Origin of the sequence: Brevundimonas terrae, from assembly GCF_011761985.1 — a bacterium.
GTDB lineage: Bacteria > Pseudomonadota > Alphaproteobacteria > Caulobacterales > Caulobacteraceae > Brevundimonas > Brevundimonas terrae.
This window is the reverse complement of sequence record NZ_JAASQT010000004.1, coordinates 1-57,086: the sequence shown is the minus strand read 5'-3', so window position 1 is coordinate 57,086 and position 57,086 is coordinate 1. Positions and strand designations below refer to the sequence as shown.

The window sequence follows — 57,086 nt, the reverse complement described above, 5'->3', positions numbered from 1 at the left end:
CGAAGTGGCACAGCAACTGCTGGAAACCGGCCATGCCTATCGCGATTTCCTGACCGCCGATGAAACCGGCGCATTGCGTGATGCCGCCAAGGCCGAGGGCAAGGACTTTGTCTCGCCATGGCGTGACCGCGAACCGACCGCCGAAGACTTGCAAAAGCCGTTCACCGTGCGCTTCCGCCGTCCTCTGGATCAGGCTGTTATCGTCGATGACGCGGTTCAGGGTTCGGTACGCTGGGAATCTTCGGCGCTGGATGATCTGGTCATCCTGCGCTCGGATGGGGCTCCCACCTATAATCTTGCCGTTGTGGTGGACGACCACGACATGGGCATCACCCATGTGATCCGTGGTGATGACCACCTGAACAACGCCGCCCGCCAGAGCCTGATCTATGATGCACTGGACTGGACCCGCCCGACCTTTGCGCACATCCCGCTGATCCACGGCCCCGACGGTGCCAAGCTGTCCAAGCGTCACGGCGCTCAGGCCGTGCACGAATATGCCGAGATGGGCTATCTGCCCGAGGCCATGCGCAACTATCTGGCGCGCCTCGGCTGGGCGCATGGCGATGACGAACTGTTCGACGATGAACAGGCCAAGGCGTGGTTCGATTTTGCCGGTATCAACAAGGCACCGGCCCGTCTGGACTTTGACAAGCTGGCCCACGTCAATGCCCACTGGATCCGTCAGGCCGACGATCAGCGCCTGCTCGATCTCGTGACCGATATTCTGGCGTCTCGCGGACAACCGCTTGACGACACAGGACGCGAAACCGTCCTACGCACCCTTCCCCTGATCAAGGACCGCGCCAAATTGGTGCCGGAACTGGCCGATCAGGTGCAGTTCGCCCTTTTGGCTAATCCGATCTCGTTTAACGAGAAAAGTCAGGCCATGTTGCAGGGCGAAAACCTCGACCGACTTTCACGACTTCGTGAGCATCTGGCCAATACGGCCGATTGGTCGGTTGAAAACCTCGAAGCCGAGCTTAAACTTTTTGCTGAAAAAGAAGGCGTAGGCTTCGGAAAAATCGGACCTTCTGCCCGTGCCGCCCTAACCGGCGGCGCACCGGCTCCCGATATTGCCAAAATTCTTGTGGCAGTTGGTCGCGACAATAGTCTCCAGCGCTTGGATGATGCGCTGCAACAGACTAAGTAATCACCCAACCACGCAGACCAACGCCTCCCCGCGCCAGGTCCAAGTATAACAAGGGGCCCAGATGACTGAAAAAACCAATCCTGCCGCCACACTCACTATCGGCGACAAGAGCATCGAACTCCCCGTCCTTTCCGGCTCGACCGGTCCGGACGTCATCGATATTCGCAAACTATATGCCGGTACCGGCGCTTTCACCTTTGACCCGGGTTTCACCTCGACCGCTTCGTGCGAGTCGGGCCTGACCTATATCGACGGTGACGAAGGTGTGCTGCTGCACCGCGGCTATCCGATCGACCAACTGGCTTCGCAGTCGAACTTCCTCGAAGTTTGTCATCTGCTGCTGAAGGGCGAACTGCCGACCGCCGCCGAGTACGAAGAGTTCTCGGAACTGGTCACCCGTCACACCATGCTGCATGCGCAGTTCGACCGCTTCTTCGAAGGCTTCCGCCGCGACGCCCATCCGATGGCGATCATGGTGGGTACCGTTGGTGCCCTGTCGGCCTTCTATCATGACAGCCTCGACATCCACGATCCGGTCCAACGCGATATCTCGGCTATCCGCCTGATCGCCAAGATGCCGACCATCGCTGCCCGTGCGTACAAGTACCACATCGGCCAGCCGTTCGTGTCGCCGCGCAACGACCTGTCGTATGCCGAGAACTTCCTGCGTATGTGCTTCGCCGTTCCGGCTGAAGACTATCAGGTTGATCCGCGTCTGGTCCGCGCCATGGACCGCATCTTCACCCTGCACGCCGATCACGAGCAAAACGCCTCGACCTCGACCGTCCGTCTGGCCGGTTCGTCGGGTGCCAACCCGTTCGCCTGTATCGCAGCCGGCATCGCCTGCCTGTGGGGCCCGTCGCATGGCGGCGCGAACGAAGAAGCGCTGAACATGCTGAAGGAAATCGGTACTCCGGACCGTATTCCTGAATTCATCCAAGGCGTTAAGGATCGTAAGTACAAGCTGATGGGCTTCGGCCACCGCGTGTACAAGAACTACGACCCGCGCGCCAAGGTCATGCAGCAATCGGCTTACGAAGTGCTGGAAGCCACCGGCCGTGCCAACGATCCGCTGTTCCTGGTTGCCAAGGAACTGGAGAAGGTCGCCCTGTCGGACGAATACTTCACCTCGCGCAAGCTGTTCCCGAACGTCGACTTCTATTCGGGCATCACGCTGTCGGCTATGGGCTTCCCGACCACCATGTTCACCGTCCTGTTCGCTCTGGCCCGTACCGTTGGCTGGATCTCGCAGTGGCAGGAAATGATGGCCGATCCGACCCAGAAGATCGGTCGCCCGCGTCAGCTGTATACCGGCCCGACGCAGCGCGATTACGTTTCGATCGACAAGCGCGGTTAATCCAAACGCGTCGAACAAGACAAAAAGAAACGCCGGAGTTTTTACTCCGGCGTTTTTTGTTACGCGATACCCCGCAAACTTCTGTGCTACACCGCGCTCATGACCGACACCAAAACACCCGCTGCAATCAATCCGAACGAAACCCCCATCCAGCGCGCTCTTCGCCAGAAGAACGAAGCACAGGCTGCGCGCGAGCAAGCCCCGCGCGGTGGAGCTTTCCAGCGCGAGCAAAACAAACGCATCACCTCGGGCAAATCACGCCCTTGGATGACCAAATAATTTGATGGTGGCGTAAGGTCGATCAGGCCTTACGTTTTTCCAGCACTGCCAGAACGGCATCCGCGGCCAGTTCTGATGGATTGGGGCCACCTCGCCCCATGATTTCCAGCACTTCCGTCTGGCGTTTCGCTTGCGCTTTTGCGGCCTGAGGATCGGTCAGCAAGCGCAGCACTTCCGGCGTGATCTTTTCCGCCGTAGCATCGAACTGAATAAATTCGCGAGCGACTTCTTCGTCCGCTGCCAGATTCAGCATGGTGAAGTATTTGGCCTTCACCAATGGCTTCATTAGCCGATACGAGAAATTGTCGATCTTGTAGGAAATCACCATCGGCGTTCCCGCCATGGCGATCTCGGTCGAAACCGTGCCGCTCGTCGCCAGAGCGACATTGGCCGCCTTCATGGCTGCGTACTTGTCGGCCTCGGCCACCAGATGCACCCTGAAGGGCCACGAGGCCACGCGACCTGTGACATCCTCGGCCACGGTTCCTGCTGCCACAACGGCAACCTGAAGCTCGGGTATAGCGGCCTTGAGGTTCTGGACCGTCTGTTCATAGACAGGCGTCATCCGCTCGATCTCTTTCGGGCGACTACCCGGCATGACCAGAAGCAGGGGCGCATCTGCCGCTATGCCACGCTGGGTGCGGAACAGATCACCATCGGCACCGCTCATATCGATATGCAGTGCCGAAGACCCGACAACCGTCGTCGGCAGGCCAGCCCGCTCGAACCACGGTGCATCCATGGGATAGAGCGCCAATAGATGATCGACAGCCTTGGCTAGAACCTTGGCGCGACCGGGACGCGATGCCCAAACCTGTGGGCCGACATATTTGATCAGCGCGGCCTGTGGCACCACGGAACGGATGGCCTTGGCCGCCCGAATGGTGAAGCCCCATGAATCCACCAAGATGACCGCATCCGGCTTTTCGCGAAGCGCCAATGCGGCCGTATCGGCAACCCGTTGCTTCACACGGCCATAGGCCTTGATGCCTTCGACGACCCCCAGAATTGACAGTTCGGCAATATCAAACGGGCTGTGGATGCCCAGCTCGGCCATGCGTGGCCCGCCGACACCCACAAAACGAACGTCGTCTCCCATTCGGGCCTTAAGCGCCCGAACCAGATTGGCCGCCAGCGCATCGCCGGATGCCTCGGCGGCCACCAGCATGATCTTATAGGCCATTACAGACGGTCCTCGTCAGACATGCCCCAGATAAACAGACCCAGACGGTCTGCGATCGCTCGCGTCGCCGCGACATCCATAATCAACAGACGATCAACAAATCCGCCAATGCCGGCTAGTCCAGCCGCTGCGGCCAGTTCGACCGTGCGCGGGCCGATAACCGGCATATCGACACGAATGTCCTGAATGGGTTTCGGGGCCTTGGCCAAGGTGCCCTTGCGATGATCCGCCGAGCCACGCAGGTCCTGAGGCAAGCCCGCAACCCGCAGCAGCATCTGGTCTGTGCCTTCTTGGGCCTCTACAGCCAGAACCAGACCGTCACAGACGACCGCGCCCTGACCAATATCAAGTTCACCTGATTTTTCAGCAACATGAATGGCTTTCTTTAAGTCAAACATCTCATTGTCGTTAGGTGAAACGGCCCCCAGTGCGCCGAGCGAGAGCATATAGCCGCCCAAAATATCGTCGGCACCCTCGACGCTAAAACCTTCAGCTTCGAAGACCCCAAGGATTTTACGCAACAAGGCATCGTCGCCCTTCGTCGCCGCAGCAATAATACCGGGCAGCAGAGTCGCGCCTTTAAGATCAGGCTTTAACGTCTTGAAATCTGGACGATTTACATACCCCGCAAGGCAAATAGCTTCACAGTTTTCGCGTCGCAAGGCCTTCAGGATACCGCCGATCTGGGCAATACCTAAAGTCTCGCCATCCCACGCCAGCAGACTATCGTCAGCAAAACCGTCCAGACGAACAATATAGAGCGGGCGCCCCTCTGCTTCGCAGCGAGCCGCTACGGATGCAGGAAGGTCGCCCCCGCCGGCAATCAGCCCCAGCTTTTTCATTCGGCGTTCGGCAGGCACAGTGGACGCTTGCCGCCATCGCCTATGAAGTCGAGGATCTCGACGATTTCAGGAATATCGCCATAGGCTTCGCCAATCGTCGCCAGACGTCCGGCAAACTGTCCCTCGCCCTCGAACAGTTCGCGATAGAAGGCCAGCAGACGACGCAGTTCGTTCTTGCCGTATCCCTTACGCTTGAGCCCGATCAGGTTCAGCCCCCGCAGACGTGCATGATTGCCCCATGCCGAACCGTAAGGAATGACATCGCGGGTAACGGCGGCCAGACCGCCCACAATGGCACCCTGCCCCACGCGCCCGTTCTGGTGAACAGCACAAAGGCCGCCGAGGAATACACGGTCGCCCACCTCGGCATGGCCACCCAGAGTGGCACTATTGGCCATGGTGACATTGTTACCGACAACACAGTCATGGCCGATGTGTGCGCCCGTCATCAGCAGACAGTTGTTACCAAGGCGGGTCACGCCCGAGCCCTGCGGCGTGCCACGGTTCAGCGTGGCATGCTCGCGGATGATGTTATTCTCGCCGATCTCCAGACGGACCGTTTCACCCTTATAGCCTAGGTGCTGCGGATCACCGCCGACCAGAGCGAAAGAGTGAATGGCCGTATTGGCTCCGACCGCTGTGTCCTGCTGGATAACGACGTGGGACTTCAGGACCACGCCTGTAGCCAGAGACACATTGGGGCCGACAATGCTCCACGGGCCGACGACAACGTCGTCGGCTATGGTGGCGCTGCTATCGACGATGGCAGTCGGATGGATTTGGCTCACGCAGCAGGTTCCTGAACGGTAACGACCATGGCCATGAACTCGGCTTCGGCGGCCAGCTTGCCGTCGATGAAGGTTTCGCCACGGAATTTATAGGCATCACCACGTGCTCTGATGACCTTCACTTCCATACGGAGCTGGTCACCCGGACGGGCCGGTTTACGGAAGCGCACGCCGTCAATCGACATGAACATGATGACCTTGTCCGCAACCGCAACATCAAGCGTTTTGGACATCAGCAACGCGCCCGTCTGAGCCATGGCTTCCACGATCAGAACGCCCGGCATCACCGGATCAATCGGGAAATGTCCGGGGAAGAACGGCTCGTTATGCGTGACGTTCTTGATGCCGACAATCGAGGTCGCCGGAACAAAATCTTGCGCCTTGTCGACCAGCAAGAAGGGATAGCGGTGCGGGAGGCGACGCATCACCTCGGCATAGTCGATATTGGTCTGTTCGCTCATGCTCAGGATTCCTTTGCGCCTTTCTTTGACGCCTGTTTCGATAGCCAGATGCTTTCACGCAAGAAGCGACGCAGCGGTCTGGCAGGATACCCCGACCAGGTTTCACCAGCAGGTATATCTGCCAGCACCCCGGCCCCCCCGGCTACTCGGGCCCCTTCCCCGATATTCAGGTGGTCGGCAATACCGGCCTGACCACCAAAAATCACATTATCGCCCGTCGTGATCGAGCCGGACAGCCCGACCTGCGCGGCCATCAGGTTGTTACGGCCGATGACACAGTTGTGGGCAATCTGGATCAGATTGTCGATCTTGCTGCCTTCACCGATGACCGTGTCATCATAGGCACCGCGATCCACACAGCTATTGGCCCCGATGGTCACATTGTCCTGCACGACAACCCGTCCCAGTTGCGGAATGTCGATGGGCCCCTCGCGTGAACCCGCCGCGCCGAAACCGGATTCGCCTATGCGCACACCGGCGTAGATTTTTACGCGGTCACCCAACAGGCAGAACGATAGGCTGACGTTTGATCCGATCCAGCAATCGCGACCGATCTGCACGCCCGGTCCAATGACTGTATTGGCACAGATACGCGTTCCGCGCCCGATGCGAACCCCCTCGCCCAGAACCACCCCCGGTTCGATCACCACAGTTTCGTCTTCAGCAGCCTCTGCCGCCGTAATGGCACGGTCCAGCCCACGTGGCGCATGAAGCATCATCGATGTCCGCGCCCAGTCGGCTTGCGCCTGACGCGAGGCGATGACCGCCACGCCTTCGGGGACATGCTCTGCCATTGAAGGATGGACGATCACACAGGCGGCCTTGGTATTCTCCAAGGCAGGCAAGAATTTGCGATCACCCATAAAAGCGATAGCGCCCCGGTCCGAAGTGGACAGGGGCGCAACCGCCGAAACGATGACCTCGCCACCCCGGATCACTTCCGCGCCGAGTTGTTCGGCGATGGAGGTAACCGTGCGGGGGGACAGGGTCTTGAAAAAGGTCGTGTCGGGCATGGCCCAGATTAGTTCTGAGCCTGTGCCTGTGCTGGCACCGGCATACGGTTGAACGACAGGGTCGGCAGTTGCGCGTCGAGGCGCTGGACGACCGTAGCGGTGATGTCCATGGCCGGGTTGATGTAACCCACAGCGCCATCATTCAGCAGAACACCGCAGCCACGTTCTTGGTAGACAGCGATCACGATCGGCTGGGCAGCCGTGTTGATGGCTTCTGCCTGAACGGCTTGGGTGTAGCGCAGTTCGTTGGCGCGGGTTTGCTGCAGTTGTTGCAGTTCGCGGTCACGGGTTTGCAGCGCCTGAATGCGGGTGTTGCGATCAGCTTCCGACAGGGTAGCCGCCGATTGTTGCAGTTGCTGTGCTTCGCTTTCCAGCGAGGTCACGTACGGCTGCAGCTCACCTTGAACTTCTTGGTACAGTTGAACCATGCGGGCCTGAACGGCGCGACCGGCCAGCGAACCCGCCATGATACCTTCACCCGAGAACGAGCAAACGCCCGGAATGACCGGACCCGGATTAGCCGGAGCTTGTTGAGCCGAGGCGGCCGAAGCTGCCAGCGTGGCCAGAGCGAAAGCGCCAATCGTGAGAGTCTTCATCGTATTAAGCCTTAGTGCGGAAGCTTCCGCGGTTTAGAACTGGGTTGAAGTCGAGAAGCGGAAGGTTTCGGTCTTGTCGTAGTCTTCTTTCGACAGAACCTTGGACAGATCGAAGCGGATCGGCCCCATCGGGGAACGCCAGTGGATGCTGACGCCAGCCGCCGCACGCAGGGCCAGGTCATCGACGATATTGGCGTTGGGCATACCGTTGCTGCCGACCAGATAACGGTCATCCAGCTGGCCCAGAGTACCGACATCGGCAAACAGGCTGGTACGGATGCCGTACTGTTCGGGCAAGCCGTTCGGCAGGGTCAGTTCGACCGTACCGATGGCATAGAAATTACCGCCCAGAGCATCGGTCGTGGTCAGATCGCGCGGGCCCATACCGGCCGTTTCGAAGCCACGGAAGCTTTGACCACCCTTGAAGAAGCGGTCGTTGATGCGGATCGAGTCACCACTCCAGCCGGCGATATAGCCGACCGAGCCTTGAACACTGACCACCCAGTTCGGGCGGATGCCATAGTAATAGGCCGCGTCCATCTCGGTCTTGATGTAGTTCACATCGCCACCGATACCGGCAAAGTCCTGACGCAGGGCTGTGGTCCAACCGCGCGTGGCGCGTACCGGATCGTTACGGCGGTCCACGAACAGCGTATAGCCCGCCGACGAGTTGATATAGGCACCGATCTGGTCACACAGCGCCGACGTGCCCATGCCCGAAGACGAGCAATAGCTGTTCGGCACCATCACCTCGTCATCCTTCAGGAAGTAACGCAGGCTGAGGCGGGTATAGTTGTTCAACGGATAGGTCAGGCGCAGGCCTGCACCGGTCGAACGGTAGTCGTACGAAGCGTATTCCGACAGGTCCATGCGGGTGTGGAACAGGTCGAAGCCTGCCGCCACGTCACGCCCCATGAATTTCGGCTCGGTAAAGCGGAAGTCGATATTCTGGCGGATCGAACCCCATTCGGCACGCGCCACTACGTTCTGGCCACGACCACGGAAGTTACGCTCGGTCACGCCGAGGTTCAGCGTGAAGCTGTCGAACGAGCTGAAACCGGCACCAACCGACAGTTCACCCGTCGGCTGCTCTTCGACGGTCACGTTGACAATCGAACGGTCCGGAGCAGAGCCACGGGTTTCCTCGATCTTGACGTCTTTGAAGAAGCCCAGAGCGCGAAGATTGTTACGCGAGCGTTCGATCAGCGAGCGGTTGAAGGCATCGCCCTCGCCCAGCAGCAGGTCGCGGCGGATAACGGTATCCAGTGTGCGGGTATTACCCACCACATTGATACGCTCCACATAGACGCGCGAACCTTCGCGGACATTGAACGTCACATCGACAGTGTCGGTCTCGGGATTGGCGCGATAGGACGGCGAAATGTCCACAAACGCATAACCGGCCGAACCCGCAGCAAAGGTCAGGGCATCGACAGCGTTCTCAATACGGTCGCTCTGGAACAGATCGCCCGAACGGATCGGCAGCAGCGCGGTCAGGAAGTCCGCGTTCAGACGCTCGCTTTCGGTGACAACCTTCACTTCGCCGAAATTGTACTTGTCGCCCTCGTCCAGTGTGATGGTGACGGCAAACGCGCTGTTGTCCGGCTTGAGCTCAGCAACCGACGACATGATGTTGAAATCATAATAGCCGCGGTTGGTATAGAATTTACGCAGTTGCTCGCGGTCATAATCCAGACGGTTCGGATCATAGTTGTCGTTCGAGCTGAACAGGCGCCACCACTGGGAAACCTGCGTCACCATCACTTCGCGCAGATCGGCATCCGAGAACGCCTTGTTGCCGAGGAAGGTGATGCCCGAGATACCGCTTTCCGGACCTTCGTCGATCTCGAACACGACATCGACGCGGTTCTGTTCCAGCTGGACCAGACGCGGGGTCACAGTTGCCGAAATGCGGCCCGACATACGGTAAAGTTCGACGATCTTGCCGACGTCTTCCTGAACGCGGGCGCGGGTATAGATACCGCGCGGGCTGATCGTGACTTCGTCACGCAGCTTCTTTTCGGTCAGGGCCTTGTTACCCTCGAACGTCACCTGGTTGATGATCGGGTTTTCGACAACCTCGATCACCAGATCGCCATTCGGTTGCAGACCCAGTTGCACGTTCGCAAACAGGTTGGTGCGGTACAGCGTACGCACGGCAACGTCGAACGTCACCGGATCGACAATGTCGCCTGGCTGGATCGGCAGATAGGACAGCACAGTCGTATGGTCGATACGCTCGTTACCACGCACGATGATGCGGTTAACTTGGCCACGCTCTTCATCAGCGACCACCACTTGCGGGGCGGCTTCGGCCGATGCGGGTGCCGCAGGGGCCGCTTCTTGGGACAAGGCAGGCGTCGCAAGGCCGGCCGCCAATACAAGGGCGATCCCGCTCGGACCTAAAATACGCGCACGGAAAGAATTTCGGTTCATCAGGTCGATCATTCGGGATGTCCTTAGGGGCAGGTCTCGACTCACGCGACGAGCCCGCCAAGGAATTTGAAGATATTCAGCTTCTGTAGGTCGTTCCAGGTGGCGAACAACATCATACAGGCCAACATGGCAAGTCCTAGTCCGTAACCCGTTGACTGTATCCGCGCGTCCAGCGGACGGCGGGCAACGGCTTCATAGGCATAGAACATCAGGTGTCCCCCATCCAGAACAGGAATCGGCAAAAGATTTAGAAAGCCGATTCCGACCGAAAGTATGGCGGCAAAACTGGTTAGCGTCAGCAACAGGTTAAATGTGGCGTTGATCGGATCGGGGGCCGCCGCCACCGCAGCGTTCGTAAGGCCACCCGAAACACGGGCGATTCCCAACGGGCCGCTGAACTGGTCACCGTTTTCACGGCCGGTAAAAATGCGGCCGATATATTTGATAGTGGTCCCGATAATGCTGGTGATTTCCTCGGCACCCTTGCCGACAGCCTCGATCGGAGAATAGCGCACATGGCGATATTCTGCACGGGTCGAGCCCAGACCTAGGCCGATACGGCCCATGGTCACGCGGCCACCAATAGGATCATCAACCACGGTACGTTCCGGCACGCCCGTCAGGTTCACAACCTTTTGGTCGCGCTCAACCGTGAACTGAACCGGCGTTCCGCTGGACAGAGCCACATGGCGGATCACTTCGGAACTGTCCTCGATCAGCTTGCCGTTGACGTGGGTAATCAGGTCCCCGACGGCAAAGCCTGCCGCCGCCGCAGGTGATCCTTCGGCAACGTCCATGACCCGCGCAGGACGCAGCGGAACACCGACAGCCGAAAACAGGATCGTAAAGATCGCCAGAGCCAGCACGAAATTGGCAATAGGACCGCCAGCTACGACCAGTGCGCGCTGCCACAACGGTTTGAAATAGAGGTAGTCGCGTTCCGCGCCCTCCCCTTTTTCGGCAATCAGGCGCTGGCGCAGTTCTTCCAGACCTTTGCGGTCCGGCACACCGGATTCATCCAGATCGCCCGAGAATTTCACATAGCCGCCCAGCGGCATCCAGCCGATCCGCCACTCGACACCATGGCGGTCCTTGCGGCTGAAGATCGGGCGACCAAAACCGATCGCAAAACGGTCCACCTTTACGCCAAAGGCGCGGGCCGTCAGAAAATGGCCGAGTTCATGCACGGTCACCACAACGGTCAGAACGACCAGAAACGGCACCACATAGCTCAGCATTTGGCCCAAGAAGCCGATCATCCAGTCTCCAGTCTCAAATCGCGGCGATCAGGCCGCCAGGTCCAGTGTCGAGACAATGTCCCCGGCGATCCGGCGCGCTTCCTTATCGACTGCCAATGCCGATTCGGCTGCACTTCCGTTACCGATAGCCAGTCCCTCACCTTGTGCCTTTTCAAGGGTTTCGGCGATGACTGCGGCAATATTTAGAAATGCCAACCGCCGGTCAAGGAAGGCAAATGCAGCCACTTCGTTGGCGGCATTGAAAATGACGGGAGCGACACCGCCCGCTTCCAGTGCTTCGCGGGCCAACTTGAGCGCTGGAAAACGCACCATATCCGGTGTTTCAAACGTCAATTTGCCCAGAGCAGCCAAGTCCAGCTTGGGTGCGGGCCACGGCAGACGGTCCGGCCACGACAAGGCGCAGGCAATCGGCGTGCGCATATCGGGCGTCCCCAACTGGGCCAATGTCGAGCCATCGACATACTCCACAAGGCTGTGGATAATTGATTCAGGATGGACGACCACGTCGATCTTGGACTGCGGCATACCGAAAAGATACGCCGCCTCGATCAGCTCCAGACCCTTATTGGCCATAGATGCACTATCGACCGAAATCTTTGCGCCCATCGACCAGTTGGGGTGCGCCACCGCCTGTTGCGGGGTGATCGACTTCATCTGGTCCAGAGGCGTGCGGCGGAATGGACCGCCCGATGCCGTCAGGATCAGCTTAGAAACCCGCTCGGGCGCATCGGCAGGAAACACCTGAAAAATAGCCGAGTGTTCGGAATCGACAGGAATAATCTTGCCGCCAGCGTCTGCCACGCGCTCGATCAGAGCGGGGCCACAGCACACCAGACTTTCCTTGTTTGCCAAGGCAAGGGTTGCCCCCGTCCCTGCCGCCGCCCACGCTGAACGCAAGCCTGCGGCACCGACAATCGACGCCATCACCCAGTCCACCGGACCCGAGGCGGCTTCGACAATGGCCTCATTACCAGCCGCCACCTCGATGCCGGAACCGGCCAGACGCTCCGCCAGTTCGGCGCGACTGGCTTCATTGGCAATGACGGCCAGTCGGGGCTTCCAGCGCAGGCACTGCTCGGCCAACAGGGCCGCATTATTGCCCCCCGTCAGAACCTCGACCTCGAAACGGCCACTGCCTGTTTCTTCGGCCGCTGCCATCAGGTCGAGGGTCGAGGTGCCGACCGAACCTGTCGAGCCAAGCACACTGACCTTGCGCGTAATCACGCGTTGCCCCCGATCATCAGCACGATCAGGCGTCCGATAGCGACGACGATAACGGCAAACATCAAGCCATCTACGCGATCCAGCAAACCGCCATGACCCGGGATCAGATTGCCCGCATCCTTGACGCCAAACCGGCGCTTCAGAGCTGATTCCCACAGATCACCGCCCATGGTTGCCAAGGCGGCCAACAGGCCCAGTACCGCGCCCCAGAACGCCGTCAACGCGCCCATGTCCAGCCAAGCGGCCATAACGCCGCCCGCAATCATGCCCGCCAGCAGACCGCCGATAAAACCGGACCATGTCTTGTTCGGAGAGAAACGTGGCCACAGCTTGGGGCCGCCTACGGCACTGCCCACCAGATAGGCCAGAATGTCCGCAGCCCAGGCCACAGCAAACACCAGAACGGTCCAGTACAGCCCCTGATCCGCATTCAGATCACGCATCCAGACCAGCAGGATACACGGCCAGCCGAGGTACAGAACGCCGTATGCGCCATCCAGCCCCTCCCCGCCGCGACGGTTGGACACAAGCCCGGCAATCGCTGCACCGAATACCAGCAGCACAAAGGCCAGAGACATCTGACCAATATGGGCCGCAATAACCGGCGCGATCACGCCAGCGGCCACCGCCATGCCCACAGCGCGCCAGTCCTGCGGCTCGCTCATACGCGCCCATTCCAGCGCCAGCATGATGCCGCCCAGCACGATCAGGCCCGTGAACCAAAACCCACCTGCCCAGATCGCCAGAACCGCAGCCGGTGCCAGCACCAGAGCCGATGCAGCTCTAAGCGCAATATCCTTGGGTTTAAGGGCCATTAGCCCACCGCACTTTCTGGCGAAGGCGACAATGAGCCCTCTACAACCTCGCGTCCGCCAAACCGGCGCTCGCGACGGGAAAACTCTTCAAGAGCGGCCTTTAGCGGTTCTGAACCGTAATCGGGCCACAGGACAGGCTGGAAGACCAGTTCCGCATAGGCACACTCCCACAACAGGAAGTTGGACAGGCGCTGCTCGCCCGAGGTGCGGATGATCACGTCCACAGGTGGTGAATCCGCCGTAGACAGGCTGTTGCCGAACATGTCTTCGGTCAGGTCAAAGCGGCCTTCACTGGCCGCCTTGTCGATCAGGGATTGCGCCGCATCCACCAGATCGGCCCGACCGCCATAATTAAAGGCAACCTGCAAAAGGAACTTGTCGTTGTGCGCGGTCTGACGCTCTGCACGGTCGATAACGTCGATAATATCCGCAGGCACACCCGAACGGCGCCCCAGCACCCGCACACGTACGCCCGCCTGATCCAGACGCTTCAGATCGGCCCCGACGAAATTACGCACCAGCCCCATGAGGTCGGAAACCTCGTCAGCCGGACGACTCCAATTCTCTGTCGAGAACCCGAAGATGGTCAGGCATTTCACGCCCAGTTCGGGCGCAGCCTTGATCGTGCGACGCAGAGCCTGAACGCCCTCGCGGTGCCCGAGCGCACGGGGCAAGCCCCTACGCTCGGCCCACCGACCGTTGCCGTCCATGATAATGGCCACATGAAGTGACTTTTCGGTATGCATAGAGGCGGTTGAGGCCGACATCAGGCTCTGGTCCTTGGTTCGAGAAGGATGCAGGTCTTAGACCTGCATGATCTCGATTTCCTTGGCCTTCAGGATTTCATCGACGCGCTTGATGGCGGCATCGGTATCCTTCTGGACTTCGGTTTCCATCTTCTTTTGATCGTCCTGGCTGATTTCACCAGCCTTTTCAGCCTTTTTCAGCTCGTCGTTGGCATCACGACGGACGTTACGGACAGCGATCTTCTTGTCTTCAGCATATTTGCCAGCCAGCTTGACCAGATCCTTGCGGCGCTCTTCGGTCAGCGGCGGGATCGGGATACGCAGGGTCTGACCGTCCACGATCGGGTTCAAACCCAGACCGGCAGCACGGATAGCCTTCTCGACCGATACGACCATGCCCTTGTCCCAGACGCTGACCGAAATCATACGCGGTTCCGGCACCGACACAGCAGCCACAGCGCTCAGGGGCGATACAGCGCCATAAGCTTCGACCGTTACCGGATCCAGCAGACCGGCGTTTGCACGGCCGGTACGCAGCCCCGCATAGTCATCCTTCAAGGCGCTGACCGACTTGTCCATGCGGTCACGGAAGGTTTTGAGATCAGGTTTTGCCATTCGTGCCTGTCCTAAATCGAATATCGAATACCTTGCCCAAATCAGGCAGGCTTGTTGGTGATGACGGTGAAAGTGCCTTCACCCATCAAAGTCTTATTCAGCGAATCTTCCTCGCGGATCGAGAAGACCACAATCGGAATATCGCTATCACGCATCAGAGCGATGGCCGAAGCGTCCATGACTCGCAAGTCCTTGGCCAGCACTTCCTGATAAGTCAGTGTCTCGTAACGTACAGCATCGGGATCCTTCTTGGGATCAGCGGTATAGACGCCATCGACGCTGGTGCCTTTAAGCAAAGCGTCGCAGCCCATTTCCGCAGCGCGCAGTGCCGCACCCGAATCTGTCGTGAAGAACGGTGCGCCCACACCAGCGGCGAAAATAACAACGCGGCCCTTTTCAAGGTGACGCAGCGCACGACGACGGATGTAAGGCTCGGCGATGGTCGCCATCGGCACCGCGCTCTGTACGCGGGTATCAACACCGATCTTTTCCAAAGCGCCCTGCATGGCCAGCGCGTTCATAATCGTCGCCAGCATGCCCATATAGTCGGCATTGGCGCGATCCATGCCCTCTGCGGCCTTGGACAGACCACGGAAGATGTTGCCTCCGCCAATGACCAGACAGATTTCAATGCCCTTGCGCGCCACAGCCGCAACAGCCGCAGCCACAGCATCCACCGTCTTGGTGTCGATGCCATAGGCCTGATCCCCCATCAAAACCTCGCCCGACACCTTCAGGAGAACGCGTTTGTAGCGGAATTCGTTAGGAGCGTCGGTCATGCTTTTGGGTCCATCAAAACGGGTTTAGACAGCCGCGCGTAAGTGAATCGGCGGCTCATCATAAACGAAGGGCGCGTCAGCCTTCAAAGCCGAACGCGCCCTTATTATGTTTTCTTCCCAATTAGGAAGAAATTTTTGGCTTAGTTGCCGCCGGTCATCGAGGCGACTTCAGCCGCGAAGTCCGGAGTATCGGCCTTCTCGACGCCTTCGCCCAGAGCCAGACGCACGAAGCCAACCAGCTTCAGCTCAGCACCCAGTTCCTTGCCGGTGTTGACGACCAGTTGTTCGATCGTCACGTCCGGGTCCATCACGAACGGCTGCTTCGACAGCACGACTTCCTTCTGGAACTTGTTGATTTGGCCTTCCACGATCTTTTCGATCATGCCTTCCGGACGGCCTTCTTCCTTGGCTTTCTCGATCAGAACAGCGCGTTCTTTCTCGATAGCCGCCGGATCGAGGTCCGAGGTGTCCAGAGCCAGCGGAGCCGTTGCAGCAACGTGCATAGCGATCTTGCGGCCCAGTTCGCGGACAGCAGCCTTGTCGCCAGCGCCTTCGATAGCCACCAGAACGCCGATGCGGCCGATACCCGGCGACACAGCATTGTGAACGTACGAAGCCACAGCACCTTCGGTCACCGACAGGCGAGCCGAACGACGCAGGGTCATGTTCTCACCGATCGTAGCGATCAGTTGGGTGATTTCGTCAGCAACGGTACGACCGTTTTCCATTGCCGCCGCCGAAATGGCTTCAACGCCTTCGTGCTTCAGACCCAGAGCAGCAAACTGCTTGGCAGCGGTCTGGAACAGGTCGTTACGGGCAACGAAGTCGGTTTCAGCGTTGAATTCGATTGCAGCAGCGGTTTCGCCGGCACCGTTTTCTTCGGTCGCGATAGCTACGACGCCTTCAGCGGCGACGCGATCCGACTTCTTGGCAGCCTTGGACAGACCCTTGGCGCGCAGCCAGTCGATAGCTGCTTCGATGTCGCCGTTGGTTTCAACAAGCGCCTTCTTGCAGTCCATCATGCCGACGCCCGAACGCTCGCGAAGTTCCTTCACGAGGGCGGCAGTGATCTCGGCCATGTTCTTCTCCTGAAATTCGATTGGGCGGCCGGACCATTTAGCCCGGCCGCATGTCGGTTTAACGTCAGTTCGGCCCTATATGGGGACGAACCTAGAAAAATCAGCCTTGAGCGACTTCTTCAGCGGCAGCTTCAACAGCCGGAGCTTCAGCCAGAGCCGGCTCGACCGGAGCTTCCAGAGCGCCGAGGTCGATACCTTGAGCAGCAGCACCAGCAGCCAGACCGTCCAGAACCGCGTCAGCGATCAGGTCGCAATAGGTTTGGATGGCGCGAGCCGCGTCATCGTTACCCGGGATCGGATAGGTGATGCCGTCCGGATCGCAGTTGGTGTCGAGGATGGCGATGATCGGAATGTTCAGCTTGCGAGCTTCCTGGATCGCGATCGACTCTTTGTTGGTGTCGATGACAAACATGATGTCCGGAACCGAACCCATGTCCTTGATGCCGCCCAGCGACAGTTCAAGCTTGTCCATTTCGCGCTGCAGGGTCAGCAGCTCTTTCTTGTTACGGCCTTCGCCCGAAGCAAGAATGCCTTCCAGTTCACGCAGACGCTGGATCGAACCCGAAACGGTGCGCCAGTTGGTCAGCGTGCCACCGAGCCAACGGTTGTTCATGTAGTATTGAGCGCAGCGCTTGGCGGCTTGTGCAACCGGATCAGCAGCTTGACGCTTGGTGCCGACGAACAGAACGCGGCCGCCCTTGGCAGCAACGTCGCGAACAGCAACCAGAGCCTGGTGCATCAGCGGCATCGATTGCGACAGGTCGATGATGTGGATGTTCGAGCGCGAACCGAAGATGTAGCGTTCCATCTTCGGGTTCCAGCGGTGAGTCTGGTGACCAAAGTGAGCGCCGGCTTCCAGCAGGGTACGCATCGAGAATTCTGGCAGTGCCATGATCGTATTGTCCTTTTTCCGATCAAACCTAGCGTGGGTGATTAAAGGACGTACGGTCCCTCGGAACGGTGCAGGTCAGGATTTCTCCCTAACCGCGCCTCACCCACGTGCGAAGTGCGAGGGCCTACTACGCCCCGCCTGTGAAAAAAGCAATAGGTTGCGCGAACTTAGCGCCTCAACAAACTATGGCCGCTTCAGAAGCTTCGTCCATCCACACGCGAGGCCGTCCAGCCCCAAGGCTCGATATCGGTTAATGTGCGGATATTGATTGCCGCGACCTCGGATCCGTCAGGCGCAACCCCATAGCCAAATGGCTGGACGCCGCACGTCTTGCAAAAGCGATGCTCGATTTTGTGCTGGTTGAAGAAATAGGAAGTTGTCGCCTCCTCGCCCTTCAACAAACGAAATGCCGAGCGCGGCGCAAACGCCAAAACGAAGCCTTTGCGATAACAGTGCGAACAGTTGCACTCGATCAGGCCGTCCATTCCGACCTCGACTTCGTACGCCACAGCGCCGCAATGGCACGAGCCTTTATGTGTAGCTGCATTCGTCATCAGGCATCCTCCAGCATGATCACACCCGGAACCGTTTTAAGCGCACCGCGCAAGGCGGCATCGAGACGATAACGCCCGGGCAGCTTCATCTCGACCTCGGTGCGCCCCTGCAAGGTTGTCTGAAGCCAGACCTCCCCGCCCTTACCGTTGGCGCGGGCACGTTCCAGTCGCGACTTCAGCGCATCGGGATCAGCACCATTTGAAGATATAATAACACGCAAGCCGATATTGGCATCATCCAGCAGCACATCCATTCGACTGGCATCATCACCAAAGAAGCGCACCTCACCGTCCGAAGCCTTCGCCCGCACCTTGACCAGAACCGAAGTGCCAACCTCCAGCACCTCACGACAACGACGCAACTGTTCCGGCGGGAACATGCATTCGAACTCGCCGGTTGGATCGGAGAAGGTCACAAATGCGAACTTCTCACCGGTTTTGGCGCTGGCGCGTTCCTGCTTGCGACGGACAACACCTGCCATCTGGAACGCTTCGTGGCCTGCCTCGGCCAAGCCCTGAGCCTCGGCCACAAAGGTCACGCGCTTGCGCTTCAATGCCGGTGTCAGTTCTTCCAGCGGGTGACCGGACAGATAGAAGCCAACTGCGGCCAGTTCCTGATCCAGCTTTTCAGGACCGGCCCATGGCTCGACATTACGGAGACGCGGCCGCGACGCGTTGGCTTGGTCCGCCCCGAACAGGCTAACCTGAGACGATGCACGCTCGGCCGCTACACTTTGGCAATAGGCCACGAGAACATCGGCCTGCTCGAACAACTGGCGGCGGTTCTGATGGATGCTGTCAAACGCGCCTGCCCGCGCCAGACCTTCCAGAGCGCGTTTATTGACCACCTTGGGGTCAACACGTTCCAGGAAGTCGAAAATATCCGCGAAAGGCCCGCCTTCATTTCGGTTCTGAACCACATGGTTCATCGCCTCTAGGCCCACATTACGAATGGCCCCCAGTGCGTAGAGCACACTGCCCTGTCCGTCATCCCACGCTACGTCAAAGTCACCTGACGAACGGTTGATATCGGGGGCCAGAACCGGAATCTCGAACCGGCGACAGTCCTGATAGAATACAGCCAGCTTGTCTGTGTTCGACAGATCGAGCGACATCGACGCCGCGAAGAACTCGACCGGATGATTGGCCTTCAGCCAACCCGTCTGGAACGAAATCAGCGCATAGGCCGCAGCGTGCGACTTGTTAAAGCCATAGCCCGCAAACTTGGCCACAAGGTCGAAGATGGAACCCGACTGCTCTTCCGGAACATCCTTTTCCGACGCGCCCTTGACGAAGCGGAGGCGCTGGAAATCCATCTCCTCCTTCTTCTTCTTACCCATGGCGCGACGCAGAAGGTCAGCTTCGCCAAGGCTGTAGCCCGCCAGAACTTGGGCGATCTTCATCACCTGTTCCTGATAGATGATGACCCCGTAGGTTTCGGTCAGAACATCTTTCAGGCTGGGGTGCAGATAATCCACCTCCGCACGACCGAACTTACGGTCGATATAGGTGTCGATCATCTCCATCGGGCCAGGGCGATACAGCGAAATCAGAGCGGTGATTTCTTCAATCGAGCCGCAACGCATCTTGCGAAGCGTATCGCGCATGCCCTGCGATTCCAGTTGGAACACACCGACCGTCTGGCCCGAGGCCATCAGCTCATAGGTCTTGGAATCATCCAGCGGCAGCAGGTTCCATTCCGGCCCGGCCCCGCGCCGATCAAGGAAGCCCTTGGCGCGATCCAGAACCGTCAGCGTCTTCAGGCCGAGGAAGTCGAACTTCACCAGACCCGCCGGTTCAACCCATTTCATGTTGAATTGGGAGGCCGGAATGGTCGAGCGCGGGTCCTGATACAACGGCACCAATTCCGTCAGCGGACGGTCACCAATAACAATACCTGCCGCGTGGGTGGAGGCGTTGCGGTACAGCCCCTCAAGTTCCAGAGACGTATCCAGCAGGTTTTTGACCGCCGGTTCCGCGTCGCGCATTTCGCGCAGACGCGGCTCCATTTCCACCGCCTGAGCCAGCGTTACCGGATTGGCCGGATTGGCGGGCACCATCTTAGCCAGCCGGTCCACCTGACCAAACGGCATTTGCAGCACACGTCCGACATCGCGCAGCACAGCGCGGGCCTGAAGCGTACCAAAGGTAATGATCTGGGCGACGCGGTCCTTGCCGTAGAAATTCTGGACGTAGTCGATGACCTCTTCGCGGCGCTCCTGACAGAAGTCGATATCGAAGTCGGGCATCGATACGCGTTCGGGGTTCAAGAAACGCTCGAACAGCAGACCAAAGCGTAGCGGATCAAGATCGGTAATCGTCAGCGACCACGCAACGAGCGAACCGGCACCGGAACCACGGCCCGGTCCGACCGGAATGTCATGCAGCTTGGCCCACTTGATGAAGTCCGCAACGATCAGGAAGTAGCCGGGGAAACCCATCTGCTGGATGATCCCGACTTCCCATTCCAGACGGTCCCAGTATTCCTGTTCTGGTGCAAAAGCGGGGTTCTTGGCCAGACGCGCCTTCAGCCCCTCACGAGCTTGGTGGGCCAGTTCGTCGTCTTCGGAACGCCCCGCCCCCGTATCAAAGCGCGGCAGAATGGGTTTTTGCGTTTGCACGAGGAAGGCACAACGCCGCGCGACTTCCAGCGTATTGTCACAAGCCTCGGGTAAATCGGAAAACAGCGTCCGCATGTCTTCGGACGGCTTGAACCAGTGCTCACCCGTAACGCGGCGGCGCTCATCCTGACCGGTAAAGGCACCGTCGGAAATACACAGCAGGGCATCATGGGCCTTGGCCTGAGACGCCTTGGCGAAATAGACGTCATTGGTCGCAACCAGCGGAACGTCCTGCCCATAGGCCCAATCGACCAGACCGCTTTCAGCCGCCAGTTCTTCCGGCAGGTTGTGACGCTGTAGCTCGACATAGAAACGGTCGCCAAAAGCCAGCTTCATGGCCTCAAGGGCTTCGCGGCCCTCATCGGCCTTGCCCTGAGCGAACAGCGGATCAACTGGACCGTCAGGACCGCCCGACAGCAGGATCAGTCCTTCGGATTTTTCGACCACCATTTCCCACGGCACACCGGCCTCGGGCAGGTCGATTGTATCAAGGAAGGATGACGACGACAGTGCGCACAGATTGAGCCAGCCCTGCTCGTTCTGGGCCAAAAGCATGATGGTCGGCACCTTGGCCCAGCGTTCCGACTTGCGGCCACCGATACCAAACACCGGCAAGGCGCACCCGACAATCGGCTGAACACCGGAATCCTTGACCGACTGGCTAAACTCTAGTGCGCCGAACAGGTTCGACCGATCCGCAACAGCCACAGCAGGCATACCGGCATCAGCAGCCATCTTGCCGATCTTGCCCGCCTTGATCGCGCCCTCAAGCAGCGAATAGGCGCTGCGGACGCGTAGATGAACAAAGCCGGCGCTATCAGTGGTCTGGGACACCCAACCTACTCCAAACACCCGCAAAATCGGGCCGTATCGCTATTGTGCGCGGAGTCGCTCTGTCGCTCCACCCGAGGGCGAAAGCATGGCCACGTCCTTCACGATACCAAAAAGGCAGCGTGCCAGACCATCCATACAAAGCTGCCGCAGGAAGCAAGGGCCAAGAGATCTTTGAAACGACGCGACATAGGCTTATCCCCACAATGGATCGAGTTCTTGTTTTGTTCTGATCCCCTTTTTCGAACCATGCAAGCAAAAATACGCGGTTTGATAAAAATAGTTCTCATTTTGTTCTGGGCTTAAATTGCTGCTGGACAGACAGCGCGCACTGCATAATGTTCCCTTTTTGTTTCAACTCTCGTCATGCCATGGCCCAGCCTCAAGCCAAAATACAGCCAAACGGTCTGGGCGTTCCCATAGGTGGTGCGCGCGGACGCGGTGCCCGATCAAACAGATCGGGTCGGTTCGAAGCCTATGAGAAGATCGAATTCGATGATGGCTGGACCGGCAATGATACCCCCGCCCAGATTGAAACCACGCTATCGCCGCTCAAGTCCCGCACGATAATCAGCCGTAACGACAGCCCCGATATCAGCTTCGACCAGTCCATAAACCCCTATGTCGGCTGCATGCATGGCTGCATCTATTGTTATGCGCGGCCCAGCCACACCTATATGGGCCTGTCCGCAGGGCTCGATTTTGAAAGCCGCCTTTTCTACAAACCGGACGGTCCTGAACTGCTGGCCAAGGAACTGTCATCGCCACGTTATCGCTGCCGGCCCATCCACATCGGCGGCAATACAGACCCCTATCAATCTGTCGAACGCGACACCCGACTAACGCGGCGTTTGCTGGAGGTCCTGCAACGCCACAATCACCCGTTTTCCATCATCAGCAAGTCGGCTTTGATAGCCCGAGACGCCGATATTTTGGGCGATATGGGTCAGCGTAATCTGGCGGTTGCCTGTATTTCGATCACGACACTGGATCGCAAACTGGCCCGCGCTATGGAGCCACGCGCCGCTACGCCTGAAAGGCGGCTTGAAGCCATCAGCCGCCTGAGAGATGCAGGTTGTCCCGCCAGTGTCGGTTTCGCGCCCGTCATTCCCGGCCTGAACGATCACGAACTGGAGGCGGTACTGGAAGCCGCCAGCAAGGCCGGTGCTACGGGGGCCATGTATGTCACCCTTCGCCTGCCCCACGAGATCAAGGACCTGTTTCGCGAATGGCTGGATGATGTCCGCCCTGATCGTGCAGCGCGCGTCATGTCTTTGATACGCCAGACGCGAGGCGGCAAAGACTATGATGCAGACTGGTCCCAGCGTATGAGAGGCACGGGCCCTGTCGCAGAGCTGATCGCCACCCGTTTCAAGGCAGCGATCAGACGCTATGGGTTAGAACGCAGCTATAAGTCTCTGGATACAAACCAGTTCAGACTTCCACCCGAAGCTCGGCCCCAGATGGACCTGTTCGAAGATGGTCCGGCTTAGTCAATCATTGGCCGCCGAGGGATCAATAAAGTCCTCGACCAGTTTACGCCACGCCGCATCGGTCGCATCCACCAGATCAACGTCTTCGCTCAGGGCGACCGCGCCGTCACCATCCGGCAGGATCAGGCCGTAAATCTCCATCTCCTCGTCATCGGAATTGGTGTGGATTTCGGCCTGAACGATGATGACTGGCTTCTCGCCGTCCTCGTCCCACCAGATGGCAGGTTGAGGTAGTTCCATATCCAGAGGATACGGGCGCTGGGTGTCACCCAGAGCAAAGACAGCCGCCTTGGACTGCACGTCGTCCAAGCTGGCTACACGCCCCGTAAAGGGTTTCAGGCGATCCCAATCGTCGAAATCGAAACCGCCGCCGTCCACATCGTCAATGTCATGATCTTGGGTCATCAGAGAACCTTGCAGGATCAGCGGCGGAAAACGCCGACCAATTCGATATGGGTGGACCAGATAAACTGGTCAATCGGGGTCACTTTTTCGAGCGTAAATCCGGCATCCACAAGCACGCGGGCATCGCGTGCAAAGGTTTGCGGATTACACGACACACCCACAACCACGCTGGCCTTGGTCCCCGGCAGTTGCTGGGTTTGCTCCAAGGCACCTGCGCGCGGCGGGTCCATCACAATGGCGTCGCAACCCTTGAGATCATAGGGCGACAGCGGACGACGGAACAGATCACGCGCCTGTGCCTCGATGCCTTTCAAGCCTTGCGCCGTTGAAAGACCGGCTTTCAAGGCAGCAATCGACGAGGCCGCCGAATCTGCCGCCATAACCGATGCAACCTCGGCCAGAGGGAAGGTGAACGTCCCTGCCCCACAGAACAGATCCGCGACCTTCTTTGAGCCCTTCACCGCCGCAACGGCGCGTTCAACCATCGCAGCTTCCGCTGCTGGCGACGCCTGCAGGAAGCCACCGGCCGGAATGGGTACAGACGCCCGACCAAAGGTAATGCGCGGCTGGCGCTCCATCACCAGTGTATCGCCATCAAGGCTCAGGCGTGCAAAGCCGCCCTCGGCAGCTGCGGCAATCGCCTTGGCAATCTGGTCCGCACTAAGGCCGCCCGAGCGTTTTTCGACGCCCGTCACGTCCAGATCGATACCCGTATCGGTCAGGGTCGCATGCAGGGTCGGTGCCGACTTCGGATGCACCAGAAACGCATCGGCTACGCGCGCCATTGCCGGAAACGCAGCCACCAGCGCAGGGTCCGACACCGGACAATCGCGAATCTCGACCAGACGCCACGAACGACGCGCCTTAAACCCCAGAAGAATACGGCCATTGGGGCCACGGCGCGCATGCAGGGCAATACGGCGGCGCGTTGCGGGCGGTGTTGCCACCGTCGCCTCGATCTCGGTTTCCAGACCTTCACGCTTCAGGGTGTGGAGCACGACATCGCGCTTCCATTCCAGATAGGGCGCATCGGCCCAGTGCTGGAGCGGCGCCACGCCACATTCGGCATACGCGTCGGAAAAATTAGGCCGACGATCAGCGCTGGCCTCGATGATTTCAAAGCTCTCGACACGGCCATTTTCGACCACGGCGCTCACTACCTCGCCTGGCAATGCGCCCGGTACAAAGACGGCGCCATTCGGCGTATCGGCGATCCCGTCGCCTTGGTGGCCCATGCGGGTAATGGTCAGTGTCTGAGTCATATGCCGCTTCTAGCGACAGAAAGCGGCAAAAACAAAGGTGAACGAACATGAACAGCTTTCACGCCCCTCGTTCAAAAACCGTTCAGGTTCATCTCGCTAATCCTGACATCAAGACGGAGCGGACCTCATGGCCGTTTCCCACAGGAGCCGGGTAAAATGATCGCCAAGAAATCTGCCTTTGCACTCGCCGCCATCGCATGTGCCGCAACGGTTATGCCGACAATGGCCTCGGCTCAAAACTATGGCCAAAACTATGGCTCCTACGGCTCCTATGGCCAGAACCAAGCCTATTACGACCCATGTGTGCGTGATCAGCGCCAGCGCCAGGCAGGCTCGGGCATGTTGGGTGCTGCCATTGGCGCTATCGCCGGCTCGCAAATCGCCTCGCGCGGTCGTCGCACCGAAGGCAGCCTGCTGGGTGGCGTTCTCGGTGCCGCAATCGGTGCCGGTGTTGGCCGCAGCACGGCAGCCTGCACCCCCGGTGACTATCCGCCCGCCGCGCCGGTCTATTACGAAACACGCCCGACCGCCCCGACCTATGATCCGCGTGATAACCGCCGCGACGACAACTACGACTATTACCGCGACTATCCGCAAGACTATGACCGCGGCTATTCCAAACCGGCTCCGGTCGATGATGGTTGCCGTCTTGCCGAAAGCGAAATCCGCATGCCGGATGGTCGCGTAGAAACCCGCCATGTCCGTACCTGCCCGGACGCCAGCGGCCGTTATCGCATCGTCGATTAAACTTCAGCCCCCCTGTCGATTGACGATGCGAAGAGGGCCGCCGGATCACTCCGGCGGCCCTCATTCTATTTCGGGGTATTGTTTCTAGGTTTTGCGTGCCCAGAGCAGGAACTCGGTATTGCCGTCCCCGCCGGTAATCGGGCTGGAGGCAACATCCTGTACGGACCAGCCGATGCTTTCCAGCCAGTCACGCACCTTTGTGACCGCAGACTGATGGGCCTCGGGGTCTTTGACGACACCCTTCTTGCCCACACCCGACGGGCCATCGGCCTCGAACTGGGGCTTCACCAGTGTCATCAGTTGCGCGCCGTCCGCCGCCAGTGACAGCGGCACAGGCAGCACCTTGGACAGGCTGATAAAGCTGGCATCACAGACGATCAGGCTTGGGGCCTCTGTGATCTGTGCGTTGGTCAGTTCACGCGCATCGGTCTTTTCAAGGTTCACCACACGCGGATCAGAGGCAATCTTGGGGTGCATCTGCCCCTGCCCCACATCGACGGCAAACACCTTGGCCGCATCCTGATCAAGGCACACCTCGGTAAAGCCGCCCGTGGATGCACCAACATCCATCACCACCTTGCCCGCGACATCCAGCGGCCAAAGCGCAAAGGCTTTTTCCAGCTTCAGTGCCCCGCGCCCGACCCAGCGGTGGGCCGCAGCGTATTGAATGACGGCGTCCTCCAGTACTTTCAGCGACGCGGCCTTGGCCACAACACCGTCCACACTGACATTGCCCGCATCAATAGCGGCCTTGGCCTTGGACCGGCTTTCGGCCAGTCCAAGGTTCACAAGGTGTTGGTCAAGCCGGATACGGCTCACTCCATCGCGTCCAGACGTGCCAGAGCCGCGACCAGCTTGGCCTTGCCAGCCTCGGCATCGGCCAGTTTCTGGCGCTGCTCTTCGACCACTTCAGGTGCAGCACGCGAAACGAAGTTCGGATTGCCCAGCTTCTTGTTGTAGTGGCCGATGTCGCTTTCAAACGCGGCGACTTCCTTGGCCAGACGCGCTTTTTCGGCACCCAGATCAATGAAATCAGCCAGCGACAGAGCAACCGTCGCGCCGCCCGATACACAGGTCACCGCACCCGCAGGAGCCGCATCCAGAACCGACACTTCAGACACACGGCCCAGCGTCAGGATCAGCGGACGGTGGCGCTCGACCAATGCCTTGATGGCGTCATCGGCACCCACAAAGGCCAGCGGTGGCTTGGCCGACGGCGGCACGTTCATTTCGGCGCGCAGACCACGCAGTTCACCGATCAGGTCAACGACCCAGCCGATTTCCTGTTCGGCGGCGGAATCAATGAAGCTGTCCGGCAGTTGCGGCCAGTTTTCACCGATAAGCAGCTTTTCGCGGGCCGGACCGGTCTTGCCCAGTTCCGCCCACAGCTCCTCGGTGATGTACGGCATCACCGGATGCAGCAGCTTCAGCGTCTCGTCCAACACCCATGCGGTCATGGCGCGGGTCTCGGCCTTGGCCGCTTCGTCTGTGCCCTGGAACACAGGCTTGGCCAGTTCCAGATACCAGTCGCAGAACACATTCCAGATGTAGCGGTACAGAGCACCCGCCGCATCGTCGAAACGACCGCCTTCGATCGCCGATGAGATGGCGCGTTCGGCCTTGGTCAGTTCACCGAGGATCCAGCGGTTGATGGTTTGCTGGGCCGTCGACGGATCGAAACCGTCAACACGGGCGCATTCGTTCATCTGGCTAAAGCGTGCGGCGTTCCACAGCTTGGTGCCGAAATTACGATAACCTTCAATGCGTTGTTTTGACAACTTAATGTCGCGCGTTCCCGACAGGATGGCCATGGTAAAGCGCAGCGGGTCGGCACCCAGCTCGTCCACGATTTCCAGCGGGTCGATGACGTTGCCCTTGGACTTCGACATCTTATGGCCCTTCTCGTCGCGGACGAGGCCATTGATGATGACGCGCTTGAACGGCGCATCGCCCATGAAATGTTTGCCCATCATCATCATGCGGGCAACCCAGAAGAAGATGATGTCCGCCGCCGTAACCAGATCAGCCGTCGGATAGAAGCGCGCCAGATCGTCGGTCTTTTCCGGCCAGCCCATGGTCGAGAACGGCCACAGGGCCGAGCTGAACCATGTATCAAGCACGTCTTCTTCGCGGATCAGGGTAACGCCTGCCCCCAGCTTGGCTTCGGCTTCCACGCGAGCTTCGTCTTCGGTTTCGGCAACGAAGATTTCGCCATCAGGACCATACCAAGCCGGAATCTGGTGTCCCCACCACAGTTGGCGCGAAACGCACCACGGCTCGATATTGTTCAGCCACTCGAAGTAGACCTTCTCGTAGCTCTTGGGCTCAAAGACGGTCTCGCCATCCTGAACGGCCTTCAGTGCCGGTTGGGCCAGAGTCTTGGCATCAACCCACCACTGGTCTGTCAGCCAAGGCTCGATCACAGCGCCCGAACGGTCGCCGTGCGGGACCATGTGCTTGGTTTTTTCGATTTCCTTCAGCCAGCCGTTTTCCTCGGCATTGGCGATGACGGCCTTGCGCGCGACAAAACGGTCCATGCCGACGAACTCGGCAGGGATTTCCGGCACTTCATCGGCAATGATGCGTGCCAGCGAGTCCATGATGTTCAGCGACGGCAGACCCGCACGCTTGCCAACCTGGAAGTCGTTGAAGTCGTGCGCCGGTGTGATCTTTACCGCGCCCGAGCCCTTGGTCGGGTCGGCATATTCATCGGCCACGATCGGCACGCGACGGCCCGTAATCGGCAGGATGACGTCCTTACCAACCAGACCGGCGTAACGCTCGTCCTTCGGATGCACGGCTACGCCGGTATCACCCAGCATGGTTTCTGGGCGCGTCGTGGCGACCACGACATAGTCGCGGGTTTCAAACTCGGTAGGCTTGCCCTCTTCGTCGAAGGCAACCGGATGCTGGTAGGTGACGCCGTCGGCCAACGCATAGGCAAAGTGCCAATACGCGCCGTCCACTTCCTTCTGCTCGACCTCGAGATCCGAGATGGCGGTCTGAAAGTGCGGGTCCCAGTTTACCAGACGCTTGGCGCGGTAAATCAGGCCCTCTTTGTACAACTGCACAAACACCTTGCGGACAGCCTCGTTCAGACCTTCGTCCAGCGTAAAGCGTTCACGCGTCCAGTCGCACGAGGCACCAAGGCGACGCAGTTGCTGGATGATGGTGCCGCCCGACTGGGCTTTCCATTCCCAAATCTTTTCGACAAAGGCCTCACGGCCCATTTCGCGACGGCCCGGCAGGCCATCGGCGGCCAGCTTGCGCTCGACAACCATCTGGGTGGCGATACCGGCGTGGTCCGTACCCGGCAGCCACAGAACCGACTTGCCCTGCATGCGGTGATAACGGGCCAGAATGTCCTGAAGCGTGTTGTTCAGGGCGTGGCCGATATGCAGGCTGCCCGTCACGTTCGGCGGCGGGATGACGATCGAATAGGCCTCGGCAGCGCCGTCGGTCTTGGGCTGGAACTGTCCGCTGTCTTCCCACTGTGCATACAGGCGGGGCTCGGCGGCCTTCGGATCGAACGTCTTTTCAAGCATGGTCATGTCTTTGTCTCTAGCGCACGGCGCAGTCCGCGTCGCGGGCCGAGGGTGATGAAATAGAACAGAAAAAGGCGGCCCCGCCGGAGCCGCCCTCATCATTTAATATCTGGTGGCGTCAAAGGCTAGTTCGCACTGCGGGCAATACGCTCGACTTCCTTGCGAACTTCGCGCTCGACCAGAGCCGGAAGATTGGCATCCAGCCACGATTTCAGCATCGGACGCAGCATGTCGCGCACCATGCCCTCAACCGTATTGCCGCTATCGAACGGCATGTTCGGCACATCCGACATAGCCGGACGGCCAACCGAAGCAGCCAGACCGGCAAACGCCGTGGCCGCATTGGCCGCGGTCGTGTCACTGACCAGACCGCCATCGGATACGGGGAAATCTTCTACCGGATAGTCCTCGATGGCGACTTCCGGTTCAGGCTCGGCCTCGGCTTCGTAAACCGGCACGCCGACATCCAGATCACCGATGACCTCGGCCTGCGCCGCTTCGTAAGGCTCGGTAAGTTCCAGAACCTCGTCCTCGACTTCAAAGTCAGGTTCGGCCACGACTTCGGCAACAGGTTCAGGCGCAGCCTCGGCAGCGGTTTCCGCAGGCGCGTCGTCTTCAGAGATGATCCGGCGGATAGACGCCAGAATCTCTTCCATTGTCGGTTCCTGAGTGGTCTGATCGGTCATGGCGAGCCTTAGATGCCTCAAGTCAGCGATTGTGCTGCCGCGTAACAGAAACCTAAAGTTTTAAGAAAACGGGAATCGGCAGCGCGCGTATCAGTTGTTCCAGTCTTCGTCGCATCATCCCAGAGCAGAATCAACGGGCGTTTCTCCCCTAATTGGGGATGGAGGGCATTAAGCTGCCCTACCCGCGATCTGGAATGCAGCGTTGAAAACCCTTACGGACGTGGTGCCGTCCGCACGATCTCACCCTTGAGTTCACGGTCAACCGGCGCGTCTTCAATGTCTGCTGGCGGAGCGATACGCGGTGCCCCCAGAGCATCGATAGCCTCGACCACACCATCCCACGGCAGAGCGCCGCGCGTGCGAACCGAGCGATAGTTCGCTTCGGCATCATAGGCTTCCAGCATCGGGTCCAGCGACGGGCCGCTGAGACGGCCCATAGCCGACAACAACTGGGCCTGAGCCACGTAATAGTTACGACGCGCCGAGGCCAGCGACACCTGCGCGTTGCGCAGTTCCAGTTCCTGGTTCAGCACATCAAGCGTGGTGCGAAGCCCAACCTGAGCCTCCTGACGCACGCCCTCTGCGGCAACCGATGCCGCACGCACAGCCTGCTCTACCGCTTGCAGCGACGAACGGGCCGAGGCCGACTGGGCATAGGCCGAGCTAACCGACTGGAGCACGTTACGACGCTCGCCCTCGATATTGATCTGGGCAGCATTGGCGCGTTCCAGTGCCTGCGCAACACGCGAACGGTTCAGACCGCCCGTGAACAGCGGCACAGAAATCTGGGCCCCTGCCGTGAAATTCGTATTGGCCGACAGGTCCGCGTTCGAGAACTCGTTGGAAGTGCCACCATAGGATGCCGTCAAACGGGCATTCGGGCGGTATTCCGCACGCGCCGCCGCTACGTTGGCCTCGGCAGCCGTAAGGCTGTGCTGAGCGGCCAGGAGGGTCGGGTTATTGACCAGACCTTCATCCAGCGCCGCATCAAAATCTGTCGGCACGTTCGGCAGTAGCGGCAGGTCTTCCAAATTGCTCGGCGACTGGCCGACAACCGTTGCATAGGATGCACGCGAAACCGAAAGCTGGGCCTGTGCCTGTGCCAGATCGGATTCCGACTGCGCCAGACGGGCTTCGGATTGCGCCACGTCGGTACGGGTGATTTCACCCACTTCGAAACGGGCGTTCGATTCATCCAGTTGGCGACGCAGAACCTGCAGGTTCTCCTGACGTACACGCAGGACTTCCATGTCGCGCAGCACATCGGCATAGGCCTGAATGACCGACAACATGACGCGCTGTTCTACATCGCGCAGGTTTTCACGACCCGCCAGAATATTGGCATCTGCCGAAGCAATGGCATTACGGGTGCGCCCGCCCGACCACAGGGTCTGGGACAGTTGCACCGTGGCCGACAACGAATCCGATTCGCGCGATCCGCCCACCGTGCTCGTACCACCAGGGATAGTGCCCGTCGCATCCGCCACACCGTCACCGTCGAGATCGATCGGCAGGATTGTTGCGCCTGTGGTGGTCGTTACGCGATCACTGTCGCTGTGCTGATAGTTGGCACCGGCTGAAACGCTGAGGTTCGGACGAAGGCCCGCTCGGGCCTGAACTGTGGTTTCGTCCAGCGCGCGCTGATTGGCGCGTTGCGCCAGCAGGGTCGGATTGGTGCGATAGGCCAGATTGACCGCATCACGCAGGGATTCGGCCATGGCCGGACCGGATAGTCCGCCCACAATCAGAGAGATGACAGCCGCCGAAGCCAGAACGCGAGAGCGATTCAACATAAAACCTGTTCCTGTCTGCCCCAACGGGGTCATCCATGATGCCTAACACCGGTGTAGATGGCTGCAAGCGGCCATCTACGCCAGTTAAGTTTTTTTCACGCAGGTTACGCTTGGTTCCGTCGCCCCCGTGACGGCTATTTTTAAAGCGCAAACGCCGGTGCAGGAGCCAGCTCGCCCAGAATATCGGGGGCAGCATCAAACAGCTCGCGGCGCGAAACGGCTTCTTCGCCCTTCACATAGAGCACAGCCTTGCCCGCCGGACCGGTACGCTCGACCACGACCAGACGGCCATTCGGGGCCAGGGCAGCGATCCATGCATCCTGACGCGCCGGTACGGCGGCCTCGGAAACGATCACGTCATAACCTTCGCCCGACACCTCGGTCAGAGGCGCAACGACAGTTTCGACGCCATAATCAGCCAGAGCTTCGCCCGTGACGGCAAACACGTCTGGGTTCGAATCCTGCACCGTGACGTTGAGGCCCATCTTGGCCAGAACAGCCGCCGCATAGGGGCCGACCACAACCAGTGCTTTTTCACCGGCCTTGGCTTCGGCACCTTCCAGAAGCTTGCCCATATCACGCGGCAGCATCAGACGACGGTCAGCGGTAATTTCCGGCATGACATCGGCATAGGCCGAGAAGGCGCGCTCCGGCGCACAGAAACGCTCACGCTCGACGCTACCCATAGCGGCGTGCAGTACGCGGTTCGTCACGTCATTTACGCGGACTTGCGAGTCCACCATAACCTTGCGTGCTGCGACGAAATCCATGTTTCAGAGTCCTTAGAAGGCGACAAAGGCAAAAAATCTGTCGCGCTTATAAGACTCTACGTTGCGATCCGCAAACTAATCAGGTAGTCACGCCTTCCTCGCAGCAATGCAGCGCCCCTCGGGGCTGCGGCCTGATGGCGGAGTGGTGACGCAGAGGACTGCAAATCCTTGCACCCGGGTTCGATTCCCGGTCAGGCCTCCACTGCTGCGATAACGAAAAAGCCGCCCTTCGGGGCGGCTTTCTTTTTGCCTGTTACCCAGTAGTGGCGGGCATTCGGGCGCATTTTAGCCCCGCCCTATCCTCACCTCGAAGACGGCATTTACCCAAACGCCATCTGATGCAGAGCGATTCCGCTGGTGACCGCCACATTCAGAGAATCAAAGCCACCAGCCATGCGGATTCCCACGGGTAGGCATTGGTCTATGACCGCTTGAGGCAAGCCCGGTCCCTCGGAACCCAATAGAATCGCCGTGCGCGGTGACGGGCGGTAGTCGGCCAACTGCATTTGCGCGGACGGGGTCAGGGCCAACACCTCGTAACCATTGGCCTGTAGCCGGGTGACGATCTCGCCTGATGTCGGTTCACGCACGATGGGTGTCCGCAGCACCGCCCCCACCGAAACGCGGATCGCCTTGCGGTAAAACGGATCACAGCACCCCGCATCCAGAATCACGCCTGCGGCCCCGAACGCTGCCGCATTACGGAAAATGCCGCCCATATTGTCGTGATTGCCGATGCCACTGGCGACCACCAAGATTCGGCGTTCATCCGGTTTTGCACCCAGCCGGTCCAGCATGAGGTCGAGCGACATCATCTCAGGCTTTCGGCCAATCGCCAGAATGCCGCGATGCAGATCAAAGCCCGCGATCCGGTTCAGCACTTCCTGCGAAGCCAGATAAACCGGCACATCATGCGGTGCCTGCTCCAACAGAGGCCGCAATGTCTCCCAACGCTTTTCGGCAATCAGGATCGCCTCCGGCTCACACAGGCTTGCGGGCGACAGCAATACATTCAGCACCACCTCCCCCTCGGCAATAAACAGCCCCTCGCGCCCCGTCAGGTCGCGTTCCTTGATGTCTCGAAACGGTTGAACAGCAATGTGGTCGGGGTCGGTAATCAGGATCGGCGTCATAGACTTCAGCCTAGCGCATCAAGCCGGATCGGCAGTGAATGAAATTTCCTGACCATTTCTGCATTTTAGCAGTTGCATGAATCAAAAGCCGTGCGCTATACGCCCCTCTCCCTCGGGGCAGTGTTCCGCGGTAGCTCAGCGGTAGAGCAGCCGACTGTTAATCGGCTGGTCGTAGGTTCGATCCCTACCCGCGGAGCCAGCCCCGAGTGGTTTACGAAATGCGCCCTTTGTGGCGCATTTTTCGTATCCGGCTTCCAAAACAGCTCATTGATCAAAGATTTTTCTCTTTTAGATCAAGTCCTAGCTTGCAGGAATCAAATCCACGCTGCTATAGACCCCTCACCGAGAGGCAATGGTCCGCGGTAGCTCAGCGGTAGAGCAGCCGACTGTTAATCGGCTGGTCGTAGGTTCGATCCCTACCCGCGGAGCCACTCTTCTTGGGAATGCAAAAAGCGCCGCTTCATGCGGCGCTTTTTTCGTATCCGGCTTCAGCAACCGTGACCAAAACCATCATGGTCCGCCGCGTCATAGGTACAACGGATAATCTCTTCCAGAACTGCGCGATCTACATCGGCCAGCTTGTTCAGATAAAGACAGGCTTTGGAGCGTTTGTATTTGCCGAGCCGCTCCAGCATCGCCTCGTAATCGGCAAAGCCTCCGACATACAAAACCAGCTTGGCCGCACGGGGTGAAAATCCCACGCGGCACATATCGCCTTCATGCCCGCTGGCATATTTGTAGTGATAGGTACCGAAACCGACGATGGACGGCCCCCACATCACGGCGGGTTCGCCCGTGATGCGCTCCATCATCTGGCGCACCTCATGGCCGTCGGCGCATCGCTGCGGATGCTCCACCTCATCCAGAAACGCATCTACGCTTACGCCTGTCGGTTTGGTTTTAGCCTCGGCCATAGGTTTCTCCCGCTCTTCAGCGTTCGCAGCCTACACCATCCCTGTCGCGATCCAGATGCGAACCATAACCTGGCTGGCCACGTCGCACAGGTGCCGCGCCCGCCGCACGGGCTTCACTGCAATTGGCAAAATAACGCGTGCGGGTACCGACACCCACGCCGTTCCCCGCCAGACTTCTGGGTTGGCTGCTGGTCCCACCGGATGATCGGCCAGATCCGCCACCCGAGCGATGACAGTGATAGCCGCCATTGCGTCGGTCATTATGGCATCCTTCGGCATTCAAACCGCCCGGATGCGCCATAGCTACCGGAGCCGCCATCAGTGCCGATAGCCCCGCTACAACCGCAATCAGTTTCATCACTTCCCTCACCTTCTGAATCGCCATTCACACACACCCATGCCTAAGATGGCGTTAGGCATCAGGCTGAACAAAGCCTTGGCGGCAGGAGCGCACCATGACGGGCAAAACCCATATCGGTATCGGCGGCTGGACGTTCGAGCCGTGGCGCGGCCCCTTCTACCCAGTCGGCCTCGTTCAAAAGCGCGAGCTGGAATATGCCGCCTCCAAACTGACCTCGATCGAGATCAACGGCACATATTATTCCACCTTCAAGCCCGATAGCTGGATGAAGTGGCGCGACGAAACACCGGAAGGCTTTGTGTTTTCGGTCAAGGCCAGCCGCTATTGCACCAACCGCAAGGTGCTGTCCGAAGGCGGTGAAAGCTTTGAGAAGTTCCTGTCACAAGGCCTGCCCCTGCTGGGCGACAAACTCGGCCCCATTAACTGGCAGTTCATGGGCACCAAAAAGTTCGATCCTGTCGATTTCGAGGGCTTCCTGAAACTGCTGCCCAAGGAAAAGGACGGCGTGCGCCTGCGCCACGCTTTAGAGGTCCGAAACCCGACCTTTGCCTGCGAAGAGTTCTATGACCTCGCCCGCAAATACGGCGCGGCTATCGTCTATGCCGTCGATGACGAAGAACCCACCTGGCCGGAAATCGACGAGCGCACCGCCGACTTCACCTATGCCCGCCTGATGTCCAGCCGCGAGGATGAACCCACCGGCATGACCGATGCTGAACTGGATGCCATCGCCAACAAAACCCGCCAATGGGCCAAGAACGGCGACGTCTTTGCCTATTTCATCTCCGGCGCAAAAGTCCGCAATCCAGCCGCCGCTATGGCCCTGATCGATAAGGTGAAATAGTCTGGCAGTCGCAATTTAGTTTACGGCTGTTCTCGAACCTTGGCGGACTTTCAGGCTGTCTGGTTCCGTGCATTTCTAGATCGCTGTCCGTCTCTTGAGGACACAGGACAAAGAGCGCTTGCGACCCCAGAGCTGACATTGATGAGGATAGCTATTCTCAAAAACCGCAGATGCTAGTCTAGGTGCGCGGCGGTCGGAAATTATTCGGCATCGGCGAGTTAAAACCAAACATCGACTTAGGTACCGGCCCCCATCGATTTTCCTTGGGATCGCCAGCCCGGAGGCCAAACTGGATCACCATCCATGCCATTGCTGCTAGAAGTAGCCCATAAGCCCAAGCCGGATGAAACGGTGGGCGCAAGTCCAGGACCGACAAAATAAAACCGGAGGCGATGAAGGCGACGCTATATAGTGCGTAAAGCCAGAAGGACCAGGAACTGCCATCTCGATCACGAGCGCGCCTGACGGTCGCGACCTTCTGGGCCCATATGGTGGCAGCCATGATTATAGCAATGCCAACTGCTATTCCAATCACCTGCGGGAGCGCTGCTTCAGACAAGCGCTGCCTTTCAGTTAAGACCACACCGGCCAGCACCTCTTGCGCACGCGCTCCAGCGAAATTCGCTCCGAAGAACCAAAACCACCATTCAAGTCGTCCAGCTCTACTGCCCATCACTGATTATTGCCCCGCTTGTTCAAGGCACATCAAAAACCATTGTTAGGCATAGAGCAAGGTCCGCTTCCCACCCTTAGCAGCCATATTAGTATGCCCGCTTTCAGAACACCGAACATCAAGACGAACAAAGGGCGGAGGCGCCAGAAACATGCGCCTCCGCCCTCTGATGTTTCAGCCGCTTTAGGCCACCTTGGCTTGAGCGCCCAAGTCCAGACCCATCTGCCAGAAGGCGGCCTCTAGACGCGAGGCCATGCCGAAGATCTTCACCAGTTCGGTGAAGCGTTCTTCCGAGACGCCGCGCTGGGCCAAGCGATCCAGTGTTGCGCGGGCGGCGGTGGCGGCGGACTGGAAGCCCTCGCCAGCATATTCACCGATCCATTCACGATACGGGTGATCGGCCAGAGCCTCTACACCGTTCGGGGCCAGCGCCTTGCCGATTTCTGCATAGCCAATAACGCAAGGGCTGAGGGCCACATGCAGGTCCAGCAGATCGCCCGACATGCCGCAATCCAGCACATAGCGCGTATAGGCCACATTGGCCGGATGCTCCTCCTCGGCCTCGACCGCTTCGGCCGACAGACCCCAGCGTTCGCACAAGCGAAGATGCAGGTTCATCTCGTTCAGAATGGCCGACAGCGTGTCCTGCGCCGCCTTCAAATCCTGAAGCGTGCGCGCCTTATAGGCTGCCAAAGCCCAAGCGCGGCTGAAATGGATCAGGAACAGATAATCCTGCACCAGATAGGCTTTGAATGCCTCATGCGGCAGGGTGCCGTCGCCCATGCCGCGCACGAATTCGTGGTCCACATAGGACTGCCAGTCATCATGGGCAGCCGCTTTCAGGCGGTCGAAGAAATCCATTACGCATCTCCCTCATAAGCGGCATCAAAGAAGGCCAGTTCCAGATCGACCGCACGACGGAAAAAGTCGCGGGCGACCTCGGCCTCGGCGGGACCAACGCGGTCCAGTTCGCCCTTCAGGAAGGTAACGAAGTCCACAAAGAACGGGTTGTCGTGCAGGACAATCCATTCCGAATGGATGAAGTTTTCGGGCATCGGGCCATCAAGACGTTGCGCCCAGTCCAGATAAAGCCCTTCGGCCACGTTCAGCACGGCCATAATGGCGGCATAGGAACGCGTGGCCGCAGCTTCTTTCATCAGGGCCTTGAAGCCCGCCGTTGGTGCAGCATCAGGGATGTCATGGCGTTCATCGCCAATACCCAACGCCGCGAACGAGCGGATGAAATAGTCGTTCTCGTCGCTGCATACCATGCCGAGAAAACGGCCCAGACGCAGGCGGCTCTCGAACTGGTCCGCCGAGGCCACAGCCGCACCGACCAGCGTCACAAAGGCATCAATGAAACGGTGGTCCTGAACCAGATAGCGGCCCATCACCTCGTCCGAGATGGTCCCCGCCAGAAGTTCATCGACATAACGGTGCTTGACGCAACCATCCCAACCCGCTGCGTTTTCCAAACGCAGACTTTCGACAAAGCCGGACATTCCTCACTCCCAACTGCCCTGCTCGGCTCCCAAACGGGAATCGCAGATGGCCTATGGGGTCGCACCTATAGAAACGCAGGTAAAGCCATCGCCCTGGCAGGTAACGAGAGTTGTCCGGCCGACGGTTTAAGCCAGCGGAAAACGAGCCGACCAGCCGTCAAATCCGGCCTCGACACCTGCAGGCAGACGCTTGTTCAGCGCCTCATAATCCATGTCGATATGCAGATTGGTCAGAACCGCGCGTTTGACGCCCGCATCAGCGATCCAGCCCAGTGTCTTGTCCAGATGGGCATGGGTCGGGTGCGGGTGGTAACGCAACGCATCCACGATCCACAAATCCGCCCCGCGCACGGCCTCGATAGCCGCCTCGTCCAGATCGGAAACGTCCGGCGAATAGACCACACCGCCCGTGCCGTTATGGCCACCAATGCGATAGCCAACCGCGCGGATATTCCCGTGCGCCTGATCAAAGGTCACGACCGGCACGGCCCCGCCTGCTCCGTTCACCGACCAGCGCGTTCCGTGCGGCGGGATCAGATGGGCCTCGGCAATGGCCGGATAGTTGTTCTGGAACTCGAACACATAGCCGAACCGCGCCATCAAGGAGTCATAGGTGGCCTGATCCAGCCACACCGGAATACGCTGGCCGCCCTGAATGAAGAACACGCGGATATCGTCAATGCCGTGGGTCTGGTCTGCATGGTCGTGGGTATAAAGAACAGCATCCAGGTGCTTTACCCCCGCCATCACCATCTGCTGCCGAAACTCCGGCGAGGTATCGACCACCACATTCGTCACACCATCCGCACCCATACGGCGGAACAGGGCCGACGAGCGGGTGCGGAGATTGCGCGGATTATGCGGATCGCAGACGCCCCAGTTGCCATCGCCGCGCGGCACGCCGCCCGACGATCCGCACCCCAGAATGACGACTTCCAGCTCATCCGCCATAGCGTTACGGCCTCGGAATAGAATGGAACAGACCAAAGAAGGCGTCTGTCGTCAGACGATCCGCCTCCTCGGGTGACCAGCCACGCACCTCGGCCAGTTTAGACAGAACGTGGCTGATATAGGCCGGTTCATTCCGACGCCCGCGATACGGGATCGGTGCCAGATACGGACAGTCGGTTTCAACGATGATCCGGTCATTCGGCATGATGCGGATCACCTCGCGCACATCCTCGGCGGCCTTGAAGGTGGCAATACCCGATACCGAGAACCAAGCGCCGAGATCACGCGCAAGATCAGCGAGTTCCATGCCACTTGTGTAGCAGTGCATCAGGAATTTAAACGGCCCGATGGCCATCTCTTCCTTTAGAATTTCGGCACAGACCTCATCGGCTTGGCGCGTATGCACGATCAACGGCAAGCCTGTCTCGCGCGCAGCGATAATATGCTGGCGGAACACATTGGCCTGAATGTCGCGCGGGCTGAGATCATAATGGAAATCAAGGCCGCACTCGCCAATCCCGACCACACGGTCACGTTGGGCCAGTTCGATCAGGGTATCGGCCTTCAGGTCCGCATAGTCCTTGGCCTCGTGCGGGTGAACACCCACCGTGCACCAGATATCCGAATGCGCCATAGCTAGCGCGTGCGTCGCCTCGAAGGTCGACAGCTTGTCCGAAATCTCGACCATCATCTCCACACCGGCCTCACGGGCGCGGGCAATGACCTCGTCGCGGTCCTCGTCGAACTGCGGGGCGTGTAGGTTGACGTGACTATCGATCAGCATGGTTCAGTACAAAGCCTTGGTACGCGCGATGTCTGCCAGTGCGCCCAGCAGCACATCACCTTTATCCATATTCAATCCGGCGGCCCGTTCAGGCATTTCCGACAGACGGCCCCACAGTTCTGCCCAGCGCGCTCCCTCGCGTCCGCCCGTTTCCGCAGCATGACGTTTAACTGTGGCAATCAGGCGATCCATCAGTGCGTCAAAACGTACCGCGCCTTCCGCGCCACGGAAACTGCCCGCAATATCCAGCTGTTCTTTACGGTCCAGCCCCGCCCCTTCGACGATCATGCGGGCCAGTTGATCCATCTCGAACAACGGCCCCGACGCAAGACTCAAGGCAGCACCGGGCGAGCCACCGGCCATAGAGGCCGCATTCTCGGCCTCTTCCCACGAAACCTGCGTACTCTGCTGGACCAGTTCGGCCAGTTTCGCCTCGGTCCAGACCGGAAAGCTTAAACGGCGGCAACGTGAACGGATGGTCGCCAGCAACCGTCCCGGCGCATGGGTCACAAGGAACAGCACACCGCTTTCAGGTGGTTCCTCAAGAATTTTCAACAAGGCATTGGCAGCATTGATGTTTAGATCATCAGCCGCATCAATGATGGCCACACGGTGCTTGGCTTGCGAGGGGCTCTTGGAGAAGAACTCGGGCAGTTGGCGGGCCTGATCGACCGAGATGGCCTTCTTGGTCTTGCCACCCTCGACAATACGTTCCAGCACCAGAAGATCAGGATGGGCCTGTGCCGCAATCAGGCGACTGACCGGATCGTGGGGCGATGCCCCCAACGGCCCGCGCGATGGATCAGCAGCCGCGCCCAAAAGGCGACGCGCTGCACGATAGGCAAACGTTGCCTTGCCCGCCCCCTCGACACCGCACAGCAGCCACGCATGGTGCAGACGCCCGCGACCAAGCGCATCAAGAAAGGCTTCTTCCGCCTTCAGATCGGGAACAAGGTCGTAACGGTCGCGCGGATGCTCGCTCAAAGCAGCCGCTCCTCCACCACGGCCCACAGCCGCTCGGCAACCTCTTCAACCTCGCCGGTGGCATCCAGCACCACACAACGCTCGGGATGGCGTTCAGCCACAGCAAGGAAACCCTCGCGCAGCTTCTGGTGGAATTCCAAGCCCTTGGATTCAAATCGGGTTTCAAACAGACCACGACCAAAGGCACGTTCAAGCCCCACCTCGACCGGTATATCGAACACAACCGTCAGGTTCGGCTGATTCTCACCAACGACGTGCTCATCCAGAGCTTCTATCAGGCTATCGGGCGCACCGCCGCCTGCGCCCTGATAGGCGCGGCTGGAATCGGCAAAGCGGTCACAGACCACCCATTTGCCTTCTTCCAGCGCAGGCAGAATCTTGCGCTCCAGATGGTCCGAACGGGACGCATACATCAGCAGAGTTTCCGTCCGCGCCGACCAGCGCTCGGCATCGCCGGAAACCGCGATGGCGCGGATCTCCTCTGCCCCGGGAGAGCCTCCCGGTTCGCGCGTCTGCACGGTGTCTATGCCACGCTCACGCAGGCGCTCAGCCAGCAGGCGCGCCTGCGTGGTCTTACCGGCACCTTCGCCGCCCTCGAATGTAATGAATCTGCCTCGCACGGGCGCACAATGGCCGCGCCCGCGCCGGAAGTCACCCCGATTCAGTCGGCTATCAACAAGGCATCGGCAAAACCACGTGCGATGATGGCCTGGCGCAAGCGCTCGGCCCCTTCCCGATCCGTACGGGAGCCAACAATCACGCGATAAAGTGTGCGTCCGTTTCGCTCGAAACTTTCCACAACTGCATCACCGCCAACCCGACGCGCAATGCCATCGGCAAAGGCGCGCTCTTCAAACGTTATGACCTGAACGCGGTATGGACCACTGGCCTGGACCGGTACAGATGCAACCGGCGGCGTGTAAACCGGTGCCGGAACAGGCACAGGAACTGGTTGCGGTACCACGAGCGGCGCGTCACGCGTCGGCATCAAGGGCGGCAAGGGCTGATCAGGGATCGGCACATCACGGCGCGTACGCGGATAGTTCGGTGTCGAGGCGGGACGCGAAGTCGTCCGCGGGCGCGTCGTCTGGCGCGGTTGTTCACGAACGACCTCATTATAGGGTCGCGCCGTTGACGAAGGTGCACGAGGTGCCGGAGCTGCCCGTTCCGCCGGTTGGCTCGCGACGCGGCTACCGACATCGGCCAATCGCATTCCCCCACCCGATCTAGGCGCACGCCCCGCATAGCGGACCCGCACCTCGCCCACGCCCTGATTCAGCAGGCCCAGCGCATCGGCCGCTCCACGCGACAGATCGATGATGCGGTTGTCCACAAAAGGCCCACGATCATTCACGCGCAACAGCACACGCCGCCCGTTGGCCGGATTGGTTACCTCGACCATGCTGGGCAGCGGCAAGGTTTTGTGCGCCGCCGTCAGGGCATTCATATCGAACCGCTCGCCCGTCGAGGTCGAACGCCCGTGATGATATTGTCCGTACCAGGACGCCTGACCCGTTTCATTATAATCCGGCTGCTCGGCCGGTCGGTAGGTACGCCCCCGGATCGTATAAGGACGCATCGTTCCCGACACGAAAGGCGCTGCATCACTGACCGAGGGAATATCCCGCGGCAACGCCCCGGCCTTGCCTCCACCTGACGACGCACAGGCTGAAAGCGTGACCAAGGCCGACAGCATCAAGACAGCGCGCAACGCACTTTTCTTGGAGATTGGAAGCATCGAGGACGACGAATGGGGGAAGGTTACCGACTGCATTCCCAATCATGCCCATGGCAAACTTGGGGTTTGGTTAACGCATATTAGCCGTTTTCGACTTGAGCCCGCGACACATTTCCCGCTAAGCACTGCGCCTCCCTTCCGAGTCGCCACTGACTCGCAAGGTTCGCGCCCCAAGCGCCTGACGGAAGAGTGGCCGAGCGGTTTAAGGCACTGGTCTTGAAAACCAGCGTAGGTGAGAGCCTACCGTGGGTTCGAATCCCACCTCTTCCGCCATCTATTCACCCGCTAACGCGGGCTATGCGGGTCAGCCGCAAATACCCCCGACATTACCGATACATGCACAGCCCCTCGGGGCCGTTTGCCGTCTCTGGAGACGGCTGATGGCGCACATCTGGCCCTCATTCTCTCGCCCGTCTCCGTTTGTCTGGAGGCGCTAGGGTTTAGGGTGTTCGTTGCCTGTTAACAGGGAATAACAGGGAATATCGATGGTGATTGGATAGTCTGCACATGACGCCATACGCACAAAACCCCGCCGTAGCGGGGTTTCGGGTACTATGCCTGAGCCTTTCCTCTAAAAAATAACAGGGAAAATAAAACGGCCGATCAGGGAATAAATCGGCCGTATCAGGGATTTAAATCACGGTATCAGGGAACAGATTCAGGCTTTGAATAGCGCCCGCTGTTCATCCCAATCCAGCGGTACATCCTGTCTCATCACATTCTGCAAGGTCAGCCGCTCGCTGATTTCCCCCTCCAAGATCTGCTCCTTGATGTCGGGTGCCAGGAAAGCCACGCGAAGCATGCGCGCGGCATAGGTGGAGTTGATGTCTTCGGCGCGGGCCAAGTCTTCCAATCGAGTCACCTCACCGTTTAGCAGTTTGCGCTTCCAAGCCTCAGCTCTGATGAGGGCGGAGCTTAGGGCTGGATCCAAGGTGCGCTTGATTATGGCGTCCGTGCCATTGGGCCCCAGAACGGTCAGCCCTCCACGCTTGGTGATCTGGATCGGGCAGATCATCACAGGTTGATTCTGTTCCTGATCCAGTTGCGCCAGTCGCATCCGCCCCACATCACTCAGAATGCCTTGCGTGGCTCTCTCCGGGTCCAGCCTGATCTTCAAAACATCGCGCTGAACCTCGATGCGATCGATCACATCGCGCACCTGATCCCAGCTCGATGTTTGATTGGTTTCCAACAAAGGAGCCACCGCCTTGAGAACCGCATCTTCAATCTGCGACGCAGGCACACGCGGATGCACACCAGCCTCAGACTTTCTACCCTTTTGGACGGCCGTCGAGACATAGTAGCGATAGGTGGCCCCGCCCTTTCGGGTCGCATTGACCGGCGACATCACCTGCCCGGCACTATCAAAGATCAGGCCGCCCAAGGGAGCACCCGTGTGAACAGGGCGAGTCTTGCCGGGTTTGCGGGTGCGACGCGTTTTATCCAGCAAGGCCTGCACCGCATCAAACGTCTCGCGCGTAATGATCGCCTCGTGCTGGCCGGGGTAGGATTCGTCCTTGTGCGGGATCTCGCCGATATAGGTGCGGTTGCGCAGCAGGTAGCAAATCGCTCCGCGCTGTAAGGGTCCGCCACCTACCTCAACACCGTGGCGATTGACCCAGCGCTTGGCGCATATCCCCTTGCTTGATGCATCCTTCACCATCTGGTGCACGGACTTCACCTCCAGATAGCGGGCAAACATCCAGCGCACAGAATCGGCTTCTTGTTCGTTGATCTTCAAGGTGCGCCCGTCGGGATCGTAACCCAGCAGCGGCATGCCGCCCATCCACAGCCCCTTCTTCTTGGAGGCCATGATCTTGTCGCGGATGCGCTCCCCGGTCACTTCGCGCTCGAACTGGGCAAAGGACAACAGCACGTTCAACGTCAGCCGCCCCATGGAGGTGGTGGTGTTAAAGGCCTGGGTGATGCTGACAAAACTGGAGCCGGTCCGATCCAACACCTCGACGATCTTGGAGAAGTCGGCCAGCGAGCGGGTCAGGCGGTCCACCTTATAGACCACCACCACATCGATCCGCTTGGCCTCAATGTCTGCCATCAGCCGCTTGAGGGCCGGACGCTCCATAGTCCCGCCCGAATAGCCGCCATCATCATAGATCTCGGGCAAGAGGCTCCAGCCCTCGCCTGCTTGAGAGAGGATGTAGGCCGCGCAGGCATCACGCTGGGCATGTAGGGAGTTATAATCCTGCTCCAGCCCTTCTTCGGTGCTCTTGCGGGTATAGATGGCGCAGCGGATGGTCTTGGTCTGCATCAGGCTTATCCCTCACGCAGACCAAAGAAGCGTGGGCCATTCCAGCGCGCGCCAGTGATGTCCCGGGCGATGGCCGACAGGCTCTTATAGCTCTGCCCCTTCCAGACATAGCCGCCGTCCACCACCTCGACCTGATGGCGCTCGCCTTGCCATTCGCGCTGCAGCAGCGAGCCGGTCTTGAAACTGTGGGCGACCACAGTGGGTTTGGAGCCGGTGCGATGGCGCGCGGCCAACTGAGCCAAGCGCTTGTCCAGCGGATGTGATGAGCCCTCCAGTTGCAACCGGTCCGCCAGGGCGCGGCGCATCAGATCGGTTGATCGCAAGGGCGGCGGCTCACCGAACCTCTCACGCCAGGCCGTACGCACGTCATCCAGCTTCATCTTCGCCACCGCTTCGACCAAGGCCTTGATCTCGCTCATTGGCTCGCCTCGGTCTTGATCGACCAGTAGCGCGTGCCCTCATGTTTGCGGCTTTGGACCTGATAGCCCTTCTTGCGCAGCACCCCGGCCATTGCGCCACGCACCGAATGCGGCTGCCAGCCTGTGGCAAGGGTCATGGCCTTAATGGTGGCGCCGTTCTCTTGCTGCAGAAGAGCGATCAGTTGCACTTGCTTGCTCGGTGCCTTTGCAACCGGTTGCGGCTCTATGGCTTGGAAGGTCAGCATGGTCATCCTCGGATCATCCGGAGCGGTTTGCCCCTACTGATCCGAGCCCGGCTTGGCCGGGCGGAACACCGACACTAACGCTCCAATCGCAGCGCTAGTCCACCAATGTTCAAAAAGATTTAGAAGCCCCCATTGCCAAAGTTGGAGTGGCTTACCAGCTTTGCTTTATCGGGCTGTACTTGAAGCCATGACTATAGACGCCAGAGCAGCCGGTGATGCCAGCCTGCCGTCGCAACACCCCCTCCCATCCTGCTGAGAACGCACGTGATGCCCGCATTGCGGGTGTGCGTCCTCATGCCTGCATCCAAGGATCCTCACCATGACCTCTGAGGTAGAACACAAGAATGATCTAATCGCCCCGCGCCTTCCCAACTCCATCCAGCTGTCGATCGAATATCACCCGATCTCGGCTCTGGTTTCGGAAGGTCGGAAACTCAAACTTCACAAAGCCTCCGACATCACTGCACTGGCCAAGGCCATCGAGGTGTTCGGCTTTTTGGTGCCCGTCCTGATTGATCAGGACAGCAAGATCATCTCCGGCAATGGCCGCGTTGAAGCTGCCCGTAAACTGGGCTTATCGGATGTGCCCTGCATTCGTATTCGCCATCTCAGCGCAGATCAGTTGCGCGTGTTCCGCATTGCCGAGAACCAGCTCGGACAACTGGCCAGCTGGGATACAGAAGCGCTGGGCCTTGAATTGCAAGACCTGTCCAATATCGACCTCGGCTTTAGCCTTGAGGTCACAGGCCTCACGTCTGCGCGTATCGACAGCCTTATCCTGGAAGGCGATGGCGGCGGCGAGAACGCCGACACCCTGCCCGATCGTCCTCAAGAACCTGTCAGCCGTCTGGGCGACCTGTGGCTGTTGGGGGATCACCGGCTTTACTGCGGTGATGCCACCGCGCCCGAAACCATGGCCGCCTTGTTGCAAGGCGATGCGGTGCGCGTGGTGGTCACCGACCCGCCCTATAATGTTGAAGTGGCCGGCCATATCACCGGCTCTGGCAAGCATGATGAGTTCGTCATGGCGTCCGGCGAGATGAGCGATGACGAGTTCACCCAGTTCCTCATCCAGGTGCTGTTGCGCTCCAGCGAAGCGCTGGTGGAAGGCGGTCTTTGCTATTTCTGCATGGACTGGCGGCATATGGCCCACACCTTGGCCGCAGCCGACCATGCCAAGATGGAACTGCTCAACCTGATTGTCTGGGATAAGACCTCAGGGGGCATGGGCAGCTTCTATCGCTCGCGCCACGAACTGATCTTCCTGTTCCGAAAGTCCGGAGCGTCGCACCTCAACCGCGTCGAACTGGGCAAGCACGGGCGCAACCGCGCCAATGTCTGGGCCTATGAGGGCGTCAACGGCTTTGGGGCTAAGAAGGCCAAAGCCCGCGAGATGCATCCCACGGTCAAACCCATGGCCCTGATCCGCGATGCCATCCTCGATAGCTCCAGCCCCGGTGATGTGGTGCTGGATCTGTTTAGCGGCAGCGGCACCACCATCATTGCCTCAGAGGCGGCCAGACGCCATGGCCGCGCCAGTGAACTGGATCCCCGCTATGTGGATGTGGGGGTGATGCGTTGGCAGGACTACACCGGCCGCCCCGCCATATTGGCCACGACCGGTCAGACCTTCCAACAGGTGCGCGCACAGCGCCAAGAGCAACCGAATGCTCAGCCTCAGTTGAGCGTAGTGCCCTCTGCACTCCCGCAAGCGCGTGTACGGGTTCGTACACGGGCCTTGGCCGCGTGATGAAGGAGATGTGTCATGTCTCATACACTTGCAGACTATCCGGTCGGTTTTGGCCGGCCGCCCAAGGCTCATCAGTTTACCAAGGGCCACAGCGGTAACCCCAAGGGTCGCCCCAAAGGCTCTCGCAATATATCCACCCTTTTGCGCGAAGAACTGGATCGCAAGGTTTCCGTCACCGTCGATGGACTGACCAAGACCATGTCCAAACGACAGGTGGCGGTTCGCCAACAGGTCGATAAGGCCGTCAAAGGCTGCCCCAAGGCGTTCCACACCTTGCTCAAGATTGAAGCTGATGGCGCACATTCACCCTTGGAAGAGAGCAAGACGCATCGCCCCAGCGAGATTCAGCCCTCCAGCTATGACGAGATCATCAGCGCCTATGTGGCCGATATCGTCTCCTCCTCGAATGACGGGGACGCATCATGAGTGCGCTGCCCCTTCCCTCCGATGTGATGGTCCACACCTTAGCCAGACGTGAGTTCGAGATTTTCCTAGAACTGGTGTTTCGTCATCTGAACCCGGACACGCCGTTGTCGCGCGGCTGGTACCTGTCGGCCATGTGCCAGGCCCTTGCTGACGTGGCCCAAGGCCATGAGCGTCGTCTGCAGATCACCGTGCCGCCCCGCCATCTGAAGTCGATCATGACCACGGTGGCGTTTCCGGCCTGGTTGCTCGGTCAGCGGCCCGAGACCCGCATCATCTGCGCCAGCTATGGCCAGGAGCTATCAGCGGCCCTGTCGCGCAGCTTTCGCAAAGTGATCCAGTCGCATTGGTATAGCGAGGTCTTTCCCCACACAGCGGCCTCGATCGTCCGCGACACCGAAGCCGACCTTGGCACCCGCCAAGGCGGCTATCGCTTTGCCACGGCTGTGGGCGGCACGGTCACCGGTATCGGGGCCGATCTGATTATCGTCGATGATTTGATGAAGGCACAGGATGCGTCCTATCCTGAAGCGCGCGCCAAGGCGCAACGGTTTGTGGACGAGACCCTGCTCAGCCGTCTGGACAACAAACAGACCGGAACTGTCATCGCCATCCAGCAGCGTCTGCATGAGGATGACGTCTCGGCCCACCTTAGCGACAAGGGCGGCTATCGTCACCTTAACCTTCCCGCCATCGCCACGCGCGACGAGATTATTCCTCTCACACGTGGCAGAACACATAGCCGGCGCATCGGCGATGTCCTTAATCCCAAGCGCGAACCGCGTGATGTACTCGATCAGCTCAAAGCCGAGATGGGCCCGCGGGCCTTCGAGGCCCAGTACCAGCAAAACCCCACGCCCTTAGAGGGCGACTATCTGCAATGGGACAAGGTTCAGTTCTATGATGAAGCACCACCCCGCACCCAGCTCCACAAGGTGGTGCACAGTTGGGATGTGGCCTCTTCCAGTGATCCCAAGGCCGACTATTCGGTTGGCACTGTCTGGGGCCATGACGGCACCAGTTGGCTTTTACTCAACGTCATTCGCCAGCGCCTACTCTATCCAGATCTGCTCGCCCGCGTACGCGCCGAGCGCAAGCTCTGGAAGACCGATGCCATATTGGTCGAGAAGTCGTCCGTGGGGCCGGCCCTATTGGAAGATCTCAGTCGCGACATGCGCGGTATCAGCGATCCCCAGCACCATGCCCGTGGCTGTATGCGCATAGGCATCAGCGCCACCTTGCCCAAGGCCGAGCGCTACTTTGCATCGGTGGAGCGGCTCTATTCTGGCTTTGCCAAACTGCCACGCAAAGCCCCGTGGTTGGATGATCTACACCGCGAGATGCAGACCTTCCCGGCAGCGCGTTATGACGATCAGGTCGACAGCCTCAGCCAGTTCCTTAACTGGGCTCCCAACCGTCAGGGGCGCAGTATCCTTCAAGACCGGACAGCCCGCCGTGATGGCCCTCGGCCGGGGTAAACGAATACAGCGGCGCCAAAAGACGCCGCTGTTACCTGTAGGCCTGTCGCGGGAGGGTAGCGCTGTTAAGTCAACTAAAATGAGACTTATCGTCTGTCGCCTGATCAGATGCATTGCCCGCATCTGTGCACATGGACGTTTGCCACAAACTCGGACGACGCGTGCAGCAGTTGCGCCAAGCCAAAGGCTGGTCGCAAGACGAGTTTGCGCATCGGGCGAATCTGCATCGCACCTACGTCTCTGGCGTAGAGCGCGGCATCCGCAATCCCACCATTACCGTGCTTGAAAAGCTCGCCCGCGGCCTTGAGATCACGATGAGCGAGTTGGTGGCCCTGGAAGAATAGATCGCGAGTTGCGATCCAGAACTTCCATGGCGTCGGCAAGAGCCTTGGCATCTTGCAGATAGCTTTGCAGGTTCCCTGCAGCACTGGGCAGTTCCAGAAGCCCCAAATCTGACGACAGCGCCGCGACGCACTCTCCCAGAAACCCAGCAAAAACGCCCAGGCGAAACTTGGCCTCCAGTGCATCACTTGGATCAAACAAGGGTCGGTACAAATCATCTGAGGTCATGGACAAACTACCGCTCTGGTCGCTGCCGAAGTCCAGTTGAAGGCGGAATAAATTAGCAAATGCGCCACGAGCCCACGCTCCCCTTTGATGAGGGCCTTTACTGTTTCGGTGTCTCACGGGAAGCCGCTTGGCTAACTGAGGCCACCACGCCTGAAGGGCTTTCAATAGGTGCAGCTACATCCGGACCAGATGTTGGCAGATTGCCAAGTCCAATGAACCATACAACCATCCACGCAAGCCCAAACAATCTTGCTTGAGCCGAATAGCCGCTGCGCAAGAGCATCCAGACGAAGATAAAAGGCAAGATCGCTATACCGAGGATAAGGACCGGACTTACCACCCGAGGGCCTCGGCTCTTGTCCCACACCACTTTGGGCGGCCCTGCTACTGCAGGGCTTTTTTCAACCTGCTTTTTGATGTCCAGGTAGCTACCTTTGCTCGCTATGCCCTTGAGGGTCTCACCCTCCAACGTATGAAGCTCGAAGGCGACCTTCATACCGCCCCCAACCATGGAACCTACAGCTAAGCCAATAGGGCCAGCCAGGATCATGCCCCATGCCGCGCCTTTCAAAGTCCCCGAGGTCGTACTTTCGGTCGAGATGGGCGTAATCCCCACCGCTCCGTATTTACGGAACTTCCCTTTGGCATCCGAAAAAGTGACGTTCGAATAATAGCAAGATGCCGATGCCGTCTCGATTCCGAGATCATCCAGTATGACTTTAAAGCCTGCCATTGTCCCCTCCAACAAGGTGAAAGACTCATCTTATGAGTCTCTTTTTATGAGGGACTGGTCGCTCATACAGGTCGGACAAGTCAACCAAAATGAGACTTATCGTCTACACTCCAATCAGAGGCCTGGCTGACATCTGTACGCGGGGATGCATTCCAAAACTCGGAGTTCGCGAACAACAGTCCCCTTTTTATAGGTCGGAAGAATGCCTCAGCGCATGGTCGCGAATGCGCCAGGAGCAGTCATTGGCTAGCTGCCCGAAAGCGGACGTTACACCGGTCGGCATCGTTTAGGCCGCACTCGCCCCAAGTGAACGCTATTCGATCACGTCGCCGCCAGAGCGATTTCCTTGGCTGCGCGCAGACCATCGAGATGGACTCGGAACCGAATCACTGAACGATGATATCGAAGACAAATTCGATCGCTTTAACCCTCGCAGGCCTCGCCATGGACCGCATCCCGCACATCGTTATCGTCCACCAGGACCATGTGCCCGACGCCGTTTTCCAAGACTTCAGAGACGCGGTCGCGGCAGACGGCCTGGATTTTGAAATGGAGGCTGTGCCTCGTCCCGGACCCTTCGCCGGCCTGGAATGGGTATTGCCGACGGCCGCCATGCTGTTTGTTGCACAGGGTTATTTCAATGGCTTCCTAGGCGAGATGGGCAAGGATCACTACCAGGCGCTGAAGGCCGGACTCCAAGCTCTCGCGAAGCGCTTCGCAGCGATGAAGGTGACCTTGATCAGAACGCCCGGCAAAGTCGCACAGAATCAACCCTATTCTCTGGTCTTCTCGATACTGTTCGCCGCTGACGACGGCCGACTGTTCAAATTTCTCATGCCCATCGAGGTGGAGGATGCGGACCGGGATAGGGCGATCGAGGCCTTTCTCGCGTTCGCCTGCAGCTATGCAACGGATGCGTTTCCGCCCACGGAGAAGGCCGTTTTCACGACGGCGCGAGGCGTCGGCGGCATGGTGCTTTTGGCCTTCAACTCGGATGCTGGACGAATCCAAGTGATGAATCCGATCACCCGCGCGTTCGAGCCGCCGACGGTCTGACGCCCCAGTCGATCTGGAGCGACAACAACCCGAACAGATGCCGGGCGTGCTGCATCTTCGCGGCATAATCTACGGAGAAGGGGGCGAGGTCAGTGGCGATATCGGCTTTCATTATCTTGCCCTCGATCAGATAGTCTCGGGTAACGGTTAGAGGCGCGATCACCACTTCAGCTACCATCCTATCTGCCAAGGAATCGCGTCCAACCGATCGAGCAGCGCCACCCGTGCGTCATCATAGAAGACCCCTGGCAACTGCGTCATCGGTTGCGGCGACTTGACGACGACGAGGCCGCAGACCCGAGGCGGCGTGGCTGTGCCCAAGCGCTTGCATAGCCCGTCCGCATTGTCCCTCAGGAAGGTCGTCCGACGCAGATGCTTCAACAAGGCGTCGGGCCTGTTTTTGCGATCGAGCGCTCCACGGTAGTCCGCAAGACGACGCGCGACCTCCCCAAGGGTTCGACAAAGCTTCAGGTCTTTGGCCTCAATGACCCAGACGAGGTTCTCGGCTCGACTGTAGGCAAGCACATCGATATCGCCCAACCGCTTCAGTTCTTCGGTCTGTTTCCGGTCCAGACACCAGCTCATGGTGCGCCCGGACCAGGTCTCGAGCGCTTGACCCGCCACGGCTTCGGCCACTGCATCGTTGAACGCCAGTCCGGTCTGAGCTCCCTGTCGGCTGGCGAACCGTCGCATGGTCTCGCTCGACCAGAACTGGTTCTGCAGATCGCCAGAGAGGGCGCCAGACAGGTTGTGGACCAAGGCACGTTCGATGGTGGCCGGCGCGATCACTAGCAGGGGATCGTCGTCGCCCGACAGGGCCGGAATGGGCCGGCCGATCAAGGATAACCGCCGGTCGAATTTCGAGACGTCGAAGTCCCCGGCGACGGCACCGTCTGGAATGTCCGACCAACCGTCGCGCCACGGCAGGATCAGGCGGCCCAACAGCGGCTCCAGCGGTGAGCCTTTCAAGATTTCGTCCTCGGCCAAGTCTTGCAGAAGCGCGCTTCGTCGCCGAACCACTACATACACGCCGTCTGCGATGACGAGGTGGCCAAGAGCGTCGGCGAACTCCCGCAGGACCGCATGCGGCACGCCGTATTCCGCCTCAAGCGCCTCAGCCAAATCCGCGTCGGCAGGAACCGTAGCGTTAGAGGCGTCGCGACGGCGGCCGTAGTTGGCGTCGGCCTCGGAGCGATCGCGCGCGTGCAATTGGGTCGCGGTCGCCTTCAGGGTGGTGTCGGAGAAGGTGTGATCGGAGCGCAGATCGCCTGACGGACTTACGCTCAGGAAGGGAGTCTGGTGTCCCGATATCAGGGCAGGCAAGGTGTCGGCGACGTGGATGAGTGCCATCGCCTTGGCCTGGAGAGCCTCCACGTCCATGCGCCCAACCGCCCAACCGCCGTCGGACTTCGCGTCGGTCTGGGCGAACTCGGCGATCAGCGTACTGCAGCGAATGACGGTGTTGAACTGAGACTTCTGCTCCAGGCTGAAACGCAGATCCGCCTCGACGCCATGAATGGCGCGCATGGCCCTCGCCGAGGTCTCCCAGCTGCGCGCCTCCGCAAGGGCGGCCTGCTGGCTGCGAAGGGCGGAGACCACCAGGTCCGCGCGTTCGTATTTCCCGACGAGGGCGCGAAAATCGTCGGTCTCGCGAGCCAGAAGGGCCCGCACCAGCGCCACGCAGTCCTCGACGCCACGGATCTCGCGTGAAGCGTTACGCGGCCTCACCCGCCAGACCGAGCCATATTTCTCGACCGACACCGCCGTGTGAGACATCCGGCGAAGTGGTTGTACCACCCCAGCACTCCCTAAGGCCTCCACCACTCGAACCACGTCCGACGCATGGCGGTGTCGAACGCCCGCAGAAACGATTCCGCGCACGAGCGCGATCGCTGCGTCCCGCGCGAGTTCCCCATCCTCGCTGAAGGCGCAGGCTTGCAAAAGCCCTGCCGCGAGAGTGACCTCCGAGCGATTGTCCGTTCTCATCAGGCCCCGGTGCCAATCGCGGGCTAGATGGATGCGGACCACGCCGCGTCGCTCCCGCCAGACCGTCACCGCTGCGTCGATCTCCGCCTCCGATGCGGTCTCCCAGTCGTACGTCGGCGCAGCCTCGACGGAGACCACCAGATCGGCCAATGACAAGGGCTGACCGGACCGGGCTGCCCAGACGGGAAGAACCCGCTTTGCCCAGAGGAGGGCCGTGTGCCAGGTCTGGAAATGTGTTTCGCGATCGGCCTCCTTCGTGATCGCCTCGACCCAGATCACGCCTGCTTCGTCGATCACAGCGGCGCCGATCAAGCGCTGACGCCGAACCGCGTCGATCGCAGCATAGATGGGCTCCAGTTCACCCGACCACGGGCGTCGCTCCATTCGTGAGACCACGATGCCACCGAATCGAGGATGGGGCAGGGTCCGGCGATTCCAGGCCTTGTAGGCGTCCAACCTAATCTCCGCCTGACGCAACAGCGGGAACTGCAGTCCGACCGGCGGCGTCATATCGAGATGCCGTGGCAGGAGATCATGGCCGTTTTCTCGCCAGAAAACGTGAAGGTTCAACCAGTCACCGGGATGCTGCAGTTCAAAGCCATCCGCCGCGATCATGCGCCGTAGCGTCTCGAGCCGCAGCAGGTCCCGCGGCCGCCCCGCCTCGCCCAGTCCCAGGATGCAGGCCTCATCAGGGCTGATGATAACCACAGGCCAGTCACGGAAGCGCTCGATCACAGACCTCGATACGCTCCGCCCCGAACCCCAGCCGCCGGCGATCCAAAGGGTAAAGCCTTCCCGGTAGTCGGTTGCGGCCTGAGCTCGGGCGCGCGCTGTCTCCACAGACCGTCGAAAGTCGATCTCGAAAGCTCGTGAAGCGGCGCGGTCGCTGCCGAAGCTGCGGTCCGGCCAGCCCTCGAAGTCGTCCATTGTTTCCAGGACGTGGCAGAACCGGCCTGGCGAAAGTTCCTCCAGACGGTCGAAGGCGGGCTGCCCTCCATGATCAACCACCTCGACAGCCGCATCCTTCAGGAAGCCGCACTCGGTCAGACGGTCGTGTTGGGTAGCCAGCAAACTCACTGCCATCTCGTCTCCTCGCCCCGACGCGACGATCGCATCGATCAGGCAAAACCTGACGGCGGTCGTGACCGCGCCCGGCGAGACCATGATCCAATCCCCCCCCTCTCGCCACAGCGGCCGTCTTTCCAGCGGGGAGTCGCCAGGTCGGGTTGAGCCGATCGACAGTAGATCGTCGTCGGTCAGACGGAAGGGCTCGAGGTCCGCCGCGTCGATACCATGATGTTCGAGGTCGAGGCCGGAGAAGACCACCCGCGCGGATAGGTCTCCCAACTCGGTACCTGAAGGCACGGTCATCCGCGCCATAGGCGTGTCTGGACCAAGTACGGTGACATCCTCGCCTGCGCGCTCCACGACCAGATCGCTTAGCCGCAACAGAGCAAAGGCGTGTCGAAAGGCGGCGGCCCCGCCCTCTGGATCAAGCGTGTCGAAGGCGGAGACCACGAGGTCCGTGAAGGACGCCGCATGATCATTGCATCCCGAGACGAAGCGATACTCGCCGTGTCGTGTCGCGACTTGGCTGATCAAAGGCTGTTCGAGCGGATCCTCCTGGGCGTCGATCCGCAGCTTGGGGAGATCTTCATTGAAGAGACGGTCAAGAGACGCCCTGTCCATGATCTTGTCGCCCCGGGCGCCGGCGGCGAGCAGCCGTATCGACCAGTCGAGTCGTACCTGATGGGCGTGGAACCGACGATCCGTCGCCAACCCACCGAGGACTGCGACTCCTCGGGCGAAGCTTCGGTTACGAAGGCGGCTTGCAAGGCGCGGCAGCTTAATGATCGCTTCCTCGGGCGTCGCTGGCGGCTTCATAGACGCAAGCAGGGCCTCGATGTCCGTGTTGAGCTGATGGAATTTCCGAGTTCTGGACTGGCGAGGCATTCGCGCAAGTTGGGGTGAGTCGGCGCCGTTCATCCAGAGGTGGGGGCCGTAGATCCTTCAAGGCGAACCCCAAGATCACCCTCGTCTGAAGCCCGACATCCAAATTGTGCCGGTGCTCCATCCGTGCGGGCGACTGGCCCGATTCGTGCGTCCAACGTGTTCTTCGTCGAAAGCCGGTATGGATCTGGCGTGCCGGGTCGGACTCGGTCAATACTCTTTCATGCCCCCCCGCTCACCGAACCGTGTCTAACCGACGCTCTGCTGGAGGGTGCCGGCCCGATTGATCTTCTTTGGAGTATCCCGCGATGACGACGGAAGCGATAAAGCAACGGCTGCTAGAGCTTACCATCACGGAGACGAGCAACGCGCGCGGCTTTTGGCTCGACAAGCCGTGGATCGAAGACGCCCGGCGGCCCACCTTGGTGGCTGCCGCAATTATGGTCGTGCCCACGCTGCACGAGGCCGAGCAGCCGACATTCCCGGTCGGGACCGGCGAGTTTCTGCAGCGACTGCAAGCGCTTCTGGACGAGACCACGCCGGTCGCAGTGGCCATGTCCTCCAACGGCTACGTCGAACTAGCGCTACACTCCAAGGCCTGGCGTCTGCCGACATTGGTGCTGACCACGGTCGTCCTGCCCGTCGTGCTCGGCATCCTGACCAATCGTCTCGACGAAGTGCTGCCGGGCCACAAGAAGGAGGACACCGCCGAGATCGAGATGATCGTCGAAACCCCGGATCGCGGTGCCTTGCGGGTCACCTACAAAGGACCGGCCGAGGATATCGGTGCCGCGCTGGAGCGTTCGGTGGCCCGCTATGTCGACACGGTGGCCAAACCAGCGCCATCAAGCGAGCCGGGCGCCGGTCAGGGGGAGCAGGCGACTTCCGACGGTCAACAGCCAACCAAGCCCACCCCCGGCGCACCTGGCGAAACGACAAAGCCTTGACCGTGCCGGCTCTGACCCGGTTGTTGAACACACTGAGTCGTAATCGGGATCGGCCATCCCTCATGTTCTGGCGCAAGCTCGCGTCAGACGCGCGCGCGGCCAAGCGGAGAGTCCAGGGCCCGGCGCGCAATCCCTTCTGGTCGGTCCAGGCCTATGCAGACGCCATGGCGACCTATGTATCAGCGTTCGCCCATTTGAAGCGCGGCCGTTACTACAAAGGCTGGTGCGCGCTCGAGCAGGTCGAACTCGCCCTGGAGCGGGTTGTCCGGAATGCCGCCCCCGAACCAGTTTTGACGCTAGCTGCTGAACGCGCACAGATCATCACCCTATGGCAGAGCCTGTTTCCCTACCGGGTATTCGCCAGCCCCGGCTTCCTCAACCAGGACTGGGCCTGTTCGATCTGCGGCAAACGTTCGACGCCGATCGACCCTTGCGGTCATATACCCGGCCAAGTCTATGACGGCGAATTCTGCTCTGTGCGTATCACTAAGACGAAGATACTTGAGGTCTCGCTCGTGCTCCATCCGGTGCAGAAATATTCGGTTCTGACGCCGGAGGATCGCGAGCACGATTTTTCGCTCGTCGCCTATGTGGTCGATCGCTTGAATGACCCCTTCCACGCCTGGACCGGAGAATGGACGCATCGGCGTCATCCCCACTCGGCGTTCGTCGAGCACCCGCTTGACGGCCCCTGCCCCTGCAACTCGAGCCTGCGCTACCGGGAATGTTGCTGGGGCGAATCCGGCGTTCGCGTGAAGCATTTTGCGGCCCAGATCGCGGGCTACCAGGCCTATGAGGAGGGCGTGGTTTGGTCCGGCGTCAAACCCCTGCCCCTACCGCCACCCGTGTTACCTGGCCTGCCGAACTGCGATCCTTCTCCTCGGCTGGTGGTCGGGCCGTTGCCCCAGACCCGGTGCCCCACCCTCCCTGTCCGCGCGGCGATGAACCGGCAGGCTTCCGGACCGGTCCAAGTGGCGACATCATCGACAGCGACCCGCCTTGGCCTTGGATACCTGTGACTCCTTCAAGCAGACGTTGCCAAAGACCGTATTGAGTCGAGGCTGTGTGAAAACAGCTTCCGTTCGAGCGAATTAGGTTAGCCTGCTGAGGTCTTCAGGAGGTGGGTATGAGCCGCTTCGTTCAGGGTGCAGA

Annotated in this window: 54 protein-coding genes and 4 tRNA genes (1 of these 58 running past the window's edge); 17 read left to right on the top strand and 41 right to left on the bottom strand. The window is 59.7% G+C overall.

Annotated elements, in window-relative coordinates; genetic code table 11:
• The 3 genes from gltX to FHS64_RS10520 all read left to right on the top strand — a co-directional run.
• Window positions 1–1,153, top strand: the 3' portion of a protein-coding gene (gene gltX / locus FHS64_RS10530; protein WP_243862931.1) for a glutamate--tRNA ligase. Its footprint begins 278 nt before the window's first position; only the last 1,153 of its 1,431 coding nucleotides appear in the window; its start codon lies beyond the left edge, outside the window; it ends in the stop codon at window positions 1,151–1,153.
• 61 nt (window positions 1,154–1,214) lie between these two features.
• Window positions 1,215–2,510 (top strand): citrate synthase, encoded by a 1,296-nt coding sequence (gene gltA, locus FHS64_RS10525; RefSeq protein WP_167178176.1) that lies wholly within the window; start codon window positions 1,215–1,217, stop codon window positions 2,508–2,510.
• Window positions 2,511–2,609: 99 nt separating this feature from the next.
• On the top strand, window positions 2,610–2,789 hold the full coding sequence (locus tag FHS64_RS10520; RefSeq protein WP_167178175.1) for a hypothetical protein: 180 nt from the start codon (window positions 2,610–2,612) through the stop codon (window positions 2,787–2,789).
• 22 nt (window positions 2,790–2,811) lie between these two features.
• Here the strand turns inward: FHS64_RS10520 and lpxB are convergent, their stop codons facing one another.
• From lpxB to dnaE, 17 genes are all read right to left on the bottom strand, one after another.
• The gene (lpxB, locus tag FHS64_RS10515; protein WP_167178174.1) at window positions 2,812–3,972 is read right to left on the bottom strand and encodes a lipid-A-disaccharide synthase; all 1,161 of its coding nucleotides are present in this window, start codon (window positions 3,970–3,972) and stop codon (window positions 2,812–2,814) included.
• On the bottom strand, window positions 3,972–4,814 hold the full coding sequence (lpxI, locus tag FHS64_RS10510; RefSeq protein ID WP_167178173.1) for a UDP-2,3-diacylglucosamine diphosphatase: 843 nt from the start codon (window positions 4,812–4,814) through the stop codon (window positions 3,972–3,974). Before lpxI ends, lpxB begins: the two co-directional genes overlap by 1 nt.
• Window positions 4,811–5,602, bottom strand: coding sequence for an acyl-ACP--UDP-N-acetylglucosamine O-acyltransferase (gene lpxA, locus FHS64_RS10505; protein ID WP_167178172.1), 792 nt, complete (start codon window positions 5,600–5,602; stop codon window positions 4,811–4,813). The genes lpxI and lpxA overlap by 4 nt, the downstream gene beginning before the upstream one ends.
• Entirely contained in the window at window positions 5,599–6,063 is a 465-nt protein-coding gene (fabZ, locus tag FHS64_RS10500; RefSeq protein ID WP_167178171.1) for a 3-hydroxyacyl-ACP dehydratase FabZ, read from the bottom strand. Before fabZ ends, lpxA begins: the two co-directional genes overlap by 4 nt.
• Before the next feature lie 2 nt (window positions 6,064–6,065).
• On the bottom strand, window positions 6,066–7,076 hold the full coding sequence (gene lpxD / locus FHS64_RS10495; RefSeq protein ID WP_167178170.1) for a UDP-3-O-(3-hydroxymyristoyl)glucosamine N-acyltransferase: 1,011 nt from the start codon (window positions 7,074–7,076) through the stop codon (window positions 6,066–6,068).
• Between the two features lie 8 nt (window positions 7,077–7,084).
• A complete protein-coding gene (locus FHS64_RS10490; protein WP_167178169.1) occupies window positions 7,085–7,672 on the bottom strand; it encodes an OmpH/Skp family outer membrane protein in 588 nt (195 codons plus the stop codon).
• A 33-nt stretch (window positions 7,673–7,705) separates the two neighbouring features.
• Window positions 7,706–10,108, bottom strand: a complete 2,403-nt coding sequence (bamA, locus tag FHS64_RS10485) for an outer membrane protein assembly factor BamA (protein WP_208380894.1) — start codon at window positions 10,106–10,108, stop codon at window positions 7,706–7,708.
• 41 nt (window positions 10,109–10,149) lie between these two features.
• Entirely contained in the window at window positions 10,150–11,367 is a 1,218-nt protein-coding gene (locus FHS64_RS10480; RefSeq protein WP_167178167.1) for a M50 family metallopeptidase, read from the bottom strand.
• A 27-nt stretch (window positions 11,368–11,394) separates the two neighbouring features.
• Entirely contained in the window at window positions 11,395–12,591 is a 1,197-nt protein-coding gene (gene dxr, locus FHS64_RS10475; RefSeq protein WP_167178166.1) for a 1-deoxy-D-xylulose-5-phosphate reductoisomerase, read from the bottom strand.
• Window positions 12,588–13,406 (bottom strand): phosphatidate cytidylyltransferase, encoded by an 819-nt coding sequence (locus FHS64_RS10470; protein WP_167178165.1) that lies wholly within the window; start codon window positions 13,404–13,406, stop codon window positions 12,588–12,590. The genes dxr and FHS64_RS10470 overlap by 4 nt, the downstream gene beginning before the upstream one ends.
• On the bottom strand, window positions 13,406–14,173 hold the full coding sequence (uppS, locus tag FHS64_RS10465; RefSeq protein WP_167178164.1) for a polyprenyl diphosphate synthase: 768 nt from the start codon (window positions 14,171–14,173) through the stop codon (window positions 13,406–13,408). Before uppS ends, FHS64_RS10470 begins: the two co-directional genes overlap by 1 nt.
• Window positions 14,174–14,209: 36 nt before the next feature.
• On the bottom strand, window positions 14,210–14,767 hold the full coding sequence (gene frr, locus FHS64_RS10460) for a ribosome recycling factor (protein ID WP_167178163.1): 558 nt from the start codon (window positions 14,765–14,767) through the stop codon (window positions 14,210–14,212).
• Between the two features lie 41 nt (window positions 14,768–14,808).
• Window positions 14,809–15,546, bottom strand: a complete 738-nt coding sequence (pyrH, locus tag FHS64_RS10455) for a UMP kinase (protein WP_167178162.1) — start codon at window positions 15,544–15,546, stop codon at window positions 14,809–14,811.
• A 140-nt stretch (window positions 15,547–15,686) separates the two neighbouring features.
• Complete coding sequence (tsf, locus tag FHS64_RS10450) at window positions 15,687–16,625, bottom strand: translation elongation factor Ts (protein WP_167178161.1); 939 nt, start codon at window positions 16,623–16,625, stop codon at window positions 15,687–15,689.
• A gap of 100 nt (window positions 16,626–16,725) precedes the next feature.
• Window positions 16,726–17,517, bottom strand: coding sequence for a 30S ribosomal protein S2 (gene rpsB, locus FHS64_RS10445; protein WP_167178160.1), 792 nt, complete (start codon window positions 17,515–17,517; stop codon window positions 16,726–16,728).
• Window positions 17,518–17,711: 194 nt separating this feature from the next.
• The gene (locus tag FHS64_RS10440) at window positions 17,712–18,071 is read right to left on the bottom strand and encodes a GFA family protein (protein ID WP_167178159.1); all 360 of its coding nucleotides are present in this window, start codon (window positions 18,069–18,071) and stop codon (window positions 17,712–17,714) included.
• The gene (gene dnaE / locus FHS64_RS10435) at window positions 18,071–21,526 is read right to left on the bottom strand and encodes a DNA polymerase III subunit alpha (protein WP_167178158.1); all 3,456 of its coding nucleotides are present in this window, start codon (window positions 21,524–21,526) and stop codon (window positions 18,071–18,073) included. The genes FHS64_RS10440 and dnaE overlap by 1 nt, the downstream gene beginning before the upstream one ends.
• A gap of 368 nt (window positions 21,527–21,894) precedes the next feature.
• Between dnaE and FHS64_RS10430 the strand changes: the two genes are divergently transcribed.
• The gene (locus tag FHS64_RS10430; RefSeq protein WP_243862929.1) at window positions 21,895–23,016 is read left to right on the top strand and encodes a PA0069 family radical SAM protein; all 1,122 of its coding nucleotides are present in this window, start codon (window positions 21,895–21,897) and stop codon (window positions 23,014–23,016) included.
• Here FHS64_RS10430 and FHS64_RS10425 read toward each other — a convergent pair whose 3' ends face one another.
• Both FHS64_RS10425 and FHS64_RS10420 read right to left on the bottom strand, forming a co-directional pair.
• On the bottom strand, window positions 23,017–23,421 hold the full coding sequence (locus FHS64_RS10425) for a hypothetical protein (RefSeq protein ID WP_167178156.1): 405 nt from the start codon (window positions 23,419–23,421) through the stop codon (window positions 23,017–23,019).
• A gap of 17 nt (window positions 23,422–23,438) precedes the next feature.
• On the bottom strand, window positions 23,439–24,683 hold the full coding sequence (locus FHS64_RS10420) for a class I SAM-dependent RNA methyltransferase (protein ID WP_167178155.1): 1,245 nt from the start codon (window positions 24,681–24,683) through the stop codon (window positions 23,439–23,441).
• 156 nt (window positions 24,684–24,839) lie between these two features.
• Here FHS64_RS10420 and FHS64_RS10415 point away from each other — a divergent pair, with 156 nt between their 5' ends.
• On the top strand, window positions 24,840–25,430 hold the full coding sequence (locus FHS64_RS10415; RefSeq protein WP_167178154.1) for a glycine zipper 2TM domain-containing protein: 591 nt from the start codon (window positions 24,840–24,842) through the stop codon (window positions 25,428–25,430).
• An 84-nt stretch (window positions 25,431–25,514) separates the two neighbouring features.
• Here FHS64_RS10415 and FHS64_RS10410 read toward each other — a convergent pair whose 3' ends face one another.
• The 5 genes from FHS64_RS10410 to FHS64_RS10390 all read right to left on the bottom strand — a co-directional run bounded on the left by FHS64_RS10410 (window position 25,515) and on the right by FHS64_RS10390 (window position 32,224).
• Window positions 25,515–26,249, bottom strand: a complete 735-nt coding sequence (locus FHS64_RS10410; RefSeq protein WP_341771145.1) for a TlyA family RNA methyltransferase — start codon at window positions 26,247–26,249, stop codon at window positions 25,515–25,517.
• A complete protein-coding gene (locus FHS64_RS10405) occupies window positions 26,246–28,975 on the bottom strand; it encodes a valine--tRNA ligase (RefSeq protein WP_167178296.1) in 2,730 nt (909 codons plus the stop codon). Before FHS64_RS10405 ends, FHS64_RS10410 begins: the two co-directional genes overlap by 4 nt.
• Window positions 28,976–29,100: 125 nt before the next feature.
• Window positions 29,101–29,661, bottom strand: coding sequence for a DUF2497 domain-containing protein (locus FHS64_RS10400; protein WP_167178153.1), 561 nt, complete (start codon window positions 29,659–29,661; stop codon window positions 29,101–29,103).
• Between the two features lie 212 nt (window positions 29,662–29,873).
• Window positions 29,874–31,454 carry a TolC family outer membrane protein gene (locus FHS64_RS10395; protein WP_167178152.1) on the bottom strand — a complete coding sequence of 527 codons (1,581 nt, stop codon included), beginning with the start codon at window positions 31,452–31,454 and terminating at the stop codon, window positions 29,874–29,876.
• A 140-nt stretch (window positions 31,455–31,594) separates the two neighbouring features.
• Window positions 31,595–32,224, bottom strand: coding sequence for a protein-L-isoaspartate O-methyltransferase family protein (locus tag FHS64_RS10390; RefSeq protein WP_167178151.1), 630 nt, complete (start codon window positions 32,222–32,224; stop codon window positions 31,595–31,597).
• A 128-nt stretch (window positions 32,225–32,352) separates the two neighbouring features.
• Here FHS64_RS10390 and FHS64_RS10385 point away from each other — a divergent pair.
• A tRNA-Cys gene (locus FHS64_RS10385) sits at window positions 32,353–32,426 on the top strand.
• Between the two features lie 118 nt (window positions 32,427–32,544).
• Here the strand turns inward: FHS64_RS10385 and FHS64_RS10380 are convergent.
• Window positions 32,545–33,357, bottom strand: a complete 813-nt coding sequence (locus tag FHS64_RS10380) for a TrmH family RNA methyltransferase (protein WP_167178150.1) — start codon at window positions 33,355–33,357, stop codon at window positions 32,545–32,547.
• A 124-nt stretch (window positions 33,358–33,481) separates the two neighbouring features.
• Here FHS64_RS10380 and FHS64_RS10375 point away from each other — a divergent pair.
• A tRNA-Asn gene (locus FHS64_RS10375) sits at window positions 33,482–33,556 on the top strand.
• 157 nt (window positions 33,557–33,713) lie between these two features.
• Window positions 33,714–33,788: transfer RNA gene (locus FHS64_RS10370), tRNA-Asn, on the top strand.
• Window positions 33,789–33,845: 57 nt separating this feature from the next.
• Here the strand turns inward: FHS64_RS10370 and FHS64_RS10365 are convergent.
• Both FHS64_RS10365 and FHS64_RS10360 read right to left on the bottom strand, forming a co-directional pair.
• Entirely contained in the window at window positions 33,846–34,271 is a 426-nt protein-coding gene (locus FHS64_RS10365; RefSeq protein WP_167178149.1) for a DUF1801 domain-containing protein, read from the bottom strand.
• 16 nt (window positions 34,272–34,287) lie between these two features.
• Complete coding sequence (locus FHS64_RS10360) at window positions 34,288–34,629, bottom strand: excalibur calcium-binding domain-containing protein (protein ID WP_167178148.1); 342 nt, start codon at window positions 34,627–34,629, stop codon at window positions 34,288–34,290.
• 97 nt (window positions 34,630–34,726) lie between these two features.
• Between FHS64_RS10360 and FHS64_RS10355 the strand changes: the two genes are divergently transcribed.
• Window positions 34,727–35,476 carry a DUF72 domain-containing protein gene (locus tag FHS64_RS10355; protein WP_167178147.1) on the top strand — a complete coding sequence of 250 codons (750 nt, stop codon included), beginning with the start codon at window positions 34,727–34,729 and terminating at the stop codon, window positions 35,474–35,476.
• Between the two features lie 178 nt (window positions 35,477–35,654).
• On the opposite strand, the gene FHS64_RS14400 is transcribed toward FHS64_RS10355, so the two are convergent.
• From FHS64_RS14400 to FHS64_RS10315, 8 genes are all read right to left on the bottom strand, one after another.
• Window positions 35,655–36,149, bottom strand: a complete 495-nt coding sequence (locus FHS64_RS14400; protein ID WP_167178146.1) for a DUF805 domain-containing protein — start codon at window positions 36,147–36,149, stop codon at window positions 35,655–35,657.
• 183 nt (window positions 36,150–36,332) lie between these two features.
• Complete coding sequence (gene tenA, locus FHS64_RS10345) at window positions 36,333–37,010, bottom strand: thiaminase II (RefSeq protein ID WP_167178145.1); 678 nt, start codon at window positions 37,008–37,010, stop codon at window positions 36,333–36,335.
• Window positions 37,010–37,651 carry a TenA family protein gene (locus tag FHS64_RS10340; protein ID WP_167178144.1) on the bottom strand — a complete coding sequence of 214 codons (642 nt, stop codon included), beginning with the start codon at window positions 37,649–37,651 and terminating at the stop codon, window positions 37,010–37,012. Before FHS64_RS10340 ends, tenA begins: the two co-directional genes overlap by 1 nt.
• Before the next feature lie 126 nt (window positions 37,652–37,777).
• Window positions 37,778–38,602: an MBL fold metallo-hydrolase gene (locus tag FHS64_RS10335; RefSeq protein ID WP_167178143.1), complete on the bottom strand. Its 825-nt coding sequence runs from the start codon at window positions 38,600–38,602 to the stop codon at window positions 37,778–37,780.
• Window positions 38,603–38,606: 4 nt separating this feature from the next.
• Window positions 38,607–39,386 (bottom strand): TatD family hydrolase, encoded by a 780-nt coding sequence (locus FHS64_RS10330; protein ID WP_167178142.1) that lies wholly within the window; start codon window positions 39,384–39,386, stop codon window positions 38,607–38,609.
• Window positions 39,387–39,389: 3 nt separating this feature from the next.
• Window positions 39,390–40,370 carry a DNA polymerase III subunit delta' gene (locus FHS64_RS10325; protein WP_167178141.1) on the bottom strand — a complete coding sequence of 327 codons (981 nt, stop codon included), beginning with the start codon at window positions 40,368–40,370 and terminating at the stop codon, window positions 39,390–39,392.
• Window positions 40,367–40,990, bottom strand: a complete 624-nt coding sequence (gene tmk / locus FHS64_RS10320) for a dTMP kinase (RefSeq protein ID WP_167178140.1) — start codon at window positions 40,988–40,990, stop codon at window positions 40,367–40,369. The genes FHS64_RS10325 and tmk overlap by 4 nt, the downstream gene beginning before the upstream one ends.
• A gap of 41 nt (window positions 40,991–41,031) precedes the next feature.
• The gene (locus FHS64_RS10315) at window positions 41,032–41,949 is read right to left on the bottom strand and encodes a septal ring lytic transglycosylase RlpA family protein (RefSeq protein WP_243862928.1); all 918 of its coding nucleotides are present in this window, start codon (window positions 41,947–41,949) and stop codon (window positions 41,032–41,034) included.
• A 342-nt stretch (window positions 41,950–42,291) separates the two neighbouring features.
• On the opposite strand from FHS64_RS10315, the gene FHS64_RS10310 reads away from it, so the two are divergent.
• Window positions 42,292–42,381, top strand: a tRNA-Ser gene (locus FHS64_RS10310).
• 385 nt (window positions 42,382–42,766) lie between these two features.
• Here the strand turns inward: FHS64_RS10310 and FHS64_RS10305 are convergent.
• From FHS64_RS10305 to FHS64_RS10295, 3 genes are read right to left on the bottom strand one after another with little or no spacing between them, the layout of a single operon-like run.
• Entirely contained in the window at window positions 42,767–44,377 is a 1,611-nt protein-coding gene (locus FHS64_RS10305; protein ID WP_167178138.1) for a recombinase family protein, read from the bottom strand.
• A gap of 5 nt (window positions 44,378–44,382) precedes the next feature.
• Entirely contained in the window at window positions 44,383–44,796 is a 414-nt protein-coding gene (locus FHS64_RS10300; RefSeq protein ID WP_167178137.1) for a DUF2924 domain-containing protein, read from the bottom strand.
• Entirely contained in the window at window positions 44,793–45,047 is a 255-nt protein-coding gene (locus tag FHS64_RS10295) for a DUF3489 domain-containing protein (protein ID WP_167178136.1), read from the bottom strand. Before FHS64_RS10295 ends, FHS64_RS10300 begins: the two co-directional genes overlap by 4 nt.
• 313 nt (window positions 45,048–45,360) lie before the next feature.
• On the opposite strand from FHS64_RS10295, the gene FHS64_RS10290 reads away from it, so the two are divergent.
• The 4 genes from FHS64_RS10290 to FHS64_RS10275 all read left to right on the top strand — a co-directional run bounded on the left by FHS64_RS10290 (window position 45,361) and on the right by FHS64_RS10275 (window position 49,036).
• Window positions 45,361–46,791 (top strand): site-specific DNA-methyltransferase, encoded by a 1,431-nt coding sequence (locus tag FHS64_RS10290; RefSeq protein WP_167178135.1) that lies wholly within the window; start codon window positions 45,361–45,363, stop codon window positions 46,789–46,791.
• A gap of 15 nt (window positions 46,792–46,806) precedes the next feature.
• A complete protein-coding gene (locus FHS64_RS10285; protein WP_167178134.1) occupies window positions 46,807–47,217 on the top strand; it encodes a DUF5681 domain-containing protein in 411 nt (136 codons plus the stop codon).
• Window positions 47,214–48,692: a hypothetical protein gene (locus FHS64_RS10280; protein ID WP_167178133.1), complete on the top strand. Its 1,479-nt coding sequence runs from the start codon at window positions 47,214–47,216 to the stop codon at window positions 48,690–48,692. The genes FHS64_RS10285 and FHS64_RS10280 overlap by 4 nt, the downstream gene beginning before the upstream one ends.
• A 161-nt stretch (window positions 48,693–48,853) precedes the next feature.
• Complete coding sequence (locus tag FHS64_RS10275; protein WP_341771144.1) at window positions 48,854–49,036, top strand: helix-turn-helix domain-containing protein; 183 nt, start codon at window positions 48,854–48,856, stop codon at window positions 49,034–49,036.
• Here FHS64_RS10275 and FHS64_RS10270 read toward each other — a convergent pair.
• Window positions 49,002–49,262 carry a hypothetical protein gene (locus tag FHS64_RS10270; RefSeq protein WP_167178132.1) on the bottom strand — a complete coding sequence of 87 codons (261 nt, stop codon included), beginning with the start codon at window positions 49,260–49,262 and terminating at the stop codon, window positions 49,002–49,004. The two genes, FHS64_RS10275 and FHS64_RS10270, sit on opposite strands and share 35 nt — an antisense overlap.
• 97 nt (window positions 49,263–49,359) lie before the next feature.
• Window positions 49,360–49,995, bottom strand: coding sequence for a hypothetical protein (locus tag FHS64_RS10265; protein WP_167178131.1), 636 nt, complete (start codon window positions 49,993–49,995; stop codon window positions 49,360–49,362).
• Between the two features lie 444 nt (window positions 49,996–50,439).
• Between FHS64_RS10265 and FHS64_RS10260 the strand changes: the two genes are divergently transcribed.
• Complete coding sequence (locus FHS64_RS10260) at window positions 50,440–51,051, top strand: hypothetical protein (RefSeq protein ID WP_167178130.1); 612 nt, start codon at window positions 50,440–50,442, stop codon at window positions 51,049–51,051.
• A 171-nt stretch (window positions 51,052–51,222) separates the two neighbouring features.
• On the opposite strand, the gene FHS64_RS10255 is transcribed toward FHS64_RS10260, so the two are convergent.
• The gene (locus FHS64_RS10255) at window positions 51,223–54,921 is read right to left on the bottom strand and encodes a hypothetical protein (protein ID WP_167178129.1); all 3,699 of its coding nucleotides are present in this window, start codon (window positions 54,919–54,921) and stop codon (window positions 51,223–51,225) included.
• 374 nt (window positions 54,922–55,295) lie between these two features.
• Here FHS64_RS10255 and FHS64_RS10250 point away from each other — a divergent pair, with 374 nt between their 5' ends.
• A complete protein-coding gene (locus tag FHS64_RS10250; protein WP_167178128.1) occupies window positions 55,296–55,934 on the top strand; it encodes a hypothetical protein in 639 nt (212 codons plus the stop codon).
• Window positions 55,935–55,996: 62 nt separating this feature from the next.
• Entirely contained in the window at window positions 55,997–56,953 is a 957-nt protein-coding gene (locus FHS64_RS10245; protein ID WP_167178127.1) for a hypothetical protein, read from the top strand.
• Window positions 56,954–57,086: the final 133 nt, after the last annotated feature.

Coding starts and splice junctions, on each gene's coding strand:
- FHS64_RS10395 (WP_167178152.1), bottom strand. CDS start 31,454: ATGTTGAATCGCTCTCGCGTTCTGGCTTCGGCGGCTGTCATCTCTCTG.
- FHS64_RS10260 (WP_167178130.1), top strand. CDS start 50,440: ATGGACCGCATCCCGCACATCGTTATCGTCCACCAGGACCATGTGCCC.
- tsf (WP_167178161.1), bottom strand. CDS start 16,625: ATGGCCGAGATCACTGCCGCCCTCGTGAAGGAACTTCGCGAGCGTTCG.
- FHS64_RS10280 (WP_167178133.1), top strand. CDS start 47,214: ATGAGTGCGCTGCCCCTTCCCTCCGATGTGATGGTCCACACCTTAGCC.
- tenA (WP_167178145.1), bottom strand. CDS start 37,010: ATGGATTTCTTCGACCGCCTGAAAGCGGCTGCCCATGATGACTGGCAG.
- rpsB (WP_167178160.1), bottom strand. CDS start 17,517: ATGGCACTGCCAGAATTCTCGATGCGTACCCTGCTGGAAGCCGGCGCT.
- FHS64_RS10420 (WP_167178155.1), bottom strand. CDS start 24,683: ATGACTCAGACACTGACCATTACCCGCATGGGCCACCAAGGCGACGGG.
- FHS64_RS10295 (WP_167178136.1), bottom strand. CDS start 45,047: ATGACCATGCTGACCTTCCAAGCCATAGAGCCGCAACCGGTTGCAAAG.
- FHS64_RS10290 (WP_167178135.1), top strand. CDS start 45,361: ATGACCTCTGAGGTAGAACACAAGAATGATCTAATCGCCCCGCGCCTT.
- FHS64_RS10440 (WP_167178159.1), bottom strand. CDS start 18,071: ATGACGAATGCAGCTACACATAAAGGCTCGTGCCATTGCGGCGCTGTG.
- FHS64_RS10255 (WP_167178129.1), bottom strand. CDS start 54,921: ATGAAGCCGCCAGCGACGCCCGAGGAAGCGATCATTAAGCTGCCGCGC.
- FHS64_RS10365 (WP_167178149.1), bottom strand. CDS start 34,271: ATGGCCGAGGCTAAAACCAAACCGACAGGCGTAAGCGTAGATGCGTTT.
- FHS64_RS10270 (WP_167178132.1), bottom strand. CDS start 49,262: ATGACCTCAGATGATTTGTACCGACCCTTGTTTGATCCAAGTGATGCA.
- FHS64_RS10360 (WP_167178148.1), bottom strand. CDS start 34,629: ATGAAACTGATTGCGGTTGTAGCGGGGCTATCGGCACTGATGGCGGCT.
- FHS64_RS10250 (WP_167178128.1), top strand. CDS start 55,296: ATGACGACGGAAGCGATAAAGCAACGGCTGCTAGAGCTTACCATCACG.
- lpxI (WP_167178173.1), bottom strand. CDS start 4,814: ATGAAAAAGCTGGGGCTGATTGCCGGCGGGGGCGACCTTCCTGCATCC.
- gltA (WP_167178176.1), top strand. CDS start 1,215: ATGACTGAAAAAACCAATCCTGCCGCCACACTCACTATCGGCGACAAG.
- FHS64_RS10285 (WP_167178134.1), top strand. CDS start 46,807: ATGTCTCATACACTTGCAGACTATCCGGTCGGTTTTGGCCGGCCGCCC.
- FHS64_RS10340 (WP_167178144.1), bottom strand. CDS start 37,651: ATGTCCGGCTTTGTCGAAAGTCTGCGTTTGGAAAACGCAGCGGGTTGG.
- FHS64_RS10330 (WP_167178142.1), bottom strand. CDS start 39,386: ATGCTGATCGATAGTCACGTCAACCTACACGCCCCGCAGTTCGACGAG.
- FHS64_RS10400 (WP_167178153.1), bottom strand. CDS start 29,661: ATGACCGATCAGACCACTCAGGAACCGACAATGGAAGAGATTCTGGCG.
- uppS (WP_167178164.1), bottom strand. CDS start 14,173: ATGTCGGCCTCAACCGCCTCTATGCATACCGAAAAGTCACTTCATGTG.
- FHS64_RS10305 (WP_167178138.1), bottom strand. CDS start 44,377: ATGCAGACCAAGACCATCCGCTGCGCCATCTATACCCGCAAGAGCACC.
- frr (WP_167178163.1), bottom strand. CDS start 14,767: ATGGCAAAACCTGATCTCAAAACCTTCCGTGACCGCATGGACAAGTCG.
- FHS64_RS10355 (WP_167178147.1), top strand. CDS start 34,727: ATGACGGGCAAAACCCATATCGGTATCGGCGGCTGGACGTTCGAGCCG.
- FHS64_RS10300 (WP_167178137.1), bottom strand. CDS start 44,796: ATGAGCGAGATCAAGGCCTTGGTCGAAGCGGTGGCGAAGATGAAGCTG.
- FHS64_RS10430 (WP_243862929.1), top strand. CDS start 21,895: ATGGCCCAGCCTCAAGCCAAAATACAGCCAAACGGTCTGGGCGTTCCC.
- lpxD (WP_167178170.1), bottom strand. CDS start 7,076: ATGCCCGACACGACCTTTTTCAAGACCCTGTCCCCCCGCACGGTTACC.
- FHS64_RS10415 (WP_167178154.1), top strand. CDS start 24,840: ATGATCGCCAAGAAATCTGCCTTTGCACTCGCCGCCATCGCATGTGCC.
- FHS64_RS10390 (WP_167178151.1), bottom strand. CDS start 32,224: ATGGATTTCGTCGCAGCACGCAAGGTTATGGTGGACTCGCAAGTCCGC.
- FHS64_RS10480 (WP_167178167.1), bottom strand. CDS start 11,367: ATGATCGGCTTCTTGGGCCAAATGCTGAGCTATGTGGTGCCGTTTCTG.
- FHS64_RS10425 (WP_167178156.1), bottom strand. CDS start 23,421: ATGACCCAAGATCATGACATTGACGATGTGGACGGCGGCGGTTTCGAT.
- bamA (WP_208380894.1), bottom strand. CDS start 10,108: ATGAACCGAAATTCTTTCCGTGCGCGTATTTTAGGTCCGAGCGGGATC.
- FHS64_RS10335 (WP_167178143.1), bottom strand. CDS start 38,602: ATGGCGGATGAGCTGGAAGTCGTCATTCTGGGGTGCGGATCGTCGGGC.
- FHS64_RS10490 (WP_167178169.1), bottom strand. CDS start 7,672: ATGAAGACTCTCACGATTGGCGCTTTCGCTCTGGCCACGCTGGCAGCT.
- lpxB (WP_167178174.1), bottom strand. CDS start 3,972: ATGGCCTATAAGATCATGCTGGTGGCCGCCGAGGCATCCGGCGATGCG.
- FHS64_RS10470 (WP_167178165.1), bottom strand. CDS start 13,406: ATGGCCCTTAAACCCAAGGATATTGCGCTTAGAGCTGCATCGGCTCTG.
- FHS64_RS10380 (WP_167178150.1), bottom strand. CDS start 33,357: ATGACGCCGATCCTGATTACCGACCCCGACCACATTGCTGTTCAACCG.
- FHS64_RS10245 (WP_167178127.1), top strand. CDS start 55,997: ATGTTCTGGCGCAAGCTCGCGTCAGACGCGCGCGCGGCCAAGCGGAGA.
- FHS64_RS10315 (WP_243862928.1), bottom strand. CDS start 41,949: ATGCGTCCTTATACGATCCGGGGGCGTACCTACCGACCGGCCGAGCAG.
- FHS64_RS10405 (WP_167178296.1), bottom strand. CDS start 28,975: ATGCTTGAAAAGACGTTCGATCCGAAGGCCGCCGAGCCCCGCCTGTAT.
- FHS64_RS10520 (WP_167178175.1), top strand. CDS start 2,610: ATGACCGACACCAAAACACCCGCTGCAATCAATCCGAACGAAACCCCC.
- fabZ (WP_167178171.1), bottom strand. CDS start 6,063: ATGAGCGAACAGACCAATATCGACTATGCCGAGGTGATGCGTCGCCTC.
- FHS64_RS10265 (WP_167178131.1), bottom strand. CDS start 49,995: ATGGCAGGCTTTAAAGTCATACTGGATGATCTCGGAATCGAGACGGCA.
- FHS64_RS14400 (WP_167178146.1), bottom strand. CDS start 36,149: ATGGGCAGTAGAGCTGGACGACTTGAATGGTGGTTTTGGTTCTTCGGA.
- pyrH (WP_167178162.1), bottom strand. CDS start 15,546: ATGACCGACGCTCCTAACGAATTCCGCTACAAACGCGTTCTCCTGAAG.